The 57433-nt window shown below is 66.3% G+C and carries 52 protein-coding genes and 2 pseudogenes (2 of these 54 only partly in view); 30 read left to right on the top strand and 24 right to left on the bottom strand.

The annotated features are described in order from the left end of the window. From D5S19_RS20860 to D5S19_RS20850, 3 genes are all read left to right on the top strand, one after another. On the top strand, window positions 1–1031 hold the 3' portion of the coding sequence (locus D5S19_RS20860; protein WP_120025036.1) for an acyl-CoA dehydrogenase family protein. It extends 130 nt beyond the left edge of the window; the window shows 1031 of its 1161 coding nt (coding positions 131–1161); its start codon lies beyond the left edge, outside the window; the stop codon is at window positions 1029–1031. A gap of 90 nt (window positions 1032–1121) precedes the next feature. After that, entirely contained in the window at window positions 1122–2177 is a 1056-nt protein-coding gene (locus D5S19_RS20855) for an alpha/beta fold hydrolase (protein ID WP_120025035.1), read from the top strand. Between the two features lie 281 nt (window positions 2178–2458). Beyond that, window positions 2459–3067 carry an MmpS family transport accessory protein gene (locus D5S19_RS20850; RefSeq protein WP_120025034.1) on the top strand — a complete coding sequence of 203 codons (609 nt, stop codon included), beginning with the start codon at window positions 2459–2461 and terminating at the stop codon, window positions 3065–3067. 34 nt (window positions 3068–3101) lie between these two features. Here the strand turns inward: D5S19_RS20850 and D5S19_RS20845 are convergent, their stop codons facing one another. Continuing rightward, the gene (locus tag D5S19_RS20845) at window positions 3102–3845 is read right to left on the bottom strand and encodes a MerR family transcriptional regulator (RefSeq protein WP_158605581.1); all 744 of its coding nucleotides are present in this window, start codon (window positions 3843–3845) and stop codon (window positions 3102–3104) included. 454 nt (window positions 3846–4299) lie between these two features. Here D5S19_RS20845 and D5S19_RS20840 point away from each other — a divergent pair, with 454 nt between their 5' ends. The 6 genes from D5S19_RS20840 (at window position 4300) to D5S19_RS20820 (ending at window position 9390) form a co-directional block, all read left to right on the top strand. Then, the gene (locus D5S19_RS20840; RefSeq protein ID WP_120025032.1) at window positions 4300–5535 is read left to right on the top strand and encodes a helix-turn-helix domain-containing protein; all 1236 of its coding nucleotides are present in this window, start codon (window positions 4300–4302) and stop codon (window positions 5533–5535) included. Window positions 5536–5539: 4 nt separating this feature from the next. Continuing rightward, window positions 5540–6097: a flavoprotein gene (locus tag D5S19_RS20835; protein ID WP_120025031.1), complete on the top strand. Its 558-nt coding sequence runs from the start codon at window positions 5540–5542 to the stop codon at window positions 6095–6097. 118 nt (window positions 6098–6215) lie between these two features. Next, window positions 6216–6476, top strand: a complete 261-nt coding sequence (locus D5S19_RS20830) for a hypothetical protein (protein ID WP_233574064.1) — start codon at window positions 6216–6218, stop codon at window positions 6474–6476. Between the two features lie 110 nt (window positions 6477–6586). After that, window positions 6587–7534, top strand: coding sequence for a helix-turn-helix domain-containing protein (locus D5S19_RS20825; protein ID WP_120025030.1), 948 nt, complete (start codon window positions 6587–6589; stop codon window positions 7532–7534). A gap of 688 nt (window positions 7535–8222) precedes the next feature. Further along, window positions 8223–8870, top strand: a complete 648-nt coding sequence (locus D5S19_RS31790) for a DUF5343 domain-containing protein (RefSeq protein WP_147397477.1) — start codon at window positions 8223–8225, stop codon at window positions 8868–8870. Beyond that, entirely contained in the window at window positions 8857–9390 is a 534-nt protein-coding gene (locus D5S19_RS20820; RefSeq protein ID WP_147397475.1) for a hypothetical protein, read from the top strand. The genes D5S19_RS31790 and D5S19_RS20820 overlap by 14 nt, the downstream gene beginning before the upstream one ends. 103 nt (window positions 9391–9493) lie before the next feature. On the opposite strand, the gene D5S19_RS20815 is transcribed toward D5S19_RS20820, so the two are convergent. Further along, window positions 9494–9964 (bottom strand): NUDIX hydrolase, encoded by a 471-nt coding sequence (locus D5S19_RS20815; RefSeq protein WP_120025028.1) that lies wholly within the window; start codon window positions 9962–9964, stop codon window positions 9494–9496. A gap of 8 nt (window positions 9965–9972) precedes the next feature. Then, complete coding sequence (locus D5S19_RS20810; protein ID WP_120025027.1) at window positions 9973–10716, bottom strand: DUF5919 domain-containing protein; 744 nt, start codon at window positions 10714–10716, stop codon at window positions 9973–9975. A 536-nt stretch (window positions 10717–11252) separates the two neighbouring features. Between D5S19_RS20810 and D5S19_RS20805 the strand changes: the two genes are divergently transcribed. Continuing rightward, a complete protein-coding gene (locus D5S19_RS20805; protein ID WP_120025026.1) occupies window positions 11253–11486 on the top strand; it encodes an AMED_5909 family protein in 234 nt (77 codons plus the stop codon). A 115-nt stretch (window positions 11487–11601) separates the two neighbouring features. On the opposite strand, the gene D5S19_RS20800 is transcribed toward D5S19_RS20805, so the two are convergent. Together D5S19_RS20800 and D5S19_RS20795 are read right to left on the bottom strand one after the other, a co-directional pair. Continuing rightward, window positions 11602–12810 carry an acyl-CoA dehydrogenase family protein gene (locus D5S19_RS20800; RefSeq protein WP_120025025.1) on the bottom strand — a complete coding sequence of 403 codons (1209 nt, stop codon included), beginning with the start codon at window positions 12808–12810 and terminating at the stop codon, window positions 11602–11604. 24 nt (window positions 12811–12834) lie between these two features. Continuing rightward, the gene (locus tag D5S19_RS20795) at window positions 12835–14130 is read right to left on the bottom strand and encodes an acyl-CoA dehydrogenase family protein (RefSeq protein ID WP_120025024.1); all 1296 of its coding nucleotides are present in this window, start codon (window positions 14128–14130) and stop codon (window positions 12835–12837) included. Between the two features lie 273 nt (window positions 14131–14403). Between D5S19_RS20795 and D5S19_RS20790 the strand changes: the two genes are divergently transcribed. Then, window positions 14404–14928, top strand: a complete 525-nt coding sequence (locus D5S19_RS20790; protein WP_120025023.1) for an EF-hand domain-containing protein — start codon at window positions 14404–14406, stop codon at window positions 14926–14928. Window positions 14929–14933: 5 nt separating this feature from the next. Next, the gene (locus D5S19_RS20785; RefSeq protein WP_233574063.1) at window positions 14934–15803 is read left to right on the top strand and encodes an SAM-dependent methyltransferase; all 870 of its coding nucleotides are present in this window, start codon (window positions 14934–14936) and stop codon (window positions 15801–15803) included. A gap of 8 nt (window positions 15804–15811) precedes the next feature. Here D5S19_RS20785 and D5S19_RS20780 read toward each other — a convergent pair whose 3' ends face one another. Next, entirely contained in the window at window positions 15812–16990 is a 1179-nt protein-coding gene (locus D5S19_RS20780) for a TetR/AcrR family transcriptional regulator (protein WP_120025096.1), read from the bottom strand. Between the two features lie 159 nt (window positions 16991–17149). On the opposite strand from D5S19_RS20780, the gene D5S19_RS20775 reads away from it, so the two are divergent. Both D5S19_RS20775 and D5S19_RS20770 read left to right on the top strand, forming a co-directional pair. Next, window positions 17150–18361 (top strand): acetyl-CoA C-acetyltransferase, encoded by a 1212-nt coding sequence (locus D5S19_RS20775; RefSeq protein ID WP_120025022.1) that lies wholly within the window; start codon window positions 17150–17152, stop codon window positions 18359–18361. Between the two features lie 8 nt (window positions 18362–18369). After that, the gene (locus D5S19_RS20770) at window positions 18370–20541 is read left to right on the top strand and encodes a 3-hydroxyacyl-CoA dehydrogenase NAD-binding domain-containing protein (RefSeq protein WP_120025021.1); all 2172 of its coding nucleotides are present in this window, start codon (window positions 18370–18372) and stop codon (window positions 20539–20541) included. Window positions 20542–20984: 443 nt separating this feature from the next. Here the strand turns inward: D5S19_RS20770 and D5S19_RS33840 are convergent, their stop codons facing one another. Then, on the bottom strand, window positions 20985–21137 hold the full coding sequence (locus D5S19_RS33840) for a hypothetical protein (RefSeq protein WP_325050296.1): 153 nt from the start codon (window positions 21135–21137) through the stop codon (window positions 20985–20987). On the opposite strand from D5S19_RS33840, the gene D5S19_RS33835 reads away from it, so the two are divergent. Together D5S19_RS33835 and D5S19_RS20760 are read left to right on the top strand one after the other, a co-directional pair. Next, on the top strand, window positions 21073–21366 hold the full coding sequence (locus tag D5S19_RS33835; RefSeq protein WP_325050295.1) for a DUF3761 domain-containing protein: 294 nt from the start codon (window positions 21073–21075) through the stop codon (window positions 21364–21366). The two genes, D5S19_RS33840 and D5S19_RS33835, sit on opposite strands and share 65 nt — an antisense overlap. 176 nt (window positions 21367–21542) lie before the next feature. Continuing rightward, window positions 21543–22940, top strand: coding sequence for an MFS transporter (locus tag D5S19_RS20760; protein ID WP_120025019.1), 1398 nt, complete (start codon window positions 21543–21545; stop codon window positions 22938–22940). Window positions 22941–22955: 15 nt separating this feature from the next. Here D5S19_RS20760 and D5S19_RS20755 read toward each other — a convergent pair. The 7 genes and pseudogenes from D5S19_RS20755 to D5S19_RS20700 form a co-directional block, all read right to left on the bottom strand. Further along, window positions 22956–23946, bottom strand: a pseudogene (locus D5S19_RS20755) (IS481 family transposase). A gap of 206 nt (window positions 23947–24152) precedes the next feature. After that, entirely contained in the window at window positions 24153–26837 is a 2685-nt protein-coding gene (locus D5S19_RS20750; RefSeq protein WP_120025018.1) for a P-loop NTPase fold protein, read from the bottom strand. After that, window positions 26834–30934, bottom strand: coding sequence for an NACHT and WD40 repeat domain-containing protein (locus D5S19_RS31785; RefSeq protein ID WP_407641772.1), 4101 nt, complete (start codon window positions 30932–30934; stop codon window positions 26834–26836). The genes D5S19_RS20750 and D5S19_RS31785 overlap by 4 nt, the downstream gene beginning before the upstream one ends. A 79-nt stretch (window positions 30935–31013) precedes the next feature. Then, window positions 31014–32567 (bottom strand): acetolactate synthase large subunit, encoded by a 1554-nt coding sequence (locus D5S19_RS20710; RefSeq protein WP_120025016.1) that lies wholly within the window; start codon window positions 32565–32567, stop codon window positions 31014–31016. Window positions 32568–32571: 4 nt separating this feature from the next. After that, window positions 32572–32754, bottom strand: coding sequence for a hypothetical protein (locus tag D5S19_RS31780; protein WP_147397471.1), 183 nt, complete (start codon window positions 32752–32754; stop codon window positions 32572–32574). 822 nt (window positions 32755–33576) lie between these two features. Continuing rightward, complete coding sequence (locus D5S19_RS20705; protein WP_120025015.1) at window positions 33577–34077, bottom strand: DUF3830 family protein; 501 nt, start codon at window positions 34075–34077, stop codon at window positions 33577–33579. Window positions 34078–34080: 3 nt separating this feature from the next. Next, window positions 34081–35340: an aspartate aminotransferase family protein gene (locus D5S19_RS20700; protein ID WP_120025014.1), complete on the bottom strand. Its 1260-nt coding sequence runs from the start codon at window positions 35338–35340 to the stop codon at window positions 34081–34083. Between the two features lie 91 nt (window positions 35341–35431). On the opposite strand from D5S19_RS20700, the gene D5S19_RS20695 reads away from it, so the two are divergent. The 3 genes from D5S19_RS20695 (at window position 35432) to D5S19_RS20685 (ending at window position 38491) form a co-directional block, all read left to right on the top strand. Then, window positions 35432–36895: an NAD-dependent succinate-semialdehyde dehydrogenase gene (locus D5S19_RS20695; protein WP_120025013.1), complete on the top strand. Its 1464-nt coding sequence runs from the start codon at window positions 35432–35434 to the stop codon at window positions 36893–36895. After that, entirely contained in the window at window positions 36892–37947 is a 1056-nt protein-coding gene (locus tag D5S19_RS20690; protein WP_120025012.1) for a tartrate dehydrogenase, read from the top strand. Before D5S19_RS20695 ends, D5S19_RS20690 begins: the two co-directional genes overlap by 4 nt. Window positions 37948–38017: 70 nt before the next feature. Beyond that, window positions 38018–38491: a DUF4262 domain-containing protein gene (locus D5S19_RS20685; RefSeq protein ID WP_120025011.1), complete on the top strand. Its 474-nt coding sequence runs from the start codon at window positions 38018–38020 to the stop codon at window positions 38489–38491. Between the two features lie 403 nt (window positions 38492–38894). Here D5S19_RS20685 and D5S19_RS20680 read toward each other — a convergent pair whose 3' ends face one another. From D5S19_RS20680 to D5S19_RS20670, 3 genes are all read right to left on the bottom strand, one after another. After that, window positions 38895–39593, bottom strand: coding sequence for a GntR family transcriptional regulator (locus tag D5S19_RS20680; protein WP_120025010.1), 699 nt, complete (start codon window positions 39591–39593; stop codon window positions 38895–38897). 3 nt (window positions 39594–39596) lie between these two features. Beyond that, window positions 39597–40331, bottom strand: a complete 735-nt coding sequence (locus tag D5S19_RS20675) for a maleate cis-trans isomerase family protein (protein WP_120025009.1) — start codon at window positions 40329–40331, stop codon at window positions 39597–39599. 91 nt (window positions 40332–40422) lie between these two features. Continuing rightward, window positions 40423–41163 carry a maleate cis-trans isomerase family protein gene (locus D5S19_RS20670; protein WP_120025008.1) on the bottom strand — a complete coding sequence of 247 codons (741 nt, stop codon included), beginning with the start codon at window positions 41161–41163 and terminating at the stop codon, window positions 40423–40425. Window positions 41164–41326: 163 nt separating this feature from the next. Here D5S19_RS20670 and D5S19_RS20665 point away from each other — a divergent pair, with 163 nt between their 5' ends. From D5S19_RS20665 to D5S19_RS20655, 3 genes are all read left to right on the top strand, one after another. Beyond that, entirely contained in the window at window positions 41327–42259 is a 933-nt protein-coding gene (locus D5S19_RS20665) for a D-2-hydroxyacid dehydrogenase (protein ID WP_407641771.1), read from the top strand. Next, window positions 42256–43638, top strand: coding sequence for an amidase (locus tag D5S19_RS20660; protein ID WP_120025006.1), 1383 nt, complete (start codon window positions 42256–42258; stop codon window positions 43636–43638). Before D5S19_RS20665 ends, D5S19_RS20660 begins: the two co-directional genes overlap by 4 nt. A 119-nt stretch (window positions 43639–43757) precedes the next feature. Continuing rightward, complete coding sequence (locus D5S19_RS20655) at window positions 43758–44237, top strand: MaoC family dehydratase (protein ID WP_120025005.1); 480 nt, start codon at window positions 43758–43760, stop codon at window positions 44235–44237. A 154-nt stretch (window positions 44238–44391) separates the two neighbouring features. Here the strand turns inward: D5S19_RS20655 and D5S19_RS20650 are convergent, their stop codons facing one another. Next, window positions 44392–45762 (bottom strand): WS/DGAT/MGAT family O-acyltransferase, encoded by a 1371-nt coding sequence (locus tag D5S19_RS20650; protein WP_120025004.1) that lies wholly within the window; start codon window positions 45760–45762, stop codon window positions 44392–44394. A 180-nt stretch (window positions 45763–45942) separates the two neighbouring features. Between D5S19_RS20650 and D5S19_RS20645 the strand changes: the two genes are divergently transcribed. Beyond that, on the top strand, window positions 45943–47589 hold the full coding sequence (locus D5S19_RS20645) for a thiamine pyrophosphate-binding protein (protein WP_120025094.1): 1647 nt from the start codon (window positions 45943–45945) through the stop codon (window positions 47587–47589). 119 nt (window positions 47590–47708) lie between these two features. Then, a complete protein-coding gene (locus D5S19_RS20640) occupies window positions 47709–48509 on the top strand; it encodes a methyltransferase domain-containing protein (RefSeq protein WP_120025003.1) in 801 nt (266 codons plus the stop codon). Between the two features lie 89 nt (window positions 48510–48598). On the opposite strand, the gene D5S19_RS32065 is transcribed toward D5S19_RS20640, so the two are convergent. The 4 genes and pseudogenes from D5S19_RS32065 to D5S19_RS20620 all read right to left on the bottom strand — a co-directional run bounded on the left by D5S19_RS32065 (window position 48599) and on the right by D5S19_RS20620 (window position 51288). Next, on the bottom strand, window positions 48599–48793 hold the full coding sequence (locus D5S19_RS32065; protein WP_158605579.1) for a hypothetical protein: 195 nt from the start codon (window positions 48791–48793) through the stop codon (window positions 48599–48601). A gap of 67 nt (window positions 48794–48860) precedes the next feature. Further along, a pseudogene (locus D5S19_RS33255) lies at window positions 48861–49154 on the bottom strand (GNAT family N-acetyltransferase); the annotation flags it as partial. A gap of 80 nt (window positions 49155–49234) precedes the next feature. Beyond that, window positions 49235–50779: a PH domain-containing protein gene (locus D5S19_RS20625; RefSeq protein ID WP_407641770.1), complete on the bottom strand. Its 1545-nt coding sequence runs from the start codon at window positions 50777–50779 to the stop codon at window positions 49235–49237. Next, complete coding sequence (locus D5S19_RS20620) at window positions 50776–51288, bottom strand: PH domain-containing protein (protein ID WP_120025092.1); 513 nt, start codon at window positions 51286–51288, stop codon at window positions 50776–50778. The genes D5S19_RS20625 and D5S19_RS20620 overlap by 4 nt, the downstream gene beginning before the upstream one ends. A gap of 179 nt (window positions 51289–51467) precedes the next feature. On the opposite strand from D5S19_RS20620, the gene D5S19_RS20615 reads away from it, so the two are divergent. Next, entirely contained in the window at window positions 51468–52376 is a 909-nt protein-coding gene (locus D5S19_RS20615) for a proteasome assembly chaperone family protein (RefSeq protein ID WP_120025001.1), read from the top strand. 256 nt (window positions 52377–52632) lie between these two features. Then, complete coding sequence (locus D5S19_RS20610; RefSeq protein WP_120025000.1) at window positions 52633–53490, top strand: class I SAM-dependent methyltransferase; 858 nt, start codon at window positions 52633–52635, stop codon at window positions 53488–53490. Here D5S19_RS20610 and D5S19_RS20605 read toward each other — a convergent pair whose 3' ends face one another. Next, complete coding sequence (locus D5S19_RS20605) at window positions 53491–54480, bottom strand: MCE family protein (protein WP_120024999.1); 990 nt, start codon at window positions 54478–54480, stop codon at window positions 53491–53493. Between the two features lie 224 nt (window positions 54481–54704). Between D5S19_RS20605 and D5S19_RS20600 the strand changes: the two genes are divergently transcribed. The 3 genes from D5S19_RS20600 to D5S19_RS20590 all read left to right on the top strand — a co-directional run bounded on the left by D5S19_RS20600 (window position 54705) and on the right by D5S19_RS20590 (window position 56072). Then, entirely contained in the window at window positions 54705–54902 is a 198-nt protein-coding gene (locus D5S19_RS20600; protein ID WP_120024998.1) for a hypothetical protein, read from the top strand. A gap of 162 nt (window positions 54903–55064) precedes the next feature. Beyond that, complete coding sequence (locus D5S19_RS20595) at window positions 55065–55511, top strand: hypothetical protein (protein ID WP_120024997.1); 447 nt, start codon at window positions 55065–55067, stop codon at window positions 55509–55511. A gap of 99 nt (window positions 55512–55610) precedes the next feature. Next, window positions 55611–56072 (top strand): hypothetical protein, encoded by a 462-nt coding sequence (locus tag D5S19_RS20590; RefSeq protein WP_120024996.1) that lies wholly within the window; start codon window positions 55611–55613, stop codon window positions 56070–56072. A 7-nt stretch (window positions 56073–56079) separates the two neighbouring features. On the opposite strand, the gene D5S19_RS20585 is transcribed toward D5S19_RS20590, so the two are convergent. Further along, window positions 56080–57132: a reverse transcriptase family protein gene (locus tag D5S19_RS20585; protein WP_120024995.1), complete on the bottom strand. Its 1053-nt coding sequence runs from the start codon at window positions 57130–57132 to the stop codon at window positions 56080–56082. 263 nt (window positions 57133–57395) lie between these two features. Between D5S19_RS20585 and D5S19_RS20580 the strand changes: the two genes are divergently transcribed. After that, a protein-coding gene (locus D5S19_RS20580; protein ID WP_233574062.1) for a MarR family winged helix-turn-helix transcriptional regulator crosses the window boundary here: on the top strand, window positions 57396–57433 show its beginning. The gene runs 289 nt beyond the window's last position; the window shows 38 of its 327 coding nt (coding positions 1–38); it begins with the start codon at window positions 57396–57398; its stop codon lies beyond the right edge, outside the window.

The raw sequence follows: 57433 nt of genomic DNA, 5'->3' as shown, positions 1-57433 counted from the left end.
CCAAGATGGGCGAGATGGGCCTGTTCGGCCTGCCGTTCCCCGAGGAATTCGGCGGGATGGGCGGGGACTACTTCGCGCTGTGCCTCGCCCTGGAGGAACTGGCCCGAGTGGACTCCTCGGTGGCGATCACCCTGGAGGCCGGGGTTTCGCTCGGCGCGATGCCGATTTACCGGTTCGGCACGCCCGAGCAGAAGGCGCGGTGGCTGCCCGCCCTGTGCTCCGCCGAGGCGCTCGGCGGATTCGGGCTCACCGAGCCCGGCGGCGGTTCGGACGCGGGCGCCACCCGTACCCGCGCCCGGCTCGACGGCGACGAGTGGGTGATCAACGGCAGCAAGGCGTTCATCACCAACTCCGGCACCGACCTCACCCGGCTGGTCACGGTCACCGCCGTGACCGACGTGATGGAGAACGGCCGCAAGGAGATCTCCGCGATCATCGTGCCGTCGGGAACCCCCGGGTTCAAGGTGGCGCCGAAGTACTCGAAGGTCGGCTGGAACTGCTCGGACACCCACGAACTGTCCTTTTCGGACGTCCGGGTGCCCGCGGACAACCTGGTCGGCCGCCGTGGTCGTGGCTATGCGCAGTTCCTGTCCATTCTGGACGAAGGCCGGGTGGCGATCGCCGCGCTCAGCGTGGGGCTCGCGCAGGGCTGCGTGGACGAATGCCTGACCTACGTAAAGGACCGGGTCGCCTTCGGTCACCGGATCGGCGAGTACCAGGCGATCCAGTTCAAGATCGCGGACATGGAGGTGCGCGCGCACACCGCCCGGCTGGCCTACTACCAGGCGGCGTCGAAGATGCTGCGCGGCGAGCCGTTCAAGAAGGAAGCCTCGATCGCCAAGCTGGTCGCCTCGAACGCGGCGATGGACAACGCCCGCGACGCCACACAGATCTTCGGCGGCTACGGCTTCATGAACGAATCGCCGGTCGGCCGCTTCTACCGTGATGCGAAGATTCTCGAAATCGGCGAAGGCACGAGCGAGGTCCAGCGGATGCTGATCGCCCGGCACCTGGGTGTCGGCGTGGCCTGATTCCCTGGCGGGGCTTGTGTGTGGCGTGGTGGACCGGCGCTCGTCGGCACGGCAAAATGCCGGGAGACGACGAGCGCCAGGAGGCACGACATGGTTTCCCCACCGGCACGGCTGGCCGCCGCGGCGTCCAATGTCGTGGGCAAGGTGTTCCACGGTGGGGTCGCCGACCTGCGGCCGATGCCGCGGGTGCTGATCGACCAGGGCCCGAACCGCTCGCTGTACCGGATGACGCACGGCGCGGCCGAGGCGTCCGGTCCGCCGATCCTGCTCGTGCCGCCGCTGGCCGCGCCCGCGTTGTGCTTCGATCTGCGCCGGGGCTGCAGCCTGGTGGAGCATCTGGTGACGGCCGGGCGCCGGGTGTACCTGGTGGACTACGGTATGGTCGCCTTCGCCGACCGCAGGCTGGGCATCGAACACTGGATCGACGAGGTGCTGCCGCGCGCGATCCGCAAGGTGAGCGCGGACGCCGGCGGCCAGGGCGTGCACCTGGTGTCCTGGTCGCTCGGCGGGATCTTCGCCATGCTGGCCGACGCCGACCGGCCGGACCTGCCGATCGCCTCGATCACCGCGATCGGCGCGCCGGTGGACTTCACCGCGATCCCGATCGTCGCGCCGCTGCGCCCGATGGTGGACCTGACCGGCGGACACCTGCTGACCCCGGTGTACCGCGCACTCGGCGGCGCACCGTCCTATGTGGTCAGCCGGGTGTTCCGGGCCACCGGGATCTCCAAGGAGATCACCAAGCCACTGGCCATCCTGAAGAACCTCGACGACCGCGATTACCTCGCGCAGATCGAGGCGGTCGACCATTTCATGGGCAATATGTACGCCTATCCCGGGCGCACTTTCGGGCAGCTGTACCACCGTTTGTTCCGCACCAATGACCTCGCGGAGGGCACCGTGGACCTCGGTGGTCGCAAGATCAGCTTGTCCGACGTGCGGACCCCGATGCTCGTCGTGGCCGGCGAAAACGACACGATCGCACCACGCGCCTCCGTGGAACGGGTGGTGCGGCTGCTCGGCAATGCCCCGTCCGTGACCTTCCGGACCGCGCCCGGCGGGCACCTCGGCGTCCTGACCGGCCGCCGCGCCCGCGGTACGACCTGGCGTTATCTGGACGAATTCCTGGACCGGCAGATCGGCTGAGATCCGGCGCTTACGTATGCCATTGGCTACAGGTATCACCTTTACCAACGGTGCCGCCCCGGCGCCGCGGACCGGAGGTGACTCGTGATACCGAAGACCTGCCCGGAATGTCTGGGTTCCGGCATGGACCCCGACCGCAAACCCTGTCCCCGCTGCGGCGGACTCGGTGATGTCTACGGCATTCGCGTTCCGGAAATCACGGCCCCGGCGCCGGGTGCGGTGTAACGAACGCACCGTCCGAGACGACCTTTTCGTGCACACATCGAGCACGAGAGGTCCGGATGTCCGCTCCCAGCTATTCCCAGTACCAGCCCGCTCCGCAGCCGCCGCAGCCCAAGAACGGTTTCGGGACCACCGGGTTCGTTCTCGGGCTGCTCGGCCTGATCTTCTCGTTCATTCCGATCATCGGGGTCGTCTCGTGGCCGCTGGTGATCCTGGGCATCATCTTCGCCGCGCTCGGAATCGCCCGCGCCCGCTCCGGCAAGGCCACGAACAAGGGCCTCGCCATCGCCGGCCTGGTACTTTCCGTGCTCGGACTTGTCGTCGCGATCCTGTGGGCCGCGGTGTTCACGAAGGCCGTCAACGATGTGACCACCGAAGCGAACCGCACGGTCACGGTGCACTATGACGTAACCGGTACCGCGAAGGACGCCTCCGTCGCCTACACCACGTTCGGCGACGGCAATTTCACCACCAATCAGGAAACGCCGAAAGCGCTACCCTGGTCGAAAGATCTCACCACCAAAGGACTGGTGAAGGGCGGCACGCTGACGGTCACGACCGGAATGGAGGGCGGAAACGTCACCTGCAAGGTCGTCGTCGACGGGAAGCCGGCGAAGACCGCGACCGCTTCGGGCAATTTCGCCACCGCCTCGTGCGACGGTTTCTGACCCGCAGGCCGCATTCGGGTGGGGACCTACTCGGTCAGCCCGTCAGCACCGCCGGGAGCCGGTCGCCGTAGGCCTGGCCGGTGACGAGCAGATGTGCCCGATAGAGCACTTCGAGCTGCGCGAGGTTGTAGAACTCGCTGACCGCTTTGACGACGGTGCTTTCGGCACGGTCCGAGGCCTGCAACCGGGGATTACCCACCCAGTCGTACCGATCCCCCCGCTCCCGCAGCACCGCGGCGATGTCGGCAGCGAGCCGGACCTTCGTCGCGGTGTCGGCATCGGCGGGCAACCAGCTGAGTTCGCGCTCGGCGGCGGAGAGCCCGGAGTTCACCATCTGCCGGATCTCGTCCATCGCGGTCTTGGTCAGCACCCGTGAAAGCACGAGGAGAAGTGCCCGATCGCCCGGACTGAGTTCGTTCGCCCCCGCACCGAACTCCGGCGGCAGGTCGACCGACCCACCGGAGCGCCGGAACTCGGCCAGCTCGGCGTGGACCCGCTGCAGCCGCTCGATGGTCGCCATCACCTCGGACTCGACCATCTCCAGCGCTCGGCCGGGATCGTCGCCCTCGGCCCGCACCTGCGCGATCCGCGCGAGCGGCATCCCGAGATCGACAAGCCGGCGGATCTGCAGCAGCTGCACCAGATGCTGCGCCGTGTACTGCTTGTACCCGTTGGCCAGCCGCTCCGGCTCCTCAAGCAGCCCGACTTGGTGATAATGCCGCACGGCCTTCACCGTCGTACCCGCCAACTCGGCCAGCTCCCGAGTGCTCCAGGTCACGTGGATCATTCTCCGTAACGTTCCTTTTTGCCCGATCTCTCGAACCGTACCGGAGCGGCTTCGGGCAGTGAGACCGACCGGTCGGTGCCTTTGGGTCCGCCACGGACCCGCGCTTCCGGCAGCTCCCGGCCCTGTATCCCGATCCGAGGTCCCAATACGAACGGTAGCGAGTTACTACTGAAAGTAGTCACACCTGGCGTTCGGGATGGAGTCCTGTCACCCGCCCTACCTCAACTCAGCCGAAGACTTCCCCCGCGCTCGCCAAGGTACGAGGATTTCCGATCGAGAGCGAACCCGACCTATGGGGATTTCGACAGGCTTACAATTGTCCGGAAAATTGACTACGAATGGCCGACCCAGGATGCGCTACACATTGTCCTGTCTGCAAGCGATGCCGCACATCCCTGTGGCAGAGCACAGGCTCAAAGCGGATCAGTCCTGTTAACCTAGCGTGATGCGTGGTGCAGGTGACCATCTCAGCATCGGCGAGCGGATCGCGTTCTACCGGCGGCGGCGCGGCCTGTCGCAGGCAGTTCTTGCCGACTTGGTGGGCCGCACCGAGAACTGGCTGAGCAAGATCGAGCGCGGCCAGCGGGACGTCCGCCGACTCGACGTCCTGGCCGATCTCGCGCGAGCGCTGCGAGTGACCCTGGGAGACCTGCTCGGCGAACCCGTGCTCATGGAAGAGCAGGACAAACACGACGACGTCCCGGCGATCCGGGACGCGCTGATGGCTCCGCGCCGGTTGTCGCGGACGCTGTTCTCCTCGGCCATGTCGCCCGAGTACATCGACCCTCAGCCGGTCGGCAAACTGGTTGAAGGTGCCTGGTCGCGTTACCAGAAGGGCGACCTCGGACGGGTCGTCACCGCGTTGCCGGGCCTGATCAAGACCGCGCAGGCGATGGAAGCGGCTTCGGCGGATGACGACGGGTACAAGCGGGCCTGTGCGGCGGTTTCGGCGCGGGTTCATCACCTGGCCGCGACGACGTTGAGCAAGATCGGCGAAGCTGACCTCGCGTGGATCGCGGCCGAACGCGCCATGCAAGCGGCGGACGACTCTGACGACCCGTTGGTCCTGGCGTCGGCTGCTCGCTCCGGCACGCACGCGCTCCTGGCTATGGGCCGGTTCGATGACGCGCTTAAGCTGGGCGACGTCGCGGCGAAATGGCTGCTGCCGAGAATGGCAGAGGGTGACCCTGCTGCGCTGAGCTTGTACGGGATGCTTTACCTCCGCACGGCTGTAGCGGCTGCACGACACCAGGATCGGGCGACGGCGAATGACCTCCTCGGGCACGCGGAAATTGCTGCTGAGCAGCTGGGCGTGGACGCGAACTATTGGCAGACCGGGTTCGGCCCGGCCAATGTCGAGCTACGCCGGTTGTCCGCTGCCCTGGACCTCGGGGACGTCAGTCAGGTGATCGAGACCGCCCCGCGTGTCAACGTCGACCATCTCCCGGTGGAACGTCAGGTCATGTACCTGATCGACTTCGCGCGGGCGTTGAGTCTGCTCGCAAAGGACGGTGACGCGCTTCAAGTCCTTTTGCAGGCCGAGCAGAAGTCGCAGACCATCGTCCGGCACAACACTATGGTGCGGGAGGTGGTGCGGTCCATGTACCGGCGTGCTCCGGCCACGGCTGGTAAGTCCTCAGCGCTGCTCGCGCTGGCAGAGCGCTGCGGCGCGGTGAGGTAATCGAATGTCGCGAGTTCTCGGGCTGGTCGCTTCCGGCGCCGGCGGGGTCGAGCACCTGGTTCCGGGCTTGATCCAGCCCGCTCAGCAAGCAGGCTGGACAGTCGCGGTCACCCTGACTCCCACCGCCGGTCGCTGGCTTGCCGAGACCGGTCAGCTCGACGAGATCGAGCAAGTCACCGGCTACGCGGTGCGCGTCGAGCCTCGGTCACCGTCGCAGAGGAGCCCGCATCCGGCCCCGAGTTGTTACCTGGTCGCCCCTGCCACGGCCAACATGGTCGCGAAGATGTCCCTTGGCATCGCCGACAACCAGGCGCTGACGCAAGTGAACGAGGCGATCGGGACGCTGAACTTGCCGGTGATCGTGTTCCCACGCATCAACGCTGCACACGCGCGTCAGCCGTTGTGGACGATGCACATCGAGAACCTCAAGAGGGTGGGCGTGGACCTGCTCTACGGTGACGACGTTTGGCCGCTGCATGAACCGCGGTCTGCTCCGGGCCGGGATCTGCCCTGGTCAGTCATGCTGGACGCGATCGAAAAGGCCGTTCCGGTCGCCCGCTGAACGCACCCGGACAGTTTGTCCGGGTGCTCGCTTCCGCCCGGGTATCTCCTGATCACAGCGCGCTCAAATCAGAACGCGCGGGAGTCGGGACATCGGGAGCGCACACATGGGTATTCACATGGTGATTCAGCCCGTCCTCGGATACGGCGTTGCCGTCGTGTCGCCTTCACCGGGAGTCCGGCGGCTGGTGGCCGGTGGCGAGGAAACCGCGATCATGATCCAGGTTCCGGCTCGGATCGGCGGTCTGCTGGACACTGCGCGGTTCGCGCGGAGCCTCGCCGCGGCAGCGAACGAGTTAGGCGAGTGGTGCGAGACGCAGAACCGCACGCGTACCGGCTCCTCTCCACTCGGCGACCAGCGGTCGGAAGAGCGCGACTGAGCGCGAAGAAATCCATACGAGCAAAGGGAACTCAGCATGGCTGTCGACAAGGGGCACTGCTTTGGCGCCGTGATCGAGGTTGCGTTTCCCGCGTGCGCGGGCGTCGGCGGATGGGAGCAAGGCGGCGTGAGTGGCGGGCGAGGGGGTCGGGAATGTTGAGCCCACGGGTGCGTGCGCTTGGGGCGACGTTGCGGAGCGCGCGGTTGGATGCGCGGTTTGGGCTGCGGGAGCTGGCACGGCGGATCGGGACGAGTCCGGCGCTGTTGTCGAACTGGGAGCTGGGGCAGCGTGCCCCGAGTACGGAGGACGTGTCTTCGATTCTGGGGGCGCTGGGGGCGATCGGGGACACGAAGGAGCTGATCTTGTCCCTGGCGAGCGGGGCCTTGGGGCCGGGGTGGTTCACGCCGGGCACGCAGTCCAGCCCGGCGCATTTCGCCACACTGACCGCGCACGAGCGTGCGGCAACCGGGCTGGTGGTGTGGGCTCCGTTGCTGGTGCCAGATCTACTACAGATCGCCGATTACGCGCGGTTCGCCTGTGCGAGTGAACAGCCGGACCCCGGGGTCCTGGAACAGGTGGTGGCGGCGCGGCTGAGGCGGCGGGATGTCCTGTTCGGTGTGGATCCGGTGCAGGTGGAATTCTTCATCGGGGATGCGTTGCTGCGCAGCGTGTTCACCGATGATGACGTGATGTGTCGGCAGTTGCGGTTCATCGCTGATCTGATGGTCATGTCCCGCACCATCCGCGTCCGCATCCTGCCGGACGGGGCTGCGCCCCGCTTGGTGCCTTCGGGAGCCTTCACCCAGTATCGGATGAAGGACGCTCCACCGGTGATCTATTGCTCGCACCATGGTATGGGTGCCTTCCTTGCGGATGCGCAGGCGGCGTTGTACGAGGATCTGATCGAGAGGCTGGATGAGGCGGCGTTGTCGCAGGCGGACTCGCTGGTCCTGTTGACCGAGGAAACCACGCGGCTGGCACGAGCGCTGGAGTCGCAGCGGGAGGTCAACGACGCGACGTTGGCGGAGATCCTGGCGGCGGAGGAACGTATCGACTGATGCTTTCCGTTACTGCGAAGGCTACTTCAGCTCAGCCGACGTCTTTCCGAGGATCCGCGAGCGACGATCAGCTGCTGGATCTGCTGCGTGCCCTCGAAGATGTCCAGGATCTCTCAGCTAAATTTCGTCGACCTCGTGATCTTGGGTGAAACCGTCTCTGAGCTGCACTGATGCGTCTCGCTAGTTCTCGTCGTCTGTCGCCTCTCCCCGGCCTCTGATGGCCTGGAGACGGCCTGGCGGACCAGCCACACCTACCCCTGCATCCCGATACGAAGCCAGCACGCGGCCGGTGGTGCCGGGTCAAGACACGCTTCGCCGTCTTGACGCGGTGCTACCGGCCGTTGTCACGATCAGGCGTCGGGATGGAGGTCCCTTACGACGGTGCGTAACGGAGATCGAGTCACGAACGACCTGTATGGCACAGCCGCTCGCAGAGGGAGGCCAACGTTGGCTCTGGGGACCCGTGTGCCACCGCCGCGCGGCGCTGCGCCAGGTGACCCGCTGGCGGCCGCACCGCCCGGCCGGCGGGCGAAGCGGAGCGGCAGCCAGCCGTGTCGGAAGAGGATGCGGCCGCCCAGGCGAGGGGCTACATAGGCGACAGGCGCGCCGCCACCGGCGGCGCGCCCTTGATCCCATAGAGCCAAATTCGGCAGAAATAGTTACGGATCTCAACTCATAGGATGTGTCCATGGCATCGATCCAATTCACCTTCAGTTACTCCCCGGGCAAGCTGGAAGAGTTCATTAAGAAGCTTCAGACAGTCGGCGCACCCGAAAAGATCTCATCCGAATATCCCAAGTCTATTGGCTTTGGCTCGTCGCATGCGCGTAGTTTTCCTGCTGCGCTAAAGTACGCGGGACTACTTGACTCCTCTGGTCAACCAACCGAGGTGTATAAGAAGGGGCTCCGCGGCGGATCTCAGGGACGCGTCTTGGTTAGCAAGGCAATAATGCAGGCTTACAAGCCGATGTTTGATACATATCCCGACGCTAACAACCATTCAGATTCGGATCTCGTAACTTTTGTCAAAAGCCATTCTGACTTTGATGAGGATAAGTCAAGGCTGGTTGTTCGGACATTCAAAGTACTATGCAAGTTTGGTGAATTTACTGCCACGGGGGACGATGGCCAGGATGACGATGGCGACGATGGTGACGACTCAAACCCGAAAGGAGACGCTCCTCGTCGACGGCATCGCGACAATTCTGGCGGTGCTGTCGTCATCAACGTGAACATCGCCTTGTCTGTTGACGCCACAAGTGATGCTGCCGTCTACGACGCCTTCTTCGCGGCAATGGCGAAGCACCTGAAAGGCTTGATGGATGGCAGCTCCTAGGACGCCACGTGAGGTCGCCGATTGGGCGGCAAGCGCACAGGCCGATTTAAGCAAGCTTCTTGCAATTCGTGAGACTTCAACGCATCGTGTGATGACGGTGACTGAGTCATACGAGAAGTTGGCTAAGTTAAGCATCAAGCAAGACAAGTTGTTTCGCGAGGCACTTCAATGCGCAGAGCACGGGCTCTATCGATCTGCGCACGTCACCTCATTTGCTGCCTTAATGGATTTTGTTCACGAATGGATCGCGGCCGACCCGGCGCGTCTCATGTTAATACAGGCGAACTATCCTTCTTGGAATATCAAGCAGGCTGCCGATTTTCGTGAGCAAAAAGACCATACAATTTTTGATGTACTGAAGAAGCAGGGTTTGATCACTAACTCTATGACGAAGGCACTGCAAGGGCTGCTAGCCAAGCGAAACGAGTGTGCGCACCCGGAAGATTATGAACCCGGTATTAATGACACCCTCGGGTATCTTGATGAAATGATGAAGAGGATAGCCGCGCTGATGCCGTAACTCCGGGAACTTGCTCGCGTTGGACGCTCATAGCAGTGAACGGGACCGTGTCCGCGTTTGGAATCGAAATTTTGGTATTGCATTCCGTGTGCTGCCGCTATGCTTACGTGAAATATGGACTTGGACGCTTTTCAAGGGCATGCTTAAGTCGTAATAGTATTGACTTGTGAATACTTAGATTTCCCAAATTTGACGAATCGACCCACAGGACTTCCTTGCTCTCGCTGCTGGTGCGCAAGCTGCCGCCTACCGCGATGGCGCGGAAGCAAATCGAGAACTCTTGGCGGACCTCGCCGTCATTGTAGGCAATTACGTGGTTGGGGTTGGAGTAGAGGCCGATCACGTCGATGACCTCGCATTCTATGCCGGTCTCTTCGCGGACTTCCCGAATTGCTGTCTCGGCTAGAGTCTCGCCGAGTTCCAGTTGACCGCCTGGGATGGAGTACAGGTCGTTGTCCGTGCGCCTGATCATGAGGATCCGGCCTTCGTCCTCCTGGATGAAGGCTGAGACCGCTACGGCGATGCTGTTCGCCTTGGGTGCGTTCGGGTCGTTGTAGTAGTCGACTCGGGTCATGCTGCTTCCTAGAAGGTGGCCGGCTTGGCGAGGTTCCAGACTGACTCGAAGCTCTCCGAGTACGTCTCGAAGAGGTCCCCAGCGGACAGTCTCCGCAAGTGGAGAGACGGGGCGTGGGCTCCCTGGAACCCGTACACGTGCGTGTTGATGATCATCTCGTCGTCGAACCGGAAGATCGAGTTGTAGAGCGTCGTGTTGTGGAACCGCATCTCCACGCCGTCGACTCCGACCAGTGGCCGGTAGGACGTCAGCGCGTTGCGGATACGTGCCGCGAGCGTCCCGTCGCCGAGCTGTTCTTCCTCGCCGCGCAGCGCGACGCTGGAACTCTCGGGGTCTCCGAACACGAGGCGGATTCGAGCGCCGGCCGCTGCTTTAGCGGTCAAGTCCTTGGTGAACCGGGGGCGTTCCACCAGGAACAACGCTGCGTGGACCAGGATTTCGACGGTCTCCGATGCTTCCTTGATCAGCCGGTCCCACAGCTCGACGGGGACGGCGTTGCGGTGTGGGAAGACCTGCACCAGTTCAGCGGCGGCCGTCTCGGCCTTGCGTTCTGGGGCGATGGAGTCCGGCCACAGGTAGGTCTCTGACTCGCGTGCCATGGCGGCGATCTTGTGCCGGTGCTTGGGGTAGGGCGTCCGGTTCTTGGTGATCCAGCGCTCGACGGTTTTCTGATCGACGCCGACAGCCTTGGCGACCTGTTCCAACGTCAGGCCGTTGCGCAGTAGCGCGTCACGCAGGCGTTCGTTCGGCATCGGCACCCATCGGGACGTGGAGGGACGTTTTCGACGGTACCAGGGACGTCCCGAGATGTCCTGCCACGTGGTGATCACGTCCCGCGTTTTGGCGGATTCTGGGTGTCAGGTTGCCGGGGCAGGCCCGGTGCCAGGGCACCAGGGAGGTAGGCGTGACCATTGAAACCCTCGTCCGGCCGGCTGGCTTGAACAAGCGGGCGGTACCTAGCCGACGTGCGGCGTAGGCGCGGTGTGGCGGGCGCGGCACGGTTCAGATCCACGTGAAGGCTGATCTGTCGATTCGTGTCCGGGGGCTGACGTACGCAGACCGCGTGGAAGTCCGGTTCGGCATGGCGTTCGCGGATGCCATCGCCGTGCTGCGGAGGGAACTGGGCGCCACGGCGGCACGATGCGGAGAGCCGCCAGAAGAAGGCGCCAAATAACAGGCGAAGTAAGGGATTCAGCATGGCAGACAAGGAAATCCGGTCGGAAAAGGTGATCTTCCTATGGCAACTGTGCGGACTACTTGACGGTGCTGACGGTTCGTGCAGGGAGGAGTGATCGTGCGGAAGGCTGAGCCGAAGACACTACGGGAGGCCCACGAGGTGGTAATGGACCGCCGGCCGCCGGACGACGCGAAGCCGTCGGTGTGGTTGGCGTTCCGTCTCGGCAACGCACGGTTGTACAAGGCCGTTGCGGATGTCGACCGAGGGCATCACCACGAGGCGTTGTACTGGGTCGGATACGAGGAGCGGAGGGCGGGGGAGGTCTCGGCGGATCTTCAGGTGTAGGAACAAGAATGCCGATCAGTCGCATGTAGACGGACAAAGTTCGACGGTGTAATCGAACCTGATCGCAGAGTTCCGGTAGGGGTCAGCGAACGAGTGGGCTTCCGTTACGCCACAACTACTTCAGCTCAGCCGAAGTCTTCCCGAGGATCCGGCGAGCCACGATGAGCTGCTGAATCTGTTGCGTCCCCTCGAAGATGTCCAGAATCTTCGCGTCCCGAGCCCACTTCTCTAGCAGCGACTCCTCCGTATACCCGTACCCCCCGGCCAGCTCCACGCACTTCAACGTCACCTCGACCGCCGTCCGTCCGGCCTTGGCTTTCGCCATCGAAGCCTGTAGTGAGTTCGGCTTGCGATTGTCCGCCATCCAAGCCGACTCCAAGGTCAGCAGGTACGCCGCCTCATAATCGGACTCCAGCTGCAGAAACGCCGCAGCCGCAGCATGTTGAGTGTGAGACGGGCGATCGTAGTCGATCCGCACCCCGGCTTCGGTGAGAATCCGGCGGGTCTCCTCCAGTGCCGCGCGGGTGACGCCGATAGCCATTGCTGCGACCAATGGCCGGGTGTTGTCGAAGGTCTGCATGACCCCCGCGAATCCCTTGGCCGTGTCGATTTCCGGCGATCCCAGGAGGTTTTCCCGAGGAACACGGCAGTTCTCGAAACGTAGCACGGCGGTGTCGGACGCGCGGATGCCCAGCTTGTGTTCCAGCCGCACAACCTCGAACCCGGGGGTGCCTTTCTCCACCACGAACGACTTGATCGCGGCGCGCCCCTTGCTCCGGTCCAGGGATGCCCACACGACCACGGCGTCGGCGCGTTCGCCGGAGGTGACGAAGATCTTCTCGCCATTGATGATGTAGTCGTCACCGTCCACAGTGGCGGTAGTGGTGATCGCGGCGGAGTCCGAGCCGCAGCCGGGTTCGGTGATCGCCATCGCGGCCCAGACGCCCTTGAACCGTTCCAGCTGCTCGTCGGTGGCGACGGAGCTGATCGCCGCGTTGCCGAGGCCCTGGCGCGGCATGGAAAGCAGCAAGCCGACATCGCCCCAGCACATCTCGATGGTGCCGAGTACCACGTTCAGGTTGCCGCCGTTGCGGTTTCCCTTTTTCTCGTCCTTTTCGGACCGTCGGACGCCGGCCGCGCCGGCGCCGCCTTCGCCGGAGGAGTTCAGGCCGTCCAGGAGCGCGGCGAACATGTCCAATTCGGACGGATAGCTGTGTTCGGCGCGGTCGTACTTGCGGGAGATCGGCCGGAAAACTTCGGCCGCGGCCTGGTACGCCTGGTTGATCAGCGCGCCGGCCTTCTTCGGAACTTCGAGGTTGATCATAAACTAGCCCTTTCGCGGAAGTCCTCAGAGAAGGACGGCGCCTTCCATCACGCCGATCGCTCGCAGATCGCGGTACCAGCGTTCCACCGGGTGCTCCTTGACGAAGCCGTGCCCGCCGAGCAGCTGCACGCCCGCGCTGCCGATCTGCATTCCCTTGTCTGCGGCGAGTTTGCGGGCTAGCGCGGCTTCCCGCACGTACTCCTTGCCTTGCTCGGCACGGGCCGCCGCGCGCAGTGTGACCAGGCGCAGGCCCTCCAGCTCGATCGCGATGTCGGCCACCGAGAACGCGACCGCCTGCCGATGGCTGACCGGCTCGCCGAAAGCGGTCCGCTCGTTCACGTAGGGCACCACGTAGTCCAGCACGGCCTTGCCGACGCCGGCGGCCAGCGCCGCCCAGCCGAGCCGGGAGAGCCGGACCACCTCGGTGAACACCTCCGCCTTGCCGCCACCGAGCAATGCACCGGCGGGCAGCGCGACCTTTTCCAGGTGCAGTTTCCCGGTGGCCGCCCCGCGCAGCCCCATCGCCGGTTCGCTCTCGATCGTGACGCCGGCGTTGCCCGATTCGATCAGGAACAGCGCTGGTCCACGGCCTTCCAGATCGGCTGAGGCGAGGAACAACTCCGCCTGCGCGGCCCGCGGTACAAGGGACTTCACGCCGTCGAGCAGGTAGCCCTTCGGCGTGCGCTTGGCTTTCGTGGCGGGCTTGAACGGGTCGAACAGCGGCGCGCGCTCCAGCAGTGCGAGCGCGGCGGCCGGCGCGTGCTCGCCGGTGAATGCTGGTACGTAGTCGGCTTGCTGCTGCTCGTCGCCCCAGGCGACCAGCGCGGTGCTGACCGCGGATGGCGCCAGCACCGCGACCGCGAGCCCGAGATCGCCATGCCCGAGCGCTTCGGCGACCAGCGCGTTGGTGACCACGGACCGTTCGGTGCCCGCGCCACCCAGCTCCTCGGGGATCCCGACCAGGCTGATGCCCAGCTCTGACGCCCGGCTCAGCAGACCTTCGGGGGCGTCGAGCTTCGCGTCCGCCTCCGCCGCGGCCGGACGCAGCTGCTCGGCCGCGAACTCGCGCACCGTATCCGCGATGAGCTGCTGCTCTTCGCTTGGTGTGACGTCGAACAGCCGGCCGTCCGCGGCCGGGGCCAGCCGGGCCGGGCTGTTCAGCCGTCGAGCCGAGGTGAACGACCGGGTCGCCGCCCCGGCCGCTCGGAAGCCGGTGCGGGTGCCCGCCTTGACCAGGCTCTGCAGCGGCTCGCGCAGCCCGGCCCGGACGAACACCCGGCTCCCCGCCAGCCGGGTGAGCGCGGCCAGGCCGATGCCCATCGCGTCGCGTTTCCTTGGCGCAGCCATGTCGCCCTCTCCGTCGACTACCTACTGGTGAGTAGGTTAACGCTCGACGGTGTCCTGCGCCAGCGCGGACCGTCCGGTCGCGGTGGGTGAGGGGTGGTGTCCCCGGTTGGCCGAATGGCTCGTGCGCCCCGGTGAATTCTTCCGGAAACCGTTTTTCCACACTTTGGAGTGAAAGCGGTTTCGGGCTTCTCGGCGTCCGCGCGAAACTGCTTCGGGCCATTTCTTCCGGTGAAAGGTGCGCGATACATGACCACCGCCGTCGACCGTATCAAGCTGATTTTCGAACTCTTCGACGTCGATCGGAACGGATTTCTGGAGGCGCGGGACTTCTCGTTGATGGCCGAGCGGGTGGACGCCGCCGCCGCTGCCGAAGCCGCCGGTGACGCGCCGAGACGCGCCATGCGCGCGGCCTTCTCCCGCTACTGGGAGACCCTGCGCCACGAGCTCGACGCCAACCGTGATGGCCGCGTGAGTTACGAGGAGTTCGCGGCCTGCGTGCTGTCGCCGGAGAAGTTCGAGGGCACGATCGTCGAGTTCGCCGACGCACTCTCGACGCTCGGCGACCCGGACGGGGACGGGCTGGTCGAGCACGAGCTGTTCACCGAGTTGATGCTCGCGATCGGTTTCGCACCCGACAACATCGACGCGTTGTTCGACGCATTCGGCCCGGACGATCAGGACCGCATCGAAGTGTCGGTGTGGAACGGATCCATTCGCGATTACTACCATCCGGAAAAGACCGGAATCACCGGCGATCATCTCGTCGGCTGAGCCCGGTGCCCGTTTCCCCCGTCGGCCGCACGGCACTGATGGTCGCCGCGGCGAGGGCGATCGAGGGCACCCGCCCCGACGCGCTGGCTTGCGACCGGTTCGCCGAAGCGTTCGTCCGAGCCGACGACATCGCCGCCGGATGGCCGGTGAGCTGGGCAGAGGTGCCCGACGGCGACGCCGACCCGCTGTGGGGCCGGCTCGCGCACTACTTCGGCCTGCGCACTCGCGTGCTCGACGATTTCCTGCTGCGCGCCGTGCGCGACGGGATCCGGCAGATCGTGCTGCTCGGCGCCGGTCTCGACACGCGCGCTTTCCGGCTCGGCTGGCCGCCCGGCTGCCGCTTCTTCGAACTTGACCGCGCCGAAATCCTCGTCCACAAGCAGTGGGTCCTCGACGGCATGGCCGCGCAGCCGGTCGCCGAACGTGCGACGATCGCCGTCGACCTGCGTGACGAGTGGGCGAAGCCGTTGCAGAAGAACGGTTTCGACCCGGCGCTGCGCACGGCATGGCTGGTGGAGGGTTTGCTGCTGTACTTGCCGGGCGACGCCGAGCGCAGGCTGTTCGACGCCGTGCACCAGCTGTCCGCACCCGGCTCGGTGCTGGGGTACGAGATCAAGCTGACCCCGGAGCGCCCGGTGGTGCAGCACAGCCCGATCTACCGGCACGCGCGCGAGCGCATCGGCCTCGATCTCCTGGGCCTGTTCGACTACGAACCGCGTCCGGAATCCGCTGCCGACCTGATGGATCGCGGCTGGGCCATGCAGGTGCGCACGCCGTTCCACTTCACCTCCCAGTACGGGGCGGGTCCACGGCCGCTGCCGAGCGACGCGCTGGAGGCGAACCGGTGGATCTTCGGCCGCCGGTCACCCGGGTGAGCCGGGGCTCAGCTGAGCCCGAGCGCGGTTTCCAGCAGCGCCGTCAGCTCGGCTTCGAGCCCTGGCCGTCCGTTCACCGGCCGCGTCCGGCTCAGATCGTTCGCGATCGTCAGCGCCGCGTGCACCCGGATCTTCGCCTCGCGGGCGGGCAGGCCCGGCTGTGCCGCGGTCAACAGGGCGACCCACTGCGCGACGTAATCTCGTTGCACACGAAGGAGATCGGCCTTGTCGCGATCCGGGACCGCGACTCGGCCCTCGGTGAACGAAACCAGCATTTCGGGGGTACGCAGCAGCGTTCGCACGTACGACGCGGCCAGCTGCCGCAGTGCCGTCGTCTCGTCCGGGGCCTGTAGCGCCTGCTCGGCGGCCAGTGCCAGCCGGTCCGCCGCTCGATGGCCGATCGCCCCCATCAGCGCCGCCTTGCTCGGGAAGTGACGGTAAACGCTCGGGCCGGCGATTCCCGCGGCCGCGCCGATGTCCTCCATGCTCACCGCGTGGAAACCGCGTTCGCCGAACAGCGACGTCGCCGCGGTGAGGATCTGCTCCCGGCGTGACGGCGTGCCCAGCCCGGGGGTGATCGTGGTCACCGGAGCGCTCTCGGGGAGTGTGGCATCGAGCACATCGCGGGCCAGTTCGGCGAGTAGTGACACGAAGCGTTTGCGAGCCACCGATGTGTGGTGCACGGCGACGCTCCCGAATACCGACAACGCGGCCCAGCACAAGAACTCGGCGTTGTCGGTGGTCAGTTCCGGGCGCAGCCTGAGCAGCAGCTTCGTCCACGCGTCGAGCACCGCGCTCGACCGGCGGCGGATCTCACGACGCTCTTCGCGCGGTAGATGCGGTCCTTCCCAGCGCCACAGCGCGGCGATCTCCCGGCGTTCGACGCCGTGTGTCGCCATGCCGGTGAGCAAGGTGCTCAGCTGCTCGGACGGCACCTCGGAGCAGGCCAGCGAAGCGCTGGTGACCGCTTCCATCTCGTCGATCCCGCCCAGTACGACGTAGGCCAGGATCGTCTGCTTGTCCGCGAAATGCCGGTACAGCGCGGGTCCTGTGATACCTGCCTCAGTGGCGATGTCGATGACCGAGACGCCGTGGAAGCCACGCACGCGGAACAGCCCGGCTGCCACCGCGGCGAGCTGGGCCTTGCGGTCGCGAGGCCGCGAAGCGCGAGCGGGCTGGGTACTCATGGTGAACCGACCATAGCCGTATTTGGAACGGGAGCAAACCATTGACACCATGGGGTTCCCTGGTCCTATGTTAATGGCCATTAGCACCTACTGGCGGGTATGCTCAGCGGGGAGATACACCGCAGTGTCCAACCACGCCGCTTCGCGGAGGAGTGTTCAGTGAGTAGCGAGGCCTACATCTACGAGGCGTTGCGCACGCCCCGGGGCAAGAACAAGGGCGGTGCCCTGCACGGCACCAAGCCGGTCGACCTGGTGGCCGGCCTGATCGAAGAGCTCAAGGTCCGCCACCCGAATCTCGATCCGAAGGCGATCGACGACATCGTGCTCGGCGTCGTGTCCCCGGTCGGCGAGCAGGGCGCGGACATCGCGCGGACCGCCGCACTGGTGTCCGGCCTGCCCGAGACGGTGGCCGGGGTGCAGCTCAACCGGTTCTGCGCGTCCGGGCTGGAAGCCACGAACACCGCCGCGCAGAAGGTGCGTTCCGGCTGGGATCAGCTGGTCATCGCGGGCGGGGTGGAGTCGATGTCGCGGGTGCCGATGGGCTCCGACGGCGGCGCGCTGTTCATGGACCCGGCCACCGCCTACGACCAGTACATCGTGCCGCAGGGCATCGGCGCGGACCTGATCGCCACCATGGAGGGCTTCTCCCGCGAGGACGTCGACCGGTTCGCGGTCCGTTCCCAGGAGAAGGCCGAGGCGGCCTGGTCCGGCGGCTACTTCGCGAAGTCCGTGGTGCCGGTGAAGGACCTCAACGGCGTCACCATCCTCGACCACGACGAGCATCGCCGTCCGGGCAGCACGGTGGAGGGCTTGGGGAAGCTGAAGCCGGCGTTCACCGCGATCGGTGAGATGGGCGGCTTCGACGCGGTCGCCCTGCAGAAGTACCACCAGGTCGAGAAGATCGACCACGTGCACACCGGCGGCAACTCCTCCGGCATCGTCGACGGCGCCGCGGTGGTGCTGGTCGGCAGCGAGCAGGCGGGCAAGACCTTCGGCCTCACGCCGCGGGCACGCATCGTGGCCACGGCGGCCATCGGCTCGGAGCCCACGATCATGCTCACCGGCCCGACCCCGGCCACCCGGAAGGTGCTCAAGACCGCGGGCCTGACCGTGGACGACATCGACCTGTGGGAACTCAACGAGGCGTTCGCCTCCGTCGTGCTGAAGTGGCAGAGGGACCTGGACCTGCCGGACGAGAAGATCAACGTCAACGGCGGCGCGATCGCCATGGGCCACCCGCTCGGCGCGACCGGCGCGATGCTGGTCGGCACCGTGGTGGACGAGCTGGAGCGCCGGAACGCGCGGCGTGCGCTGGTGACGCTGTGCATCGGCGGCGGCATGGGCGTGGCGACGATCATCGAGCGGGTGTGAGGGAAGAAATGGCTGAGAGCAAGACCATTCGCTGGGATTCCGACGCCGACGGCATCGTCACGCTGACCCTGGACGATCCCGGCCAGTCCGCCAACACGATGAACGCCGCGTTCCGCGAATCACTCGGCGTGATCGTCGACCGGCTCGAAGCGGAGAAGGACGACATCACCGGTGTGGTGGTCACCTCCGCGAAGAAGACCTTCTTCGCCGGCGGCGATCTGCGCGACCTGATCCAGGCCCAGCCCGAGGACGCCGCGGACATCACCGCGTCGAGCGGCGAGATGAAGAACCGGCTCCGCCGGCTGGAGCAGCTCGGCAAGCCGGTCGTCGCGGCCATCAACGGCGCCGCGCTTGGCGGCGGCCTGGAGATCGCGCTGGCCACCCACCACCGGATCGCGGCCGACGCCAAGGGCAGCCAGATCGGCCTGCCCGAGGTCACCCTCGGCCTGTTGCCCGGTGGCGGCGGCGTGGTCCGCACCGTGCGGCTGCTCGGCATCCAGAACGCGCTGCTGAACGTGTTGCTGCAGGGCCAGCGGCACAAGCCGCGCAAGGCGCTGGAGCTGGGCCTGGTGCACGAGGTCGTGAATACCGTCGAGGAGCTGGTGCCCGCCGCCAAGGCGTGGATCAAGGCCAACCCCGAAGGCGGCGTGCAGCCCTGGGACGTCAAGGGGTACAAGATCCCGGGCGGCACTCCGTCGAACCCGGGTTTCGCGGCGAACCTGCCGGCGTTCCCGGCGAATCTGCGCAAGCAGCTCAAGGGCGCGCCGATGCCCGCCCCGCGGGCGATCCTGGCCGCGGCGATCGAAGGGTCCCAAGTGGACTTCGACACCGCGATCACGGTCGAGACGCGCTACTTCGTGCATCTGGCCACCGGGCAGGTCTCGAAGAACATGACCAAGGCGTTCTTCTTCGACCTGCAGACGATCAATTCCGGCGGTTCGCGTCCGGACGGGTTCGAGAAGTACACCGCGAAGAAGGTGGGCGTGCTCGGCGCCGGGATGATGGGTGCCGCGATCGCGTACGTGTCCGCGAAGGCGGGCATCGAGGTGGTCCTCAAGGACGTCTCGCGGGAAGCCGCCGAAAAGGGCAAGGGTTACGCGGTCAAGCTGGAGGAAAAGGCGCTCTCCCGCGGCAAGACGACGCAGGAGAAGTCGGACGAGCTGCTCGGCCGGATCACCCCGACCGGCGACGCGGCCGACCTCAAGGGCGTCGACTTCGTGATCGAGGCGGTGTTCGAGAGCGTTGAGCTGAAGCACAAGGTGTTCGCCGAGATCGAGGGCGTCGTCAACGCCGACGCCGTGCTCGGCTCGAACACCTCCACGCTGCCGATCACCACCCTCGCCGAGGGCGTGCAGCGGACCGAGGACTTCATCGGGATCCACTTCTTCTCGCCGGTGGACAAGATGCCGCTGGTCGAGATCATCTGCGGGGAGAAGACGTCGCCGGCCACGCTGGCCAAGGTCTTCGACTACACGCTGCAGATCCGCAAGACCCCGATCGTGGTCAACGACAGCCGCGGCTTCTTCACCTCGCGGGTGATCGGCACGTTCATCAACGAAGCCGTCGCCGCGCTGGGCGAAGGCGTGGAGCCCGCGACGATCGAGCAGGCCGGTTCGCAGGCCGGCTACCCGGCGCCGCCGCTGCAGCTGATGGACGAGCTGACGCTGACCCTGCCGCGCAAGATCCGGGCCGAAACCCGGGCCGCGGTCGAGGCCGTGGGCGGCACCTGGACGCCGCACGCGTCGGAAGCCGTGATCGACCGGATGCTCGACGAGTACGACCGCAAGGGCCGCAGCACCGGCTCGGGCTTCTACGAATACGACGAGAACGGCAAGCGCACCGGCCTGTGGCCCGGCCTGCGTGACGCGTTCAAGTCCGGCACCGGCGACGTTCCGTTCGAGGATCTCAAGGAGCGGATGCTCTTCGCCGAAGCCCTGGAAACCGTGAAATGCTTCGACGAGGGCGTGCTGACCTCGATCGCCGACGCGAACATCGGCTCCATCTTCGGTATCGGCTTCCCCGCGTGGACCGGTGGCGTGATCCAGTACATCAACCAGTATTCCGGCGGCCTGCAGGGTTTTGTCGACCGCGCGCGGGAGCTGGCCGTCCGCTATGGCAGCCACTTCGAGCCGCCGGCTTCGCTGGTGGAGAAGGCGGCGAAGGGGGAGATCTACGAATAACGCTTGACGGGACGGGGCCGCTCTGTTCGCCGGAGCGGCCCCGTTTTCATTCCTGCTCTTTGCTGCGGCGGTTGGCGGAGTCGTCGCGCAGGTAGCGGATTTCGGCTCGGTTGCGGTCTCCGTCGTCGATCTTTCGCAGGGCCATCACGACGCCGTCCGGTCCATGCTGATGATCCCGCCCCAGTTTCCTTGACGAAGTTCGCCTGGTTCACTGACCGGCCTTATTCGTTGCCAGGCAACAGGTTCTCCGAGGATCGGTTTAATCGGCAACGGGTGTAACGGAATCCGGTCACCGCTCGACTACTCCTGGGCGTTGCATTATGCGAGGAGGCAGGAATGCTGCGGAGACTGGGGATTGCACTGGCTGCGGGCGTGTTGCTCGCCGGATGCGGAGCCGGCCCGGCACCGGTAGGGAATACCGGGACGACGTTGTCCACGAGCGGCTATCCAACGTCTTCGGCGCCGTCGTCTGTGACCAGCGTGCCGGAGTCGTCGGTGGTTTCGAGCAGCCCAGCCGTGCCTGCGACGTCGGTGGCTGCCGCGCCGGAAACCACGGTGAAAACGGCTGCGCCGAAAGTCGCCGCTCCGAGAACCACTGCGCCGAAAGTCGCTGCGACGAAGCCAAAAACCCCCGACGTCGCAGCCCCGGCACAGCCGGCCGCGTGCGGTGACGACTATTACCGGAATTCGTCCGGCATCTGCGTGCACCGCCCGTCGTCGAGTTCGTCCGGTGCGACCGCGCTGTGCAAGGACGGCAGCTACAGCTACAGCCAGCACCGCTCGGGAACCTGCTCCGGTCACGGCGGTGTCCGGACATGGCTGTGATCTGGCCGCTGACCTGACCGCTCTGACCCGACCGTTCTGGCCCGGCTGCTCCGTTCGGCCCAGTCCGGCGTATCCGGAGGGTCTGATGGGTCACGAACCCGCCGGTTCGGGTTGCTCGCCCGGTAACGTGCGTTTCAGTACCGCGTACGGATTGGAACGACCGGGCAGGGGGAGCAGTGGCACAGGCTGGTGGCCGGGCGATCGTTGTGGTGCTCGCCTCGTGCGGGCTGGTCGCGTCGTTCATGCAGACGCTGGTCGTTCCGCTGATCCCGGCCTTTCCTCGGCTGCTGGCGACCACGCCGACCGACGCGTCCTGGGTCGTCACGGTCACCCTTCTCGCCGGCGCGGTCATCACGCCGGTCAGCGGGCGGCTCGGCGATCTCTACGGCAAACGGCGTGTGCTGCTGGCCAGTCTTGCCGTGCTGGTGGCCGGTTCGGTCCTGTCGGCGCTCACCAGTTCGCTCATGCTGATGGTGCTCGGCCGGGGGCTGCAAGGCTGCGCGATGGGAGTGATCCCGCTCGGCATCAGCATCATGCGGGACGAACTGCCCGCCGAACGCGTCAGCGGTGCGATCTCGCTGATGAGCGCCACGCTCGGAGTCGGCAGCGCGATCGGGCTCCCGCTCGCGGCGGTCGTCGCGGAGCACGCCGACTGGCATGTGCTCTTCTGGGGTTCGGCCGGGCTCGGGCTCGGTTGTGCGCTGCTGATTCTGCGTTACGTGCCGGAATCACCGGTGCGTGCGCCCGGACCGTTCGATTACCTCGGTGCGTTCGGGCTGATCGTCGGGCTCACCTGCATGCTGCTGCCGATCGTGAAGGGCGGTGAATGGGGCTGGGGCAGCCCGGCGACGCTCGGTTTCGCGGCGGCGGCGCTGGTCGTGTTCGCGAGCTGGGGCCGGTACCAGCTGCGCCGGCGAGAACCACTGGTCGATCTCCGGGTATCGGTCCGGCGACCGGTGCTGTTCACGAACCTGGCCTCGATCCTGGCCGGATTCGCCATGTACGCCATGGCTTTGTCGTTCCCGCAACTGCTGCAGGCACCTTCCTCGACCGGGTACGGCTTCGGCCTGACCATGGTCCAGGCGGGCTTGTGCCTGGCGCCCAACGGGCTGGTCATGATGCTGCTGTCGCCGGTCTCCGCGCGGCTGACCAACCGCTACGGCGCGCGGACCACCCTGATCACCGGCACCGTCGTGATCGCCCTCGGCTACCTCTTCGCGATCCTGTTGATGGACAACGTGTTCGAACTCGTCGTCGCTTCGGTGATCATCGGCGCCGGGGTCGGCATCGCGTACGCGGCCATGCCCGCGCTGATCATGAGCGCGGTGCCGATCACCGAAACCGCGTCCGCCAACGGTCTCAACGCGCTCATGCGCGCAGTCGGCACGTCCACCGCCAGCGCGGTGATGGCGACCCTGCTCGCTCACCTGACCGTGACGGCGGGCGCCCTGACCGTGCCGTCGCTGACCGGGTTCCGCGTCGCCTTCACCGTGGCCGCGGTGGCCGCTCTCGGCGGACTGGCGCTCACCCTGGTGGTACCTCGCGCGCGGGCGCGGGAGCTGGTCGGGGTCTGAGCGCAGAGCCCGTGCCTAGGTGTACTGGCCTGAGAGGTTGGGAACGCGGTTGGCGGGTGGGTGGCCGCAGAGTGTGGTGTGGCCGCGTGGTGATTGTAGGTGTGCAGCCAGCCTGGGAATGCTTCGCGTCGTTCGTTTTCGGATTGATAGGCCCCCGCGTAGGCCCATTCATCGAGCAAGGTGCGGTTGACCCGCTCTACTTTCCGTTGGTCTGGGGTCGGTAGGGGCGGGTGCGTTTGTGGGTGATCCCGGCCTCGGTGAGGGCTTCGCGCCAGAGGCGGGACATGTAGCATGAGCCGTTGTCGGTCAGAACCCGCTGGACGGTGATTCCTCGGGAGGTGAAGAAGATCCGGGCTCGCCGCCGGAACGCGACCGCGGTCTCTTTCCTCTTGTCGGGCAGGATTTCGGAATAGGCCAGCCGAGAGTCGTCCTCCACGGCGTTGTGCAGATGCCTGTATCCGACATGGCTGTTGCCGCCTGCGTCGAGCGTCTTGCCAGGTGTGCGGGTGCGATGCCGCTGTCCTGCTTGCCGTCCAGTGACACGGTGTCCGCCGCCGTTGGGGATGTTGCCCGGCTTCTTGATGTCCACGTGGACCAGCTCGCCGGGGGCGAGGTATTCGTAGCCACGGGCCGGCCGTCCCGTGGCTCGGTCGAGATGAGCCAGCAGGGGCAGGCGGTAGCGGGCCAGCACGCGATGCACCGTTGAGGGTGCCAGGTGCAGGAAATACGCGATCCGGCCCGGCCCTCACCTTCGCAGTACGCGGACTTTGATGATCCGGCGCTCGGTCCGGACAGGGGTGCGTCTGGACTGTGGCGCGGGCGTGAGGACCGGTCGAGCATGCCGGCTGCACCGTCCTGGCGATAGCGATCGGCCCAGCGTTTCGCCGTGCTCACCGAGACCTGAAAACGCTGCGCGGCCGCGCGCCGCGCGCCATTGCTCGTCCACGACGCAACGGGCCAGACGCAACCTGCCGGTCGGACTCAGCAGGGCATTACGGTGTGACACCAGGACCTCCGTGGCATGGTGCAGATTGTGGTGATCCACACCAAACCCGGAGGTCCCCCCCTCACACCAAGATCATCCGATCGCACGTCCCCACGATCGCAACCTCCCGGGTTGGTACACCTAGGTCAGAGCAACGGCGCCACTGCCGCATCGATCAAGTGCGGGCTGGTCACAGATCGTTATTTCCTACCAGGACAGACCACCTCTCAGTCGGATCGACTTGCTGCCGGTGAACGGAATCGGGCGATGTGTTCAGCCCATTCGTCTAATCCAGACATGTCAATCTTCGCCATACTCGGCGATTCATTCAGCCACGTGGAGAAAAGGTCAAAATCACGGTCCGCTTCGGCTGATATTCCTTTTTTCGGCAAAGGGATATCGATAAGATGAAGGGGTTCGGTCGCTCGTTTCGATTGGGACATAACGTACTCGGCTACGGTCGGAAGACCGACTTGAAGAGCGGAGAGCACGATCAATTGACCCTCCGGCGGAACGCGCCATCCGCGCATCCTTCCTGTGGCCAGAACGATCCGCAAGATATTCGCAAATTTCTTGATCGAACGTGGAGTGCGCCCGGCAATCGTAGCTACCCACTCCGCTTGCTTCACCTCCTTTCCGGTGAACTCCATCGTTTTTGCTGAAGATTGATGTGGCTCGATCATATCGTCTCTATTGAACGACATTACTACATTTCTAAACTCACGTAAGCTCCCTTCTGTTGCGGGACCTTCCTCATACGCGTAGGTTTCGTGGGCGCTATCGCCTGGTTCCGGTTTGGTCAGCAGTCTACGAGTCATTCGTCGAGCCGATTCCTGCCTGATTGCAGGAATCCAGTATGGTATCTGGAAGATCTTGTCCAGGTAGTCTACTGGCCTCGATTTACCGCCGTGAAACTGGTCGTAATAAGATTCAAGCGAGGATTTGAGCCACTCATAATCGACAGCCACAACAACAATGAATAGCGGAAATGAAAGCAGAAGATGTACTGTTTCGAGGAGCTTGACGACTACGTCGGGGGTGCAACGATCCAAGTCGTCTATGTAAAGAACAATTCGTTCTATTGCAAGCTCATCTACCTCTGAGGTCACGGTTCGCCGATGCTCGGCAACAAGTCGAGAAAGCCGCTCCAAGTCGCGTCGAACGAGTGCGGGTATTCCCAGCCGACTGCGGTAGTCGTCACTATGAATTCTGCCGGATATAAAGTCTTGTAGAACGCGATTCGGCGTCTCTTGAATCAAGGAGTTCTCGAGGTTCTCTATTTCTCTCGCGAGTTCTTCTTCCTGGTTTAACGCATTGACGTAGGCGAGTTCGAGGTCCGCCAGCCGTTGAGCGGCCTCCTTGATCTCAGCGGTAAGCTTGGCGCGGGACTCTTCTTCTAATTCTGATAGCCTTTCCTGCGCCACATGGATACCCTCGCACGCTTTTCTGGCCAATTTTTTTGCGAAACGTAGGTAGCCGCTAATAGCAACTAGAACGCCTGTGCCCGTTGTGGACAGGTTGATCAACCATTCTTTACTGATTGAGGAGATAAGGATAGCACTAGTGGGGACTATCGCCATCAATAGTACGACCGTGAACAAGTAACGAAAATTGGTAGAACTGATCGGAAGAAGGACCGCGCGGATTCCTTCCATCGATTTTCGTGCGTCACGTAGCTCGTTGGCTAGTTCTGATGCGGCGGTCGATGTTGGCGAGAATCCAGATTTGTCAAGTAATTCTCTAATTTGAAGGAGATCTTCCTTTACTCGCCAATTCGACAACGGATCTTCGTGTCGACGTTGTTCAAGTTCTAGTCCAGCGCGATCCTTGGCCAGCTTTCTTTCGGCGACTCGATCTGCTGCTGCCATACGCTTCTCATTTAAGAGTACGCGCTCTTGCTTGCAGGAATTCTTTCTGGCCTCGACGTGTTCAATTTTGCGAATCCAATATTTTTGCCGTTCGGCAAGGAGGTCATCTTCGTCGTCATTCTTGATGCGCAAGTTTCGGAAAATGTGTTCCAGCAGGCTGGCGAGGATGTTGTCATCAACATATTGCCAGGCGTTGAATTCAATCTGTGCAACGTTTCGAAGAAAAGGGGTATCCTGCCCCCTTTCGACAGGGACCCTTGCCTGTGTTGTCAATCGTTCGATACTGCGCTGAAGTTCCTGAATAAAGAAGCTCTTTCCCGTTCCCCAGTCGCCGAACAGGCCAACGGCCAGTGGTGGATCTAGGGTCGTCGTGGTAAACAACTGCGCGAACGATTCGATTTCGGCATCTATGCCAATCAGGTCGCCGACAATGTCGCTTGAAGACGCGACAGCAGGGTGCACACGATCGGCGTGATACCCGGGGAGGACGAGTGGTACTTTGCGATCGGGAAAGTTGCTGCGAAGATGCTCCGGATATGTCTCTCGGCCGGCGAGGTAGTGGGGATATGAGGCAAGTATTCGATCCGGATTAATTCCGCGAGCCCCCAGTTGTCGTCGGATAGCACGACAAGCCTTGGTCTCCGGCTGTGCCAAGATGGCGCCAAACAATTCTCGTGTTGAAGTGCGAACACTTGCCCCATCTTTCCCGAAATGGTCAAGCTTGGTAAAAATTTCTGTCGTCTCTTTGTCGAGTGACGGCAATTTATCGATGGGCAATGAGTTCATCGTTGAGAATAGCTTGTCGGAGCTCAGCTTCACCTCAAACTCTTTGCTGAGAACGGACCCTAGCGAGATGGAGAAATGGTCAAGAAGTTGCCTCACAGGGTTGCCTCGAAGGTCGCCTAGCATGATCCCGGCCAATAGATCCATCGAGTCGATCGTAGTTGTTGGTTTTGCTCGGTTCATGGATACGGACCATGCCCAACGTAGCGCGGCTTTGGTTGGTCCATCCAATCGTTGGATAATTTCCGGGGTCTCGGTCATACGTGCCTACTCCTCCCGAGCAGCCGCCGATGTGGCAAGTGTTTGGCGATCTCGTGGACCTCGTCTGCGTCAAATCGACATAGCCCAGCTGTCCACCAAAGATTTGCTGGAGAGCCAACAACTTCGAAGCTGCCGTCTGGGGTAAGTGTAGCCCAGCCGTTTTGGTCTCCTACTGAGGTTTCCATGAGCTGTCCCGTCTGGGGACTCCAGATGCGGACAGTGTCGTCGGAGCTGCCAGAGGCGAGCCAGTCGTCAGATGGTCCGAACGCCAGCGCATTGATTGAGCCAGCGTGTTCACGAAGGGTGTGGCAAATTCGGCCTGTGTGAAGATCCCAAATGCGCACCGTGTTGTCTGTGCCACCCGAGGCGAGCCATCTTCCGCTGGCTGACGCTGTGAGAGTGTTGGCGGTGCTGATATGCCCCTTGAGCTCCCAGATCCGGCTACCAGCGTAGATGTTCCAGACATCAATTGTTCCTTCTGAACTGGCCGATGCCAACCATTCGGTTCCTGGTATGGCTGTCAGAGCACGGGTGCCGCCGGAAATGATCCGGATTGGGCGCCTTGACAATGGAAAAGCGCGGGTTTCCCAGATGATAACCTCGCTGTCCGGTCCTGCGCATGCAAGCCATTTTCCGTCCGGGTCGACTGCCAACGTATGAATCCAGCTTCGTGTCGGTTCCAGTACGTCGCGACATCTACCTGTATTCGGATCCCAGAAGCGAACTGACCCGTCGTCGCCGGCGGAGGCTAGCCATCGTCCGGATGGATCGGCTACGAGCGCGCGTACCCAGTCACGATGGCCGTTCAATATTCGGCTAACGCGGCCGGTGGCCATCGTCCAGACGGTGATGGTGCTGTCCGTACCGGCGCCAGCAAGCCACTGCCCGGCCGGATCGACAGCCAGGGCCAAAACTGAAGTCGTACGTCGGTGAAGCATTAATGGCTCCGTGCCCCAGCGCGGTTTCCAGAGCCGGGTCGTGCCGTCGGAATCGGCTACCGCTAGCAGGCCTTCTGCTGAGGTGACAGTGAGGGCTTGAATCCCGGCGGTGCTCTTTTGGAACATTCGTGACTGGGTCCCTGTGTTTGGATCCCAGAGGAATGCAGCGCCCCCCTTGTCTATGGCAGCGATCCAGTCGCCGGCCGGGCCGACAGCTACAGAGACAATAATCGGCGCGTAAGGTGCTGCTTCCGCGACTTCGCGCGTATTCAGGTTCCACATTCGAATCGACCCGGATTCATAGAATGAAATGAGCCAATCTCCGTTTGGGCTAACCGCTAGCGCTTGCGTCACATTCTTTTGCGCACTAGTGAGGTTGTGCTCAAGTCGTCCATTGAGCGGGTCTCTTAGCTCGATATCACCATTTTGAAGGGACATGATCAGTGATGATCGTCCTGGTTTGGTGGCTAGTGCCACCACAGGGTTGGAGAAATTTTTGCAACGGAGCGTGCCAAGTAACTCTCCAGATGATGGGTCCCATATTCGCACAGTATGCTTGCCGTCGAGCGCGGCTAACCAGGAGCCGTCGGATGCGACGGTAAGCGACCGTACCCCTCCTTGATTGTGGTCCAGTTCACCCAGCAGTGCGCCGTGTACTGGATCCCAGATGTTGATAGCGGAATCACGGTTGGCTGACGCAAGCCAGTTTTCGTCGGTCGGGCACGCGAGAAATTGCACTGGGCCGCTGTGCCCGGCAAGCTCACTGAGATGAGTACCGGACGCCGGATTCCAGATTCGAACTGCGCCGTCGTCGCCTGCCGAGGCAAGCCAGCTGTCATCGGATGCCGCCAGTAGAGCGAGGACCGGGCCGACGTGCGCCTGCAGTGTGGTCAACTGTCTCCCAGTGCAGGCGTCCCAGCGCCTGATGGTGCCATCTTCGTGGCCGGTCGCCACTAGTTGTCGATGCGCGAACGCGGCTACTGCTTTGGCTGCAGAGAATTGACTGATCTGGGCGGATAGCTTGCTTTGAGGTAGCGCTGCACCTGCAGTGCTTGCCTCATCGAGTTGATGGCGGTCCACGACCGCGCCGAGTAGTACTGCTCGATCGAAGATTGCGCCGCAGAGGTCGGCTTCACTTAAGTTGGCCCCGAGCATTCGCGCACCGGTCAAGTCTGTACCTCGGAGACTAGCGCCGGCCAGGTTTGCTCCGACCATTTCTGCGCCGGAGAGATTTGCCTGATCGAGATTGCTTCCTTTCATAGATTGAGGTAAAACTGCGCCAGCGAGATTTGCGTGCATAAGGTTCGCGTTAGTCAGGTCGATATGGGACAGGTCTAGTCCGCTGAGATCTTGTCGGGAGTAGTTGGCTGGTTGCGGTAGCGACCCATATCGAAACTGTTGGAGTAGGAGGGCGGCATTTGCTTTGGCGTTCGGACCGAGTTGCATATCTCGAACGGCGGTTCGCTTGGCCCAAGCGCTGGAAGGTTCACTTGCCAGATCGCACAAAAATTGCGCCATCAGTGGTGATAACGTATAGTTTGAGAGGAGTTCGTCGGGCTCGTTTCGGGTCGTTCCGTGCAGCGCCATACGTAGTGCATCCGCGACATAGTATTCGAGAACAGACTGATGGATGAAGGAAAACTCATCCTTCTCAGTGCGTATAAGAACTGTTCCCGAGCCGACTGCATGAGTTGCTTCACCTGCTTGCACTTGCCATGTTGCAAGCTCCGATATACTTTCTGCTACTTCGCCGAGTTCTTCGAGCGGAACACTGGATCGGTTCGTGTGCCATAGTCGCATCGCCAGGTCGCGCAGCGCCTCTGCTCGATGGCCTACGGATAGCGGATCGGCGGCTCCTGGAGCGGTTTGCCTGGATGTTTCGTGTTCGAGCCAGTCGTCGAGTAGTGTCTCGTAAAGTCTCCCGGCATTCATTGGTCGATCGGCTGGGGTTGCCTCAGCAAGGCGCGGCAGTGCATTTCTCCGGGCCATGACAAAGGTAAGCATGCGCGGATTTGTAGTTAGCTCGAGTAGGTTGGGAATCGCTGAAAGTTCGCGAATAAAGTAGTCGGCCTCCTGTTCGGCCATGGACTGTTCGATAAGCTTTCGACGCTGGTTGTCGTCAAGCGGTGTAAGTCGTATGACTCGTGCGCCGGGCAAGCTGCGGGCACTTCGTCCAACCTCGTTAAGTACGTCGGAGTCGGTGGCGAAGTGTTGATGCCGACTGGTCATGACTATTTTTGCGGAGCCCTCAGCAGCTTGGCGCAGCATCTCAAAGTGCTGCTTTACCCGCTCATAAGTAGGTCGCTGTGCGAGCTCGTCGAATCCGTCGAGAAGAAGTACGACCCTTCCCTCTCGGAGTAGGTAGCGAAATGAACTGGCATGAAATGGCTCGTCTGGTCGGTATCTCGCCATGTGTTGTGCAAGGAGCTCGTCTAGTGATCTACCTTTTTCCAGGTCTCGCATGGTTACCAGTACCGGAATTAGAGAATTATGGCGTGCCAGATTGTGGGTAAGAGCACGCAGGAGGAACGTTTTTCCTGTCCCGAAATCCCCTAGTACCAGGACAAATCTTGGGCCACTTGACTCGAGCCATTTGAATATTTGCTCGGCAGCCAATGACTTCTCTGCAGACCGGCCTGAAAGTGGTGCCCATCGTTTGTCAACGTAGTCGGCAATCTGATAAGCTCCGTCGCGGAATATTCGAGCGGACTGTGTTCGGATGTAACCGTTGAAGTTCCAGAGGAGTGCTTGATAGTTTTCGAAGGACCGAACCTGAAGTCTGAGTTCTTGCGATTTCTTGAGGATCTCGGCTTGAGGTGTCGGCCCGCGGTAGACAAGATCGCGAGATCCGTGACTTCCATAATCTTCCTCGAAGATTTCATGGAAGCGCTGAAGCGCAGTCAGATCGACATTGCCATCGAGTATGCCTACATATGCATGGTCGGTGAAAGTCCCGTCGACGTAGGATACTCGTAGGTATAAGAGCTGCCTTCCATCGACTTCTGTTTCCTGCTCGCGAATGTCTACGTCTGAGTGCCCGCGACGGGACCATTCCAATTGGCACACTTCGCGCACACGTGTTAGCAGATTGTCAACACTGCAGAGTGTGTCGAGGCCTTTCGCTGCTGCTGTCGACCTGTCAAAATGAGAACCAAGCACTCGCGAAATGATAGCAGGATCCAATAGCGTGGTTTCTGGCTGGTGATTTTTCGACCGAGCCTGAGATGTATATCTGAGGTCAGACCAAGGGCGGTACCGCCGCGTCGATCAAGTGCGGGCCTGGTTCGGCGACCGCGCGGCGGAACTGCTCGGCGAGTTCCTCGGCGGTCGTCGCGCGGGTGGCCGGTACGCCCATGCCCTCGGCGATCTTCACGAAGTCCAAGTCCGGCCGTCCGAGGTCGAGCAGGTCCTTGGCACGCGGGCCGTCGCCGGCCGCGCCGACGCGTTGCAGCTCCATGCGCAGGATCGCGTAGGCGTTGTTGTTGAGCACGACGGTGGTGACGTCGAGGTTCTCGCGGGCCTGCGTCCACAGCGCCGAGATCGTGTACATCGCGCTGCCGTCTGCCTCCAGGTTGATCACCGGCCGCTGGGGCGCGGCGATGGCGGCGCCGATGGCCACCGGCATGCCGAAGCCGATCGCTCCGCCGGTGAGTGTCAGCACGTCGTGGCGTGGCGCGCCGGCGGTGCCCGCTGGCAGCAGCACGCCCGAGGTGTTGGTCTCGTCGACGACGATCGCGTCTTCCGGGAGCAGCGCGCCGATCACGTCGACCCAGTTCTGCGGGCTGAGCGGTCCGCTCGGCAGGTCCGGCCGGGCCGCCTGCTGCACCACCGGTTCGGTGTCCGCGGCGACCAGCGCGGCGACCTCGCCGAGCGCGGCGGCCACGTCCTGGCCCGGCGCCGCGAGCATGTGCACCCGCGCGCCGTCCGGGGCCAGCTCGCTCGGCATCCCGGGGTAGGCGAAGAACGACACCGGTGCCTTCGCGCCGGCGACGATCAGGTGCCGCACTCCGTCGAGCTGGTACCTCGCTTGTTCGGCCAGATAGCCGAGCCGTTCGACGTGTGGCAGCCCGGCCCCGCGTTCGATCCGCGCCGGGAACGTTTCCGTGAACGCCTTGGCCCCGGTCGCCTCGGCGATCCGGCTGGTCGCCCGCAATCCCGCTGCGCGGCAGGCATCGCCGCCGATCAGCAGCGCGACCGGCTCGCCACCGCGCAGGACGTCCGCGATCGCCTGCACCGTGGTCGAGTCCACTGCGTGCGGCACCCTCGGAGGGATCGGCGCGCAGGTCTCGCCGCCCTCGCCCCAGGACACGTCCGCGGGCAGCACGAGCGTGGCGATCCGGCCGGGAGCGTCCTGCGCGGCGGCGACCGCGGCGGCCGCGTCCGCGCCGACGTCCCTGGGGTGCCCGGAACGTCGTGTCCAGCCGTCGAGCCAGCCGGTCAGCGAGTCGATGTCCGACTCCAGCGGCGCGTCATACCGCGCGTGGTAGGTGGCGTGGTCACCGACCACGTTGACGATCGGGGCCGCCGCGCGCCGTGCGTTGTGCAGGTTCGCAAGGCCATTGCCCAGACCCGGACCGAGGTGCAGCAAGGTGGCCGCGGGTTTGCCGGCGATCCGCGCGTACCCGTCGGCCGCGCCGGTGGCGACGCCCTCGAACAGCGCCGGCACGCCGCGCATCTCCGGCACCGAATCGAGCGCGGCCACGAAGTGCATCTCCGAAGTGCCGGGGTTGGCGAAGCACACTTCGACGCCGCAGTCGACGAGCGTGCGGATCAGGGATTGGGCGCCGTTCATCGGTTCACTTTCCCGGCTCAGCGAGCATGCCGCCGCTCGCGCTCAGTGCCCCTGGGTCCACCGGGCAGGTAAGGGCTTGCTCGGTAGCGGTCCGGTCCAGTTCGGCGAGCATGACCCTCGGCTGGGCGACTGCCACGGCTTCCTGCTGCGCCATTGTTCCTGGTTGCGCCACTTCCTTCTGTGTCACTGTCTGTCCCTCCCTGAGCACCCGGACGTTGTGCTTCGAGCCTAGCTCTTCCGGGCAGGGGGTAAGCATGAAGATGGTTCACGTCCAGCAGGCGTGATCACCGAGGGTGACGGCCAAGTTGACGCTGTGTCGGGTGGCTCCGGCGGGTGAGGAAAACAAAAATCCACTCTATTCCGAATGTCTCGAAATAGAGTGGAAAATTGCGCGGAGACCGGCCCGCGCCAACAGGCCGGCCTCCGCGATCAATCCGTGGGGCCGCTCAGACGAGCCAGCCGACCAGGTGCGCGACGCCGGCCAGCAGGTTGCTGATGATGTCGTGGCCGTGGTGCGCGAAGTGGATGACCGAGTGCATGGAGGGGCTCCTTGTTCCTGATGGTTTTCACTGTTGCTCTCGCGAGGAGCGAGGAGAAGATTTGCATCGGGGTGCGGGAAGTGTCAAAAGCCGGTTCCGGCGCGAACGGGCACCCGGGAATCTTCCCATGCTAAACGTGTAAGGCTTTCGGGTTTGGCGGCGGGGGTGGCACTGCGGCGCAACCACCACCGTTGGTAGCGAGCGAGGGGATCGATCACCCTCGGTAGCAGAAGCTCATTGCGACAACCGGGCGTCGTCGCGACCCGAAATGATGAACGTGGCACCACGAATGGTGAATATTGCAGGTTCACGCTTAAGGGTGATCATCACCGGTCAGACGGGGCGTGGGGCCGGGGTGCGCAAGTACGGGTCGTGATCATTCGTTCACTGAAAGGTGCGTCATTCCTCGACCGGGGCGGCCAGGCTGCTGCTTCCGCTGTCTCGGCGCGACAAGCCTGGCCGCCGTCCGCTCAGTCGGCGCGGGCGAAGGAGAGCGTCTCGCCTTCGACCCCGCGCAGCCACAGATCCTGCGCTGCGGCGGCGATCTCGGACAGCCCCTCCTCGATGGTCGCGAAGACGTTCCCGGGTATCCAGCCGGCGTCACCGTTGATCAGGAGGTTGTTCCGGCCGTAGAAGATCGCCAGGTCTGTGGCGCCCTGGTCGCTGTGCGCTGCACTGCCTTCGTCGTAGCCGTACGCCGGGTTGCCGATCTCCCAGGCTTCGAAGCCGAAGTAGACGACGTCGCCCGGGATCGGCGTGATGGTCGGGTTTTCCCGGCCGGGCTTGGGCTCGGCAAACGGCGGGACCAAGGTGTAGATCTCGTTGCGCGCGTACTTCGCGTGGTACGCCGAGCCGCTGTGCGGGAGTGCGTCCCACACCGCCTTGCAGGTGCGCGGTGCCTCTTCGTCGAGTAGGCGGGCTCGGCACGAGACGCCGCGCTTGTCGAGGGTGATGGTGATGTACCGCGCCATGCTTCAGCTCCCTGTCGTGACGGAAGCGACGACGTCGCCCCAGATCCGCAGTGCTTCATCGACCTGATCCGAGGTCACCACGAGCGGTGGCACCATGCGCACGACGTTGGAGTACGCGCCGCAGGTGAGCAGAAGAAGGCCACTGTGGGCAGCTGCCTGTTGCGCGGCCTGCGCGGTCGCGGTGTCCGGTTCGCCGTCGGCAGTGGTGAACTCGGTGCCGACCAGAAGGCCGAGGCCGCGTACGTCGCCGATGGCTGGCGTCTTGTCCGCGACGACTTGTACGCCTTCCAACAGCTGACGGCCGCGCTCTGCGGCGTTCTCGACCAGGCCCTCGTCGCGGATCACATCGAGCGTTGCGATTGCGGCTGCGCAGGAGACCGCGTTGCCGCCGTACGTGCCGCCTTGGGAACCCGGGAGCGCCTTCGCCATCAGTTCCTGCGAAGCCGCGATACCCGACAGTGGGAAGCCGCTGGCGAGCCCCTTCGCGATGAGCACAATGTCAGGGGAGACGTCGTAGTGGTCGTGGCCCCAGAACTTGCCGGTGCGGCCGAAGCCGGTCTGAACCTCGTCGAGCACCAGGAGGATGCCGTGCCGGTCAGCGCGCTCGCGCAGCCCGGCGAAGAACTCGGTGTTCGCCGGGACGTACCCGCCTTCGCCGAGAACCGGCTCGACGAACAACGCAGCTGTCTCACTCGGTGCGGACACTGTCTGGAACAGATAGTCGAGCTCGCGCAGTGCGAACTTCGTGGCCGTCTCCTGATCCCAGCCGTAGTGGTAGGCGTACGGGAACGGCGCGACGTGTACGCCGGCCATCAAGGGCGAGATGCCTGCGCTGAACCGCGTACCGGACGTCGTCATCGACGCGGCGGCGACAGTGCGTCCGTGGAAGCCGCCTTGGAACACGATTACGTTCGGCCGCTTCGTCGCCTGACGAGCAAGCCGCAGTGCGGCTTCCACAGCTTCGCTGCCGGAGTTCGCGTAGAACAGCGAGTCGAGCCCGGAGGGCAGCACGGTGCCGAGCTTCTCCGTCAGCTCCAGCAGTGGCTTGTGCATCACGGTCGTGTACTGCCCGTGCACGAGTTTGCCGATCTGTTCGCGCGCGGCCTCGACCACCCGCGGGTGGCAGTGGCCGGTACTCGTCACGCCGATCCCCGCGGTGAAGTCGAGGTGGCGTTTGCCGTCCACGTCGTAGAGGTAAACCCCTTCACCGTGGTCGACGACAACGGGCGTGGCCTGCTTGAGCAGCGGGGACAGCTGTGCCATGCGGCGCGCTCCTAGGTCTGGTTCAGCGGTTGTCGATTGTTGACAATATCCATAGCATGGCTTCGGGACAACAGGAACGGGAGCGATCCGGATGAGTGTGATCACCGAAGAAGGTGTGGTCGGCGCGGTCGGCAAGGACCTCTTCATCGGCGGCAAGTGGGTGTCGGCGCGCAGTGGGCGGACTTTCGACGTGCAGGACCCCTCGACCGGTGCGGTGCTGTGCCAGGTCGCCGACGCCGGCGTCGAAGACGGCTTCGCGGCCCTCGACGCAGCTGTCGCGGCGCAAGCCGGCTTCGCAGCGGTCGCACCTCGTGAGCGTGGGGAGATCCTGCGTCGGGCGTACGAGAAGCTGCTTGAGCGCCGGGACGAACTGGCGCTGCTCATGACGCTTGAGATGGGTAAGCCACTCGCCGAAGCGGCCGGCGAGATCACGTACGCTGCCGAGTTCTTCCGCTGGTTCGCCGAAGAAGCCGTACGCATCGACGGTGGGTACGCAGTGGCGCCGAACGGTGCGGGGCGGTTCCTGGTCACTCGTCAGCCAGTAGGGCCGGCGCTGCTCATCACGCCGTGGAACTTCCCGATGGCGATGGGTACGCGCAAGATCGGCCCGGCTATTGCGGCAGGCTGCACCACAGTGATCAAACCCGCCGCGCAGACACCGTTGTCGATGCTGGCGCTCGCCGGAATCCTCGCCGAGGCCGGATTACCCGAAGGCGTTCTGAACGTCATCACAACGAGCGATGCGGGCGGCGTGATGGAGCCGTTGATCCGGGATGGCCGCGCGCGGAAGCTGTCGTTCACCGGCTCGACCGTGGTCGGGCGCAAGCTGTTGGAACAGTGCGCGGAGAAAGTGCTTCGCACGTCGATGGAGCTCGGTGGCAACGCGCCGTTCGTCGTATTCGATGATGCGGACCTGGATGCCGCTGTCGACGGCGCGATGCAGGCGAAAATGCGTAACATCGGCGAAGCCTGCACTGCAGCGAACCGCTTTTACGTACAGCGCGGTGTCGTCGAAGAGTTCTCCCGTCGGCTGACCGAACGGATGCAGTCGTTGCCGATGGGCCGCGGTACCGAGGAAGGCGTGGTCGTCGGCCCGCTGATCGACGAGGCCGCGGTGAAGAAGGTGACCATGCTGGTCAAGGACGCCGCCGACCGTGGCGCGCGCGTGCTGACCGGCGGTGAGCCGGTGGATGGGCCGGGCCACTTCTATCCGGCCACAGTGCTCACCGACGTGCCCGAAGATGCTCGGCTGGCTGCGGAAGAGATCTTCGGCCCGGTCGCGCCGATCACTCCGTTCGATACCGAGGACGAGGCCGTCGCGAAGGCCAACGACACCGAGTTCGGCCTGGTCTCCTACCTCTTCACGGCCGACCTGAAGCGAGCGCTGCGCGTGTCCGAACGGCTTGAGGCCGGCATGATCGGGCTCAATCAGGGCATCGTCTCGAACCCGGCGGCGCCGTTCGGTGGCATCAAGCAGTCCGGCCTCGGGCGCGAGGGCGGCACCGTCGGCATCGACGAATTCCTTGAGACCAAGTACATCGCGGTGAGCCTGTGAACTACCGGATTGCCAGTATCCCAGGCGACGGGATCGGAGTGGACGTCACGATCGAGGCTCGCAAGGTGCTCGACACGGCCGCCGCGAAGTACGGATTCTCCTTGTCGTGGCAGGAATTCGACTGGAGCTGTGAGCGGTACGCCAAGTCTGGCTCGATGATGCCCGACGACGGCGTCGAGCAGCTTTCGGAGTTCGATGGCATCCTGCTCGGCGCGGTCGGCTTTCCCGGGGTGCCGGACCACGTTTCGCTGTGGGGCCTGCTGATCCCGCTGCGGCGGGCGTTCCAGCAATACGTGAACCTGCGTCCGGTCCGGCTGCTGCCGGGCACCACCTCGGCGCTGGCCGGGCGGACCGCGGACGAGCTGGAGATGGTGATCGTCCGGGAGAACTCCGAGGGCGAGTACTCGGCGATCGGCGGACGGCACAATGCGGGCCGGCCGGACGAGTTCGTACTGCAGGAATCGGTGTTCACCCGGGTCGGCGTGGAACGCATCATCCGGTACGCCTTCGAACTGGCCCGGTCTCGCTCCGGGCACGTCACCTCGGCCACGAAGTCGAACGGGCTCATCCACTCGATGCCCTACTGGGACGAGATCTTCGCCGAGGTCGCCGCGCGTTATCCGGATGTGCCCGCGCAACAGTGCCATGTGGACGCGCTGGCCGCCCGGATGGTGCAGGCCCCGGACCGGATCGACGTGGTCGTGGCCTCGAACCTCTTCGGCGACGTGCTGAGCGACCTGGCGGCCGCGGTCACCGGCGGACTGGGCATGGCACCGTCCGGGAATATCAACCCATCAGGTGAACTCCCGTCCATGTTCGAGGCCGTCCACGGCAGTGCCCCGGACATTGCCGGGCAGGGCATCGCCAACCCGGTGGCGCAGATCCTCGCCGCTGCGATGCTCCTCGAACACCTGGGTGAAACCGTTGCCGCACAAGCAATCCGCACCTCGGTCGACGAGGTGCTGACGGCCGGTTCGGCACGCACCCCCGACCTCGGCGGCACCGCTACCACAACCGCGCTCGGCACGGTGGTGGCCGAAACGCTGCGCTGATTTTTCGTCGGTGCCGTGCGCTTCACTCTTCCCCGGGGCCCACCGAGGGTCCCGGGGGAGGAGAAGACCGATGTGCCGGATGTGCGAGGAACCGGAGAGAACCGCCGGGCAGCAGTACCTGAGCGAGGTGCTGGAACGGGTCCGGGAATACGGCTGGTGCGTCCAAGGGGTGCTCGGCACCGGAAACCGCCCGCCCTGGGCGTACACCCTCGGCCTGCTCGGGCACGGCCTGCCCGAGCTGGTCGTCACCGGGCTGGCGCCGCATCCGGCCGCCGCCCTGCTGACCGAAGCCGCCGAACGAGCCTTGACCGGCGGTCCGCCCGAACCAGGCGAACGCCTTGCCCTGCGCGGTCATCCGGCGCTGGAAGCCGTGGCCCTTGCCGCCCCGGCTGCCCACCTGCACTTCGCGGTGGCCTTGTACGGCCCGGAAATCCACGCGATCCAGCTGGTGTACGCGGACTCCGCGGGAGTGTTCCCGTGGTCCCCGGACTACCGCGCGGGCCAGGGCGGTCAGCCGGTGCTGGGGGAGCGTCACCATGGCTGACCGGCAGCGTTTTCCTTGGTGGGCAAGGGACCGGCGTGCACCTTGGCGGCCGCGCGCATCGCTTCCGGGGTGGTCTCCAGTAGCGTTTCTCGCACGCTTGGCCGCACGCTTGGCCGCACGCCTGGCCGCACGCTTGGCCGCACGCTTGGCCGCACGGTGCGGGTGTTCGCCCGCGATCCGGCCCGCGTGGCCGCCGCCCCCGGCCACCGCCGGTCACCCGCATCCGGCACCTGCGACGTCCGCGCCCGCAATCACCGTCCGCCGGGCATCCGTGCGGCACCCGGCCGTGCGGCACGCTGCGCCGTCCACAATGCGGCACCTTGCCGCGCTCGCCGCTTCACCCGGTCCGTCACCGAGCCGTGCCGGTCTGCGGCCGTCGCGAAGCATCCGGAACCCCGGCGGCTCAGGCCTTCGCCGGTGGCCCGCCGTTGTGCAGGCTGGTTCCGGGGACGAGGCGGCTGATCGCGTCCTCCATATGCGCATCCAGCAGCCCCAGCGCGGTGACCTCGTCGCCCGCGCGCAGGGCCTCGATGATCCGCGTGTGCTCGTCCACCCGCTCTTCCACGCGCTGGTAGGTGCTCTGCAGCAAGGTCAGGCACATGCGGGTCTCGATCAGCAGCGTGCGAGCCATCCGGATCAGGCGCTTGCTGCCGGAGGCCTCGATCAGCGCCTCGTGGAAGCGAAGGTCCGCAGTGGACAGTGCGGAGGGATCGTCGTCGCCCGCGGCGGCGGCCATCTCGGCCACCGCCTGTTCAAGCGCGGTCGCCACCTCCTCGCGGTCGCCGCCGCGCAGCACGCGCAGCAGCGCGGTGCGTTCCACCGCCGTCCGGGCGAGATAGATGTCGTACACGTCAGTCGGTTCGAGGTCGATCACGAACAGGCCCCGGTGCCGCTCGCTGCGCAGCAGCCCCTCCGACACGAGGTGCTGCATCGCCTCCCGAAGCGGGCCACGGGAAACCTGGAACCGGGCGGCGAGATCGGTTTCACCGAGCTGGGTGCCCGGCGACAGGACACCGTTCATGATCGCTTCGCGCAGCTGGCGCGCGATCACGGTGGCGGTCGATTCCCGGTTCACCGGTTCGATACCGGGCAGGGCGGCCATGGCTCAGCCCCTCACCCGGAACAGCGTGCCCAGCGAACGGACGAGCCGGGTCGAGCCGGTCAGCCGCAGGCCCTCCCAGATGGTCACCTGGTTCGCGGTGAGCACCGGTTTGCCCAGCTTCTGCTCGATCTCGGTGATCTCGCCGAGCGTGCGCATCGCGGTGTCGGGCACGAGCACCGCCTCCGCGTCCGGGTGATCGTGGCGCACCGCGAGGTCCACCACGGCCTCCGGGGACAGCGTGCCGACCTCGGCCGCGGTGTCGATGTCCGCGCTCGACACGGACAGCACCTCGACGCCGCCCGCGGCGAGGAAGTCCACGAACAGCCGGGCCACGTCACCCGGGTAGCTGGCGGCGACCGCGACCCGCCGCACCCCGATCGCCCGCGCCGCGTGCACAAAGGCGAAAGAGGTGCTCGAAGCAGGGACGCCCGCGGCCGCAGCCAGCTGGTCGGCCTGGTCGCGGGCGCCGTCCCAGCCGTACACGAAGCTGCCGGAGGTGCACGCCCAGATCACCGCGTCCGGTGCGTGCTTGGCGAGCAGTCCGGCGCCCTCGGCGAGCCGGGCCTCGCTGCCGAGGTCCAGCAGCTGGGGTACCGCGTGCAGATCGGTGCCGTAGATGTGCGCGACCGGCAGCCGGATGTCGCCCTCCGCGACGTCCGTCCCGCCGAGCAGCTGCTCCGCGAGCGGGTAGTCGTCCTCGGCCGCGTGGTCGGGGTAGATGAAGCCGATCGTGGTCACGAAACCTCCGGAGTACGCAAATTGTCGACAATCTTACCGGTGCCGGTGCTGCTCGTCCGTGCCGGTCCGCGTGGATGGCTCAGCGGGTGGTTCAGGAGACCTCCCGCAGCCAGCCGCCCGGTCCGACGATCGGCAGCCGCATCCGGCGCAGGCAGGCCCACATGGTCAGCTGATTCGCGGTCAGCACGGGCTTGCCGAGTGCCTTCTCCAGCGGCTCGATCAGATCGAACGTGGGGAGGTTGGTACAGCTGACGAAAATGGCCTCGGCCGCACTGTGGTCGGCGGCCAGGATCCGCTCGGCGATGGTCCGGTAGCCGACCTTCCAGATCCCGCCACCGAGGCCGAGGTGGTCGCTGGCGACCGTGCGCACGCCGAGTTCGGTGAGGAAATCGTGGAGTTTGCCGGTCAGATCGGCGTCGTAGGGGGTGAGTACGGAAACCCGGTGCAGGTCCAGTCGCTGCAGGACCTCGGCGAGCGCGCCGGAGGTGGTCACCGCGTCGGGCGCGCCGGCGTCGCAGATGGCTTTGGTGAGGGAGCGTTCGTGATCGACGCCGTTCACGAAGCTGCCGGAGGTGCACAGGTAGGCGACCACTTCGGGCTCCACGTGCAGGATGTCGCGCGTGGCGGCGGCCAGGTGCCTGCGGTCGCTGACCAGCTGCGCCATTTCCATGCTGACCGGGACCGGTTCGTACGGGGTGCGGGCGAGATGCAGCGACACCTCCATGGGTACCCAGCGCCAGAGTTCGCGCTCGAGCGCCAGATCGAAAGGAGCGATCACCCCGATGCCACGCTGGGCCAACGGGCCTTCGAACGCGAGGAAGTCCAGATCCACGGCTCAGCCTCCGGAATACGCCGGTGCAGATGACACGTCCGGTGCTCCGGGGGTCGTTCCTCGGATTGTTGACAATCATACGAGCCACTTCTACGGTGTCAATGTGCTCGCCTCGGAAATCCCCGTGCTGACGGTGCTCTGCGGGGCAGACTCACCACCGGATATGGCTGCAGTCGAATCGGACGCCGTGGTTCGTTACACCGATGCGCGCGGGCTGCCGGACGCGCTGCGCGGTGCCGACGCGTTGTTCGTCTACGACTTCCTCTCCACCGCGGTGCCCGGTGCCTGGCCCGCGGCGGACCGGTTACGGTGGCTGCACATCGCCGCCGCCGGGGTGGATCCCGTGCTGTTCCCGGAGTTGCAGGAAAGCGACGTGGTGCTCACGAACTCGCGCGGGGTGTTCGACGACGCCATCGCCGAGTACGTGCTGGGCGTGGTGCTGGCCTTCGCGAAGGACTTCGCGCGGTCGCTCGATCTGCAGCGCGCCACGACCTGGCGGCATCGGGAGAGTGAGCGGATCGCCGGGCGTCAGGTGCTCGTGGTCGGTACCGGGCCGATCGGGCGGGCCATCGCGCGGCTGCTGCGCGCGGCCGGAATGCAGGTGTCGGGCTCCGGGCGGCGGGCGCGCACCGGTGACCCCGACTTCGGTGTGGTGCGCGATTCCGGCGAGTTGCCGCAGTACCTCGGCGAATTCGATTACGTGGTCGCGGTCGCGCCGCTCACCGCGCAGACCAAGGGCATGTTCGGCGCGGAGGCGTTCGCCGCGATGAAGCCGTCCGCGCGGTTCGTCAACGTCGGGCGTGGTGAGCTGGTGGTCACCGCCGAGCTGGTCGCGGCGCTGCGCGCCGGTGAGATCGCGGGTGCCGCGCTGGACGTGTTCGAGACCGAGCCGCTGCCCCCGGACAGTCCGCTGTGGACGATGCCGGGCGTACTGGTCTCCCCGCATATGTCGGGGGACTTCAGCGGTTGGCGGCGCACCCTGGTAGAGGTGTTCACGGCGAACTTCCGGCGCTGGCGTGCCGGCGAGCCGCTGCACAACGTCGTGGACAAACGGCTCGGGTACGTGCCATCCCAACCACAGGGAGCCGCCGGATGAGCGACCGGGAACTGACCGCCAGCGAACTCGTGGCCGCGTACGCGACAGCGGAGCTGTCGCCGGTAGAGGCGACCGAGAACGCGTTGCGGGCCATTGAAGAACGGAATGGCGAGCTGCACGCGTACTGCCTGGTCGACGCGGATCGCGCGCTGGAGCAGGCGAAGGCGGCGGAGATTCGCTGGCGGGACGGTAACCCGATCGGCTGGCTCGACGGCGTGCCCGCGTCAATCAAGGACATGTTCCTCACCCAGGGCTGGCCCACGCTGCGCGGGTCGACGAGCATTCCGCGCGAGCAGCCCTGGGACGTGGACAGTCCGGTGATGGCGCGGATGCGCGAGGCCGGCCTCGTCGTGCTGGGCAAGACGACCACGCCGGAGATCGCCTGGAAGGGCGTCACCGACAGCGCGCTCACCGGGATCACGCGCAATCCGGCCGACCCAAGCAAGACCGCGGGTGGCTCGAGCGGGGGCAGCGCGGCGGCCGTCGCGGCGGGAATGGGTGAATTGTCGGTGGGCACCGACGGTGGTGGCTCGGTGCGCATCCCCGCTTCGTTCTGCGGGATCGTCGGGATGAAGCCGACGCACGGCCGGATTCCGCTGTACCCGGCGAGTCCGTTCGGCCCTCTCTCGCACGCTGGCCCGATGGCCCGCAGTGTCGACGACACCGCGCTGCTGCTCGACGTCCTTGCCACGCCCGACCACCGCGATCCGGCCGGGCTGGCTCCACCGGTGAGCACCTATCGCGAAGCCGTCCGACGCGACGTGCGTGGCCTGAACGTGGCGTACTCGCCCACTCTCGGCTACGTCACCGTGGATCCGGAAGTGGCCGCGATCGTTGCCGCCGCCGTACGTGCGCTCGACGACGCCGGTCTGCAGATCGAGGAAACCGACCCGGGTTTCGCGGATCCGAAGCCCGCCTTCGACGTGCTGTGGTCCACCGGTGCGGCCAAGCTGCTCGACTCGTTCCCGGACGGCAGCGCCGGCCGCGTCGACCCCGGTCTGCGGCGCGTGTGGGAAAAGGGCCACACCTTCTCCGCGGGCGACTACCTGGACGCCACAGCGGAACGCGCCGCGCTCGGCATCCTGATGGGCGAGTTCCATACCCGCTACGACGTGCTGCTCACCCCGACCATTCCGATCCCGCCCTTCGAAGCAGGCCACGATGTTCCACCCGGCAGCGGCCTGACCGAGTGGCCGGAGTGGACGCCGTTCACCTACCCGTTCAACATGACCCAGCAACCGGCGATCAGCGTGCCCGCCGGGCGCACGTCCGCGGGACTGCCGGTCGGGCTGCAGATCGTCGGCCCGCGTCACTCGGACGATCTGGTGCTGGCTGTGGCGAAGCTGCTGGAGGAGGTTCGCCCCTGGATCCCCCACTGACCCAGCTGGGATCCCGTCTCGCCGCGGCTGAGTTGTTCTGCGCGCTGGGCGCCTGTGCCGGTGGGATGATTTGTGCCGAGTCCCGGAAGGTCGCCCGTCGGTGTGGCAGGGTGGCGGGCATGACGGAGTTCGCTACGCCGATCGGGGACCGCTGGTACGAGGACTATCCGCTCGGGGCGGTGTACGAGTTCGGGGATGCCACCGTCACCGAGGAGGAGATCGTCGAGTTCGCCCGGCAGTTCGATCCGCAGAGCTTCCACGTCGATCCGATTGCGGCGAAGTCCGGGCCGTTCGGCGGGCTGGTGGCCAGTGGCTGGCACACCTGCGGGCTGATGATGCGGATGTTCGCCGGGCACTACCTGTCCACGGTGGCCAGCCTCGGCAGTCCGGGCATCGACGAACTGCGCTGGCCGCGACCGGTGCGGCCGGGTGATCGCCTGCGTATGCGAGCTACCGTCACCGAGACGCGGCTGTCGAAGTCCAAGCCGGATCGCGGCCTCGTGCGCACCCACCTGGAACTGTTCAACGGCGAGGATGACCTGGTGTTCAGTGCCACCGCGGTGAACTTCCTCGCGGTGCGGCCCGCGGTCCGGGAATAGTCTACAAAGGACATTCCCGCCCGCGGGTGACGGCCGGGGTGGCACCTGCGGGCGACCGGGCGGCATAGCGGCCGGGGCAACGGGTTGCGACGGCTTGTTGACGGATACCGGAGCGCCGGGGACAGCCGCGACGGGGCCAGCTGAGCGGCCGGGCTCAGCGCAGCCCCGTGGCCCCTTCCAATTCGGCCAGCGCCGTGTCCAGGTGGGTCAGGATCCGCTGCAGGTGGGGGACGCTGCGGCGGCAGCCGGTGATGCCGAAGTCCAGGTTGTCGCCGTTGCTGGTCAGGGTGATGTTGAGGGCCTGGCCGTCGAGCAGGACCGAGGCCGGGTAGATGCCGTCCAGCGCGGCGCCGTTCCAGTACATCTGGGTGCGCGGGCCGGGGACGTTGGAGATCACCAGATTGAACGGCGGACGCGTGTTCGACACGACACCGGGGATCGGGGAGACGCCCAGCGCGGCCACGTTGATCCCGGACAGCAGCAGGGTCTGCAGCGGCGACAGTTGCGAGAACAGCTTCTTCCCGTTGGACATCGACGCGGAGATCCCGGCCAGCCGGTCGGCGGGGTCGGGCAGGTCGGTGGCCAGGTTGCAGAGCAGAGCGCCGAGGTTGTTGCCGGTCGCCTCCTGGGCGTCGCGGCGGCGCAGCGAAACCGGCACCATCGCGACCAGCGGGGCATCCGGCAGCGCGCTCTGCTCGATGAGGTAGTCGCGCAGCGCGCCGGCGCACATCGCGAGGACGACGTCGTTGCGGGAGGTGCCGGCGGCGGTGGCGATCGCCCGCACGCGTTCGAGCGGCCAGGACTGTGCGGCGAACCGGCGCGCGCCGCCGATCGGTACGTTCAACATGGTGCGGGGGGCCTGCATCGGCAGCGTCAGGCGGTGCTCGCGGAACGCCTCGCGCGCCACCTTCGCCGCGGCCGGAGCGATTCCGGTGAGCTGCCCGAAAGTCTTTCCCGCCGCGTCGAAAAGGGAACTCGGGGCACGGTTGCTGCGGCTCCGGCCGGTTTCGCCGCGGCTGCCCCATGGCGGCGGGCAGTCCAGGTCCGCCGGGTCGTCCGACAGGGTGCCCTGCATGTGCCGCACCGCGGAGATGCCGTCCATCAACGAGTGGTGGATCTTCGAGTACATCGCGAACCGGCCGTCGCGAAGACCCTCGATCAGGTGGAATTCCCACAGCGGACGGTGCCGGTCCAGGAGGGTGCTGTGCCAGCGCGAGGCCAGCTCCAGCAGCTCGCGGATCCGGCCCGGCTGCGGCAGCGCGGAATGACGGAAATGGTAGTCCAGCTCCAAATCGGTCTCGGTGGACCAGTGCAGATTGCCCACCGTGTTCACCGGACGGCTCGGCCGCCGCCGGAACACACTGCGCATGTTGTCCGATTCCAGCAGCGAACGGCGCAGTTCGCGCAGATAGTCCTCGCCCGCGCCGTCCGGTTTGCGGAACAGCTGCAACCCGCCCACGTGCATCGGATGCTCGCGGGTTTCGACCATCAGGAACATCGAATCGGTCACGGGCATCATCGGCATTTCCGGTCACCCTTTCGCGCGGGACGGGACTCCGCGCCCCGGCCCGAGTCTACGCACCCCCGAATCCCGCCGGGCGCCGAGATTCCGCCGCGCGCCGGAAAAACTCCGCCTGACCAGCACGCACCCGGTGCGTGGTGACGTGACGGAGAGCGCGCGCCGGTGCCGGATACCATCGCTGGCGTGGCAGGACGGACTGGAGCTCAGCAGCTTGTGGACGCGCTCACGGCTCTCGGGACCGAGGTGGTGTTCGGCCTGCCGGGAGTGCACAACCTGCCGCTGTGGGCGGCCTTGGCGGAGACCGGGATCCGCGTCATCGGCGTGCGCCACGAGCAGACCGCGGGGTTCGCCGCGGACGGTTATGCCCGCCGGACCGGGAAACTCGGCGTCGCGCTGGTGACCACCGGTCCGGGTGCGGCGAACACGCTCGGCGCGGTCGGCGAGGCGATGGCCTCCGCGGCGCCGGTGCTCGTGGTGGCCACGGACATCCCGTCCACGCTGCGCCGGCCCGGGGTGGTCCGCGGGGTGCTGCACGAGACCGCCGACCAGCAGGCGATGTTCGCGCCGGTGACCAAGGCCGGCTTCACCGTGCACCGCGCGGACCAGATCGGCACCACTGTGCACCGAGCGGCGCGGCTCGCCCTGCAGCCGCAGACCGGACCGGTCTATCTCGGCATCCCGATGGACTACCTGCGCGAGGTCACGCCGCCGCGGGAGCCACCGGCGCCGCCCGCCGAACGCGTGCTAGACCTGCCGGATCTGCCTCGCGCCGCGACCTTGCTCTCCACTGCCCGCCGTCCGCTGATCTGGGCGGGCGGCGGGGCACTGCGTGCCGAAGCGGGCGAGGCGATCGGCAAGCTCGCCGAGCGGCTGGCCGCGCCGGTGCTCACCACGTTCGGCGCGCGCGGCCTGCTGCCGCTCGAACATCCTTGCCTGGCCCCGAATCCGGTGCACGCGCCGGAGGTCGGGCAGCTGTGGGACGAGGCGGACGTGGTGCTCGCCATCGGCACCGACTTCGACGGCCTGATGACGCAGAACTGGCTGATGCCCGCGCCGCCGCGGCTGATCGCGGTGAACGTCGATGCCGGGGACGCGGCGAAGAACTACCGCCCGGACGTCACACTCGTCGGCGACGCGCGCCGGGTGGTCGAATCCCTGCATCCGGAACCCCGTCCGGGGCTGGCCGAGCTGACCGCGCGGCTGGCCGGGATCGGCCGCCGGGTGCGACGGCGCATCCGCGACGAGGACCCACACGCCGCGGACTTCCTGTCCACTTTGGAGGAAGTGCTGCCGCCGGACGCCATGCTGGTCACCGACATGTGCGTGGCCGGCTACTGGATCGGCGGGTTCCACCGGGTCCGCGGTCCGCGCCGGCTGGCCTATCCGATGGGCTGGGGCACTCTCGGGTACGGCTTCCCGGCGTCGATCGGCGCCGGCGCGGCGGCCGAGGCGGAGCGGGGCGGGCGTGTCCTGTGCGTGACGGGTGACGGCGGATTCCTTTACGGGGTAGGAGATCTGGCCACGCTGGCGGAGGAGCAGCTGCCGGTCACCGTGGTCGTGGTGGACGACGGCGGCTACGGCATGCTGCGTTACGACCAGGACGCCGAGGGGGTGGCGCGCCGCGGAGTGGATTGGGACAGCCCGGACTTCGTCGGTCTGGCCCGGTCGTTCGGGGTGCACGCGGACCGCGTGTCCGGGTTCGGCCGGGCGTTCCGCAGGCTGCTGGGCGAGTTCGTGGAGTCCGACGAGCCGAACGTGCTGGTGGTGCGTGCGAAGCTGAAGCCGCCGCTGAACGCTTCGCCCCGCTGGTATCGCAAAGAGCGCGGCTGAGCCGGCCATTTGGTCCACTGTGGACGGTAGCTGCCCGGGAGCGGGCGGTTTACGGCCGCGTCCGAGTCCCGTAGGCTTCCACTATCCGAACAGGTCATCTCACAGAGTGGGAGGGCGGCATGTCGCCCAAGGACGTGTACACCCACGGGCACGGTGAAGTCGTCGTGCGCAGTCACGCGGCTCGGACCGCGGCGAGTTCGGCCGCCTACCTCCTGCCGCTGCTCCGGCCGGGGCTGGATCTGCTCGACGTCGGGTGCGGTCCGGGCAGCATCACCGTCGACCTCGCCGAGGCGGTCGCGCCTGGGCGGGTGCGCGGTGTCGAGATCACCGACGCGGCCCTGCCGGAGGCACGGAAGAACGCCGAACATCGCGGGGTGGCCGTGGAATTCGCGGTCGACGACGTCTACCGGCTGTCCGATCCGGACGACAGCTACGACGTCACCCATGCTCACCAGGTGCTCCAGCATCTGTCCGGCCCGGTCGCCGCGCTCCGCGAGATGCGGCGGGTGACCCGTCCGGGCGGCGTGGTGGCGGTTCGCGACGCCGACTACGCCGCGTTCACCTGGTGGCCTGGCGACGAACGGCTGGACACCTGGCTCAAGCTGTATCGCGCGGTGGCACACGGAAACAATGCCGAGCCGGACGCGGGCCGACGGTTGCTGTCCTGGGCGCACGAGGCGGGTTTCACCGAGGTCACGTCGTCGGCTTCGGTCTGGTGCTACGCCACTCCCGAGGAGCGGGCGAGCTGGGGCGGCATGTGGGCGAAACGGATCTACTCCGCCGTCGGCGAGATGGCGGTCCAACGAGGGCTTGCCACCCCGGCCGAGCTGGACGCGATCTCCCAGGCCTGGCAGGACTGGGCGGCGCACCCCGACGGCTGGCTCATGATCCCGCACGGCGAACTGCTCGCCCGCGCCTGACCCCGACGCGGTCGTCCACCCCGGGCTGAGCAAGGCTGTGAAGGGTCCCTTCACGGACTCAGAGTCCGTGAAGGGACCCTTCACAGCCTTTACCTGGGCGCCTTGACCGGCCAGATTCGCAGGACCGTGGAGCCGTGGCTCGGCACGTTCGCCCGCAGGGTGCCGGTGGTCGAGGATGTGGTGCCGGACCACAGATCGCGGGCCCGGAAGTGCTTTCCGGACAGACCGAGTTCCCGCGCGGTCGTGGTGATCGTGGCGGCCGAGCCGCCACGGTTGAGCAACACCGTCGCGACCGATCGCGCGCAGCTGCGGACCCTGCTCTTCGGGCGGTAGCAGACAGAAACCGAGTCGTACGTAGTACGGCCCGTTCCAGGGCACGTCGACGAACGTTGTGAGAGTGAGGCCGGGAAGTCCGCGCGCGGCGGCCCATGCGTCGACGGTTTCGATCAGCTGCCTGCCCAGTCCACGGCCGGAGTGTTCCGGAAGGATCGAAACCTGTTCCAGGTGACCGAATCCGTCCACCTTGGCGGCTACCGCATACCCCACCGGAGAGCCGTACGCCTCGTACACCCAACAGCGGCCGTCGGACTGGTACTCGCCCAGCTCCGCAGGGGAGGGCGGGGCGTCGTCGGCGATCGCGGTCATTCCGATGGCCCGGAACGGTGCACCCGCCGCGCGTTCCAGCTCGGTCAGCAACGGCAGTTCGGCGAAGGTGGCGAGGCGGATCACCCGCGCGTTTCCTCTTCAACTGCGCGGCTATCCGGGACAAGAAACGGCGTAAGCAACCCGGGTTGCACAGCATCCGCGAGGGAAACTCCCTCGGCTTCGCCGACGTCGAGTACGCGGTAGTGCCCGCGCCCGGCGGCGATCGGTGCCAGTACGGTCAGCAGCCCGGCTCTCCGTTGGAAAAGCGACTGTTCCAGGACGATCCCGGTCAGCCCGTCCCGGCGTACGGCGACCGTCGCGCGGGCCAGGGAGCCCGAGCGCGTCACGAGGTATCGGCCGGTGATCGCGTGTCCGAGCGTGCGGTAGCGGTCGAGGCCGATCAGCACGGCGAACGGCAGCAGTACGGGAGCCGCTTGCCACGGCCAGTTCGGCAGCACGCCCAGCTGCGCCAGCCCGAACAGCGTCGCGGCGAGCACCAGCACGCCGGTGACCGCGCGGGTGATCCGCCGGGTCCGGGCACGCTGGGGATGCCGGGTGAGCGGCACGTTCGCGAGGTCTTCGCCGATGACGGCGGCGGCCACTTCGTGGGCGCGGGCGACTGGGGCGGGCGGCAGCAGCAGGCCGCCTCCACGATCGGCCTCGTGCAGCCCGGTGGCCATCGCGACGCATTTGGCGCCGCCGACCATCCGCAGCGGCAATGGTTCCTTCAGCTCCGCGCCCCGCAGCCGGTTCTCCTCGATGGACACCGAACGCGTGGTCACCAGCCCACGGCGGATGTGCAGGGTGCCGCCGGGTTCCCTGGTGAGCCGGAAGTTCCAGAAGGACAGCGCATATCCGCCGACCGACAGCACCGACACGAGTGCCAGCAGGCCCACCGCGGCGACCAGCACGGTGAGCCACACGGGCTGTTCGAGCGCGCGCCGGGTGAGTTCGCGGATCGGGCCGTAGCGGGCCGGGTCGAAGTGCAGTTCGTGCGCGAAGTGGTAGGTGGCGCCGAGGACCGCGCCGACCACGGCGATCCCGGACAGCGTGAAGGGTGCGTACCGCAACCACCGCTTGTCGACAGTGGCGAGGACGGTCTCTGCCGGGCCGGCAGCCGACTCCTCGGTGACCGGTTTGCGGTGCAGCAGCAGGGTTCTCAGTCGCGCGGCTTCGGACCGCGTGACCGCGTCGAGGATCAGTTCGTCCTTGACCGGCCCCTTGCCGTGGGCATGCCGCCCGGTGCCGATTCGTACGGCGGCAAGGGAGAAAAGCCGGTGTTTCGGTTCCGAAACCACGTCCACGGTGCGGATTCGGTCACGTGGCACGGCGCGGTGCTTGCGCAGCACCAGCCCGGTGCGCCATTCCACCTGGGTCTCGGTGATGCGGTAGCGCGAGGTGAGGCAATGCGAAATGCCGACGGCCACGGTCACCCCGGTGGCGACGAGGCCGATCCACTGCCAGTAGCTCCCGTGCCCGAGGAACAGCGCGCCGACGAGCACCGGCAGCGAACGGACCACGTCCAGTACCGGGCGGATCAGCAGCATCCGCCGGTCGAGCCGGTGCCACCGGGCCGGCGCGCTGCCCTCGGCGGCGACCGGCGCGGACGGTGCCCGCGTGGTCACGTCGCGTCCCCCGGCACGGCCTGGGTGGTCCGGGTCAGCTCGTCGGCCAGCGCGACCGCCCGGTCGTGGTCGAGCCCGGAGATCCGCAGCGCCCCGGCGGCGGACGCGGTGGTCACGGTGATCCGGGACAGCCCGAACAGCTGCTCCAGCGGCCCCCGTTCCACATCCACGGTCTGGATCCGCGAAATCGGCGCGATCCGCCATTCCTGCTTGAGCCAGCCGGACTGGGTGTAGACCGCCTCCCCGGTCACCTCCCACCGGTGCACACGGTAGCGCCACAACGGCATCACGAGCAGATGCAGCAGGGCGAACACGCAGCAGAGCACCAGCGTCACCGACAGCCACGACGGCGGGTCGTCCACCATCGACAGGGCCACAGCCTGGCCCGCGATCAGCACCAGCCAGCCTGCCCCCGCAGACGTCGCCCAGTGGCCGATGGCCTTCCGGCTCACCCGATGCCCAGGTGGCCGAAGGCGTAGTCGCAACGCGGGACTTTCCGCTTCGCTCACCTGCACAGAGTGCCTGAATCGGGGTCGTCATGGCCACGACAAGTGTCACGGACCCCTGATCCGGGGGCCGTCCGGCTGCGGCGGGTTACTATTTTCGTCGCGGACGGGATGGAATCGCCGTCGCGGCGCGTTGTACGTCGATACGTCCGCGCACGACAGCGAGCAGCAGGAGGATTCCGGTGGGACTCGATCCCGAGGAACTGTATGAGGTGGACTCGGACGTCCCCGACCTGGACGGAGCCGTGCTGCTGCACTTCTTCGAAGGTTTCATGGACGCCGGCTCGGCCGGGCGGCTGGTCACCGAGCACCTCACCGGCGAGATGACGCACCGGGTGATCGCCCGGTTCGACGTGGACCGCCTGATCGACTACCGCGCGCGCCGCCCGTCGATGACCTACGATCTGGACCACTGGGCCGAATACGAGGCCCCCGAACTGGTCGTCCGCCTGCTGCACGACGGGGACGGCACGCCGTTCCTCCTGCTGACCGGCCCGGAGCCGGACCGGGAGTGGGAGCTGTTCGCCGCCGCCGTCCGCCGCCTCGTCGAGCGCTGGGGAGTGCGGCTGACCGTGGGCTTCCACGGGATCCCGATGGGCACCCCGCACACCCGCCCGCTCGGCGTCACGGCGCACGCGACCCGTGCGGCCCTGCTCGGCGAGCACCAGCCGTTGCCCAACCGGATCCAGGTGCCGGGCAGCATGGCCGCGGTCCTGGAGTACCGCTTCGGCGAATGGGGGCTGGACGCGCTGGGCTTCGCCGCGCACGTGCCGCACTATCTCGCCCAGTCGACCTACCCGGCCGCGGCACTGCACCTGCTGCGGAAGCTCGGCGAGGCGACCGCGCTGGCGCTGCCCGACGGTGAACTGGCGTCGGCCGCCCAGGTGGCCAACGCGGAGATCGACCGGCAGGTCGCCGAATCCGGCGAGGTCGCCGACGTGGTGCAGGCGTTGGAACGTCAGTACGACACGTTCACCGCCGCGTCCGGGCAGAGCCTGCTCGCCGAATCCCAGGAGCACCTGCCCACCGCGGACGAACTGGGCAGCCAGTTCGAGCGGTTCCTCGCCGAACAGGACGGCGGAGAGCGCTGAGTCCTCACTCCGGCGGCCGCCTGCGGTAGGACAGCGCCGCGGACCGCACCGTCTGCCAGGCCCACCAGAGCCGCTTCGTCACGATCGCCACGCTGGACATGGTGCGGACACTACGTTGCCGGGAGGCAGCGTGGTGAAGTGCGTCGGATGACGATCGGGCGCCGGGCTCGCGCCGTACACTGTGGACACTTCGGTTACCCGTGGGTAGAACGGGGGGTCCCGCCCCGTACCGGGGTGGTTCGGCTATCGTCCGTGAATGAGCCAGCAGCGCCAAGATCGTTTCACGGCAAGGAGTCTCGGCCTCGCGGTGCGCCGGAAGGCCGCTCTGGCGCTGCGCCGGGCGGCCACCCGGCTGCACGACCCCTATCCCGGCCGGCTGCACGAGCTGGAGCAGGAACTCCGCCGTACGCGCGCGGAACTGCACACCGAGATCGTCCGGCAGGGCGATCGGGTGTTGGACCGGGTGGTGGAGTTCGAGATCCGCAGCCGCCGCGACATCGTCTACGCGGGTGATCAGGACGCGGCCTTGCAGAGCAACGTGTTCGCCAGGGAGAACCTGATCGGCGCGAAGCATTTCGGCCACCCGAAGGAGACCCTGCAGCACGCGCTGTCGCTCGCGCCGCGTGGCGGGATGGCGCTGGAGTTCGGGGTGGCTTCGGGGAACACACTGCGGACCATCGCGACCGCGCGTGGCGGTATCGAGGTCTACGGCTTCGATTCCTTCGACGGCCTGCCCGAAGCATGGCTCAACGGCATGCCGGCGGGCGCGTTCGCGCGCGACGACCTGCCGGAGGTCCCCGGTGCGGAACTGGTCGTCGGGCTGTTCTCCGACACGCTCGGCGAATTCCTGGACAAGCACCCCGGACCGGTGGATTTCCTGCACGTGGACAGCGATCTCTACAGCTCCGCGAAGACCGTGCTCGACCTCGTCGGCCCGCGCCTGCAGGTCGGCAGCATCGTGCACTTCGACGAGTTCTTCAACTTCCCCGGCTGGCAGCGGCACGAGTACCGGGCCTGGCTGGAGCATGTGGACAAGACCGGGGTGTCCTACGAGTACGAGGCCTACACCTACAACGACAACCAGGTCACCGTCCGGATCACCGGGCTGGGCTGATCACGGCGGAAAGCACCCGGGCCGGTTGACTCCTCCGATGGCGGGCAGCACGAGGCCGCAGAGGTAGCCGTCGACCCAGTGCCCGTTGCCGCTGAGGTTCGTGGCCAGCCGGACGAACGGGGCGAGCGTGCGCACACCCTGCGCGAGCGAGTCCTGGTTGCGGTGCAGCATCGAGGTGAGCTGGTCCAGCTGGGTGAGCGTGGGGGTGAGGTCGCGGTCGTTGTCGCCGACGAGGCCGGACAGCTCGGTGGCCAGCCGGCGCGACCCGTCCAGCAGCGCCGAGATCGCCGACTCGCGGCGTTGCACCTCGGCGAGCAGCTGGTTGCCGTCGGTGAGGAGCCGGGCCACCTCGGCGTCCCGCCCCGCGAGCGTGGCCGAGACGGTGCGGGTGCCCGCGAGCAGCCGTCTGAGCTGCGAGTCCCGAGACGCAAGCGAGTCGGCGAGCCGGGAAAGTCCGGAGAGCGCCTTGCGCACGTCGGCCGGGGTGTGCGCGAGGGTGGTCGCGATTGTCCGGAAGGCAAGGGAAAGCTGATCGGTGTCGATGCGGTCCACCGTCGAGGAGAGCTGGTGGAACGCGGGCAGCACGTCGTAGGGAACGGTCGTTCTGGCGCGCGGGATCGGCACGCCCGGGTCGAGCTGATCGCGCCCGGTGGGGTCGAGCGCGAGGTACTTCTGGCCCAGTAAGGTCTTCAGCCGGATCGACGCCGTGGTGGTGTCGCCGAGCCAGGCGCCGGACACCCGGAACGAAACCCGCGCAGACGCGCCGTCCAGCGCGATCGCGGACACCCGCCCCACCCTTACGCCGGCGATTCGCACGTCGTCGCCGGTCGCCAATCCGGCCGTTTCACTGAATTCGGCGGCGTACCCGGTGCCGTCTCCGATTATCGGAAGACTTCGCCCGTGCAACGCCGCGACGATTCCCAGCAGGAGCACGGTCAGCCCGACGAGCGCCGTGTGCACAGGGTGTCGGGCTGTGTTCACAGCGTGCATGGTGGCCTACCCGCGTGGGTGAGGCCAGTCACACCACTCGAACGGACGCCCAGGCCCGCACGTCCACCGGACGTCCACAAAGGACAACGTTCCGCGTCGCCGCCCGGACCCCGTGGCGGGGCGTGACCGGAGTCATCGGAACATCCGGCGCCGGAACGCCGTTGTAGAGGTAGCACCAGCGTGGGAAAACCTTCCGCGCCGCCGCCGAACGGGGAGGAGCCATCATGCGAGACCAGAGCACCGGACTGCACCCGGCACCGGACCTCGTCACCGACGAAGCCGACACCACCGCGCAGGAAGCCCGCCGCCACAAGGCCGCGCTGGCCGTGGCCGCGCAGGCCACGGACGCCGAGGAATGCGCAATGTTGCTGGACATGCTGGGCCTGCACACGCGCGGCGGGAGCCGCACCGAGGTGGCCTGATTTTCGGGGCCCGACTTTGCGGGCCTGACCTCGGGAACTCGGCCGTCCGGGGTGGGCGGCTGGGTAAGTGGTCGGCCCCTGCCGTCTTGGCCGCGGCGGGGGCTGTTCGAGTTGTGCTTGTGTCGCGCGGTCCGGGGTGTGGTCTCGGCTTGGCCGGGCCGGATGGGTTCGGCTGAGCTGGTCGATGCCGGGCTGGACTGGGCCGGGTGGGGGATGGCCGGGTTCGGGGTGGTGTTCCGTTGGGCGACAGGTTCGTGGAGTCTCGCCGCGGTGGCGTTCGGCCGCATCGACGTGCTGGTGCGATCTTGCCGCACCGAGGTCTCGCCTGCGGGGAAACCGCTCTCCGGACGCGCGGAGGAATTCCTGGCGCAGGCGTCCGTTACCGGCGCTTCACAGAGGAACCGTGCGGCGCCTCGGGCAGAATCGGCGAGGGCACCCGGCCGGTCGCGCGGCGCGGCTGCATCGGACACGAAGCAGGACCTCCATCGAATGGGGGTCATCCAGTGGGGTGAAAGCCGATCGGGTGGCGCGGCGAAGGCTGGGAACACGCTGAGAAAGACCGCGGTCGAGTCGCCCGGACGGGTATGCCGGGTGGAGACGGCGGCGTGATCGGCGGTAGCGTTTTGCTCTCAATGGGGGCTTGCTTCAGTGCGCCGTCACCCGTTGGGAGAAGAGTGGCCGGGACAGGCCACGGAACTGGGGGCATGGATGCAGGAGCCGGGGAGCGCGGTCCGCGGGGACTATCTGACACGCCAGCGTTATGCGCTGGCCACCGCGCTGCGGCAGGGCCGGGGCAAACGCAGTTACCAGCTGGCCGAACACCTGGCCGCGGAGGGCGGGGTGCACCGGTCCGACGTGCTCGCCGCGACCACACTGCTGCTGGCCTGCCGCGCGGTCCGCGATGGCGACACCGAAGCGGCGAGCCGGTTCACCCGGCGGCTGCGCGGGCTGGACAAGGGCAGCGTGGAATTGGTGCACCAGCTGATGTGGCTGGAAACCGGTCGCGAACAGGGCTGGCTGCCGCGGGCGCGGTACGACGCGCTCCTGGCTTACGCTCGGCGCGAGAACCGGTTCGACCTCGCGCGGCGGGCGGGTTCGATCCAGGCCCGGGAAGACGCGCCGTCGGGCTGGTGGGCGGATCTCGAACACCAGCTCGGGCCTTGGAACTGACCGGCGGTCAGTCCCATTCGATCCGGTGGAACAGGTCGGTGAGCTTCGCTCCGCGTGCCGGACTCGTGGCGGAGATCCAGGCGATCCGGCCGCGCAGGTGTGCGCGGAAATCCGGGTGACCGGTGCGATTCTGTGGTGCCGGGCCGGTTTTCGCGCAGTTGTGGAGTACGGCGCGCAGTTCGTCGTACTGCGCGCGGGCGGCGGCGGGCGTCGCGTTCACCACGAGCCCGGCGACCCGTTGCTGCCGATACGCGGGGGTCACCGAGGTCTTGTCGTCGCGTAGCCGAAAACCCTCATCGGTGACGATTCGGCGGACTCCGGGCAGCAGCCGGTGAAGCGGCAGCCCGGCGTCCCCGGAGAAAGCCAGGTCGTCGGCGTACCGGGTGTAGTTCACGCCGAGGCTCGCGGCCAGGCCGGACAGCCGCCGGTCGAGATGGTGCGTCACCGCGTTCGCGACCGAGGGCGACGACGGGGCGCCCTGCGGCAGGTGGGTTCCGGCGAGCCGGCCGAGCGACCGGGCACGGACGGGGGCCGCGCGCAGCACGTCCACCGGCGTCCGCGTGGTGAGGATTCCGGCGAGCGCGGCGCGAACGGCGGGAGGGTAACCGGCCAGCTCCAGCAGCGCGCGAACGCGTGTCGCGGACACCGCCGGGAAGAAGCCTTCGAGATCCATCCGCACCACCATTTCCTGCCCGGCGTGCGGTTGCGCGCAGGTGTGGATCGACCGGCCGCTGCGGAATCCGTGGGCCGCTTCGTGCACCGGCAGCGCGTCGAGCACGTGACGGCGGACCCGGCGCTGCAGCTCGGCCAGCCGCGGTTTCGGTCGTTCGATCAGCCGCGCGCCGCCGGATGCGGTGGGAATCCAGCGATGGCAATAGTGCCGCAGCCGGGCGGGTGCGCGGCGGTTCCACCCGCGGGTGTCGGCGAACCAGCTCAGCTCACCCGGCGGGAGATCGAGGGCCGCGGCACATTCGTCGAACGTCGTCCACCGCGCGACCGGCCAGCGCCACACCGGCATCGGTCCGAGCAGCGACGCGGAGGTGACTCTTTCTCCGTTCATCCGCGCGGTCTTGTACGCGGAGCGTGCCGCGTTCGCGTGGGGTGCGGTGTTTGCGTGCCGTACTGCTCCCCGGGGTTGCCCCGGAGTGGGTGGTCTTCCACCGGCTCACCTCCGCGTCGCCACGGCTCACCTTAGGCGTATCCGGGAACGGGTGACCGAGCGCACCCTTGACCCCCTGCTTTGCCTATAGCAACTTTTGCACTATGCAAGCTCTGCCGGACTAGGTCGCTGATCTCGAACAGCTCACCAGGGTCCTGGTGGCCGTGGCCTGGGACAGTGCGCACGCCGCCCCGCGAGGGGT

It is taken from the genome of Amycolatopsis panacis (genome assembly GCF_003600245.1).
In the GTDB taxonomy this organism is placed as follows: Bacteria; Actinomycetota; Actinomycetes; order Mycobacteriales; family Pseudonocardiaceae; genus Amycolatopsis; species Amycolatopsis sulphurea.
This window is presented reverse-complemented; position numbering and strand designations above follow the sequence as displayed.

Coding starts and splice junctions, on each gene's coding strand:
- D5S19_RS20815 (WP_120025028.1), bottom strand. CDS start 9,964: ATGACCCGAGTCGACTACTACAACGACCCGAACGCACCCAAGGCGAAC.
- D5S19_RS20585 (WP_120024995.1), bottom strand. CDS start 57,132: ATGAACGGAGAAAGAGTCACCTCCGCGTCGCTGCTCGGACCGATGCCG.
- D5S19_RS20590 (WP_120024996.1), top strand. CDS start 55,611: ATGCAGGAGCCGGGGAGCGCGGTCCGCGGGGACTATCTGACACGCCAG.
- D5S19_RS20660 (WP_120025006.1), top strand. CDS start 42,256: ATGAGCGACCGGGAACTGACCGCCAGCGAACTCGTGGCCGCGTACGCG.
- D5S19_RS20790 (WP_120025023.1), top strand. CDS start 14,404: ATGACCACCGCCGTCGACCGTATCAAGCTGATTTTCGAACTCTTCGAC.
- D5S19_RS20650 (WP_120025004.1), bottom strand. CDS start 45,762: ATGCCGATGATGCCCGTGACCGATTCGATGTTCCTGATGGTCGAAACC.
- D5S19_RS20830 (WP_233574064.1), top strand. CDS start 6,216: ATGGTGATTCAGCCCGTCCTCGGATACGGCGTTGCCGTCGTGTCGCCT.
- D5S19_RS20685 (WP_120025011.1), top strand. CDS start 38,018: ATGTGCCGGATGTGCGAGGAACCGGAGAGAACCGCCGGGCAGCAGTAC.
- D5S19_RS20855 (WP_120025035.1), top strand. CDS start 1,122: ATGGTTTCCCCACCGGCACGGCTGGCCGCCGCGGCGTCCAATGTCGTG.
- D5S19_RS20695 (WP_120025013.1), top strand. CDS start 35,432: ATGAGTGTGATCACCGAAGAAGGTGTGGTCGGCGCGGTCGGCAAGGAC.
- D5S19_RS20750 (WP_120025018.1), bottom strand. CDS start 26,837: ATGACCGAGACCCCGGAAATTATCCAACGATTGGATGGACCAACCAAA.
- D5S19_RS20665 (WP_407641771.1), top strand. CDS start 41,327: ATGGCTGCAGTCGAATCGGACGCCGTGGTTCGTTACACCGATGCGCGC.
- D5S19_RS20605 (WP_120024999.1), bottom strand. CDS start 54,480: ATGCACGCTGTGAACACAGCCCGACACCCTGTGCACACGGCGCTCGTC.
- D5S19_RS20800 (WP_120025025.1), bottom strand. CDS start 12,810: ATGATCAACCTCGAAGTTCCGAAGAAGGCCGGCGCGCTGATCAACCAG.
- D5S19_RS20705 (WP_120025015.1), bottom strand. CDS start 34,077: ATGGCGCGGTACATCACCATCACCCTCGACAAGCGCGGCGTCTCGTGC.
- D5S19_RS20835 (WP_120025031.1), top strand. CDS start 5,540: ATGTCGCGAGTTCTCGGGCTGGTCGCTTCCGGCGCCGGCGGGGTCGAG.
- D5S19_RS20600 (WP_120024998.1), top strand. CDS start 54,705: ATGCGAGACCAGAGCACCGGACTGCACCCGGCACCGGACCTCGTCACC.
- D5S19_RS20810 (WP_120025027.1), bottom strand. CDS start 10,716: ATGCCGAACGAACGCCTGCGTGACGCGCTACTGCGCAACGGCCTGACG.
- D5S19_RS20700 (WP_120025014.1), bottom strand. CDS start 35,340: ATGGCACAGCTGTCCCCGCTGCTCAAGCAGGCCACGCCCGTTGTCGTC.
- D5S19_RS20680 (WP_120025010.1), bottom strand. CDS start 39,593: ATGGCCGCCCTGCCCGGTATCGAACCGGTGAACCGGGAATCGACCGCC.
- D5S19_RS20655 (WP_120025005.1), top strand. CDS start 43,758: ATGACGGAGTTCGCTACGCCGATCGGGGACCGCTGGTACGAGGACTAT.
- D5S19_RS20825 (WP_120025030.1), top strand. CDS start 6,587: ATGGGAGCAAGGCGGCGTGAGTGGCGGGCGAGGGGGTCGGGAATGTTG.
- D5S19_RS20610 (WP_120025000.1), top strand. CDS start 52,633: ATGAGCCAGCAGCGCCAAGATCGTTTCACGGCAAGGAGTCTCGGCCTC.
- D5S19_RS20595 (WP_120024997.1), top strand. CDS start 55,065: ATGGGTTCGGCTGAGCTGGTCGATGCCGGGCTGGACTGGGCCGGGTGG.
- D5S19_RS20640 (WP_120025003.1), top strand. CDS start 47,709: ATGTCGCCCAAGGACGTGTACACCCACGGGCACGGTGAAGTCGTCGTG.
- D5S19_RS20780 (WP_120025096.1), bottom strand. CDS start 16,990: ATGAGTACCCAGCCCGCTCGCGCTTCGCGGCCTCGCGACCGCAAGGCC.
- D5S19_RS20770 (WP_120025021.1), top strand. CDS start 18,370: ATGGCTGAGAGCAAGACCATTCGCTGGGATTCCGACGCCGACGGCATC.
- D5S19_RS20820 (WP_147397475.1), top strand. CDS start 8,857: ATGGCAGCTCCTAGGACGCCACGTGAGGTCGCCGATTGGGCGGCAAGC.
- D5S19_RS20840 (WP_120025032.1), top strand. CDS start 4,300: ATGCGTGGTGCAGGTGACCATCTCAGCATCGGCGAGCGGATCGCGTTC.
- D5S19_RS31790 (WP_147397477.1), top strand. CDS start 8,223: ATGGCATCGATCCAATTCACCTTCAGTTACTCCCCGGGCAAGCTGGAA.
- D5S19_RS20850 (WP_120025034.1), top strand. CDS start 2,459: ATGTCCGCTCCCAGCTATTCCCAGTACCAGCCCGCTCCGCAGCCGCCG.
- D5S19_RS20710 (WP_120025016.1), bottom strand. CDS start 32,567: ATGAACGGCGCCCAATCCCTGATCCGCACGCTCGTCGACTGCGGCGTC.
- D5S19_RS20795 (WP_120025024.1), bottom strand. CDS start 14,130: ATGGGCATCGGCCTGGCCGCGCTCACCCGGCTGGCGGGGAGCCGGGTG.